Here is a 57,671-nt window from a genome sequence, read left to right as displayed (position 1 = left end):
TCGATCAGTTGGGTGAAGCTGCGATTTTTTGCGGGCGCGTTCATGGATAGTCCCCACTCAGGTGCAAAAAGCGAATCTTGCGATCCGAAGACGTGCAGGGTAAAACCTCCAGTTAAGTCAAGGTCAAGGGGCATTTTTCAGATGATCACCTCGCAAGATGTCCATAAGGAGCTCAGCGTCGGCCAACTGGCCGCCCGCAGCGGCGTGGCGGTCACGGCGCTGCACTTTTATGAAACCAAGGGATTGATCAAGAGCAACCGCAACCAGGGCAACCAAAGGCGCTATCCACGGGAAGTATTGCGGCGTGTGGCGTTGATCAAGGTGGCCCAGCGCCTGGGCATTCCGTTGGCAGAGATCGGCGAGGCGCTCAAGTCCCTGCCGGACAATCGCGCACCGACGGCGGCGGACTGGCAGGTGATGTCGGCGCAGTGGAGCCGGGAGCTGGATGAGCGGATCAATCAGTTGACGTTGTTGCGGGACAAGTTGAATGGCTGCATTGGTTGCGGGTGTTTGTCGATGCAGGCGTGTCCGTTGCGTAATTTTGGCGATGTGCTGGGGGAGCGTGGGTCGGGGGCGCAGTTGCTGGAATCGGGGGTTGATCCAGGAATCAGTTGAGCCCTTCGCGTACTGCCAGTCGATGAAGCCTTAGAACCCAGGCGCAATCTGCCCTTTGTGGCAGGTCAAGATGAGCTCCACGATCAAGGCACTGTTGGTATCAATCCCCGCCTCCAACGCCTAGTTGGCGAAGACGAACGCCAGGTCGACCTGGCTCACCGAACGCGCCCCTCCAGTTCTCGGATTTTCAGGTGCTTGGGGTTCTCAACGATGTCCCGTTGGGTCGCCAGGGTGTTGCTCGGGTCCTTGAGCTGGCTGGATGAGGGCTGCTTGCTCGAGCATTCACTGTTGATAGCCAAACAGTACCAATGCCCCCTGTAGGCGCTGCCGCAGGCTGCGAACTTTTTGTGAACTTGAAACATTCTGAAGATCAAAATCAAAGGATCGCAGCCTCCTGCAGCTCCTACAATTCTCCGGCTGGAGCGCGATCTTCAATCCACTACAAGAAAAGGGAGAACCATCATGAGCGTTAAACCGATTCCAGAGGGTTATCACAGCATCACCCCGTACCTGGGCATTCAAAAAGCGGCCGAAGCCATCGACTTCTACAAAAAAGCCTTCGGCGCCATCGAGGTCATGCGCCTGTCCATGCCCGACGGCGGCATCGGCCACGCGGAACTGCGCATTGGCGATTGCCCGATCATGCTCGGCACTCCCTGCGATCAAGGACCGCTGAGCAATCCCGACAACTCGCCGTCGGTGGGCCTGCATTTGTACGTGACCGATGTGGACAAGTCGTACAAACAGGCGATCGACGCTGGCGGCATCGTGGTCTCAGAGGTCAAGGACCAGTTTTACGGCGACCGCTCAGGGACCTTGAAGGATCCCTATGGGCACCTGTGGTTTCTGGCCACGCGCAAAGAGGACCTGACTCAGGAGCAGATCGAGCAGCGGGCCAGGGAGATGTTCCAGCAAGGCTGACGCGTCGTTGTCTTCTGTAGGAGTCCGGCAAGCCGGGCTCCTACAGTCACCACCCTGAATACGAAACATTTTCTTTCATATTTCCCTTCCTGATTTCGCGTGCTCATCCGTCCTATATAGATGCAGTCCTGTTGCGTAGGCAAAAGCCACAACCGGTCCGTCCAATGACCTCATCGCCGCGAAGCCCGTGGCAGAGGCCTTTCATCGATATAAGACGCCCTAATCATGTCGAAGAAATCCCGTTCAAAACTCTGGTTCCTGGTCCATAGCTGGCTGGCACTGCCGATCTGGTTTTTCGTGCTGATCGTCTGTGTGACCGGCACGCTGGCGGTAGTCAGCCAGGAAATCGTCTGGCTGGCCAATCCGCAAATGCGCGCCAGCGCGCCTGAGGACGATGCGCCGCGGCTCAATTACGACCAGATCGTCGCCGCGATCAAGCAGGCCGAGCCCGACATCATTGTCGACAGTATCAGCCGCCCCGACGAATCGCACTTCGCCCTGGACGTCGGCGTCACCTACCCCGACGGGCGTGCGCTGACGGTGTACGTCAACCCCTACACCGGCGCCATCCAGGGCCCCGCCCCGCAATTCAACTTCCAGGCGTTCACCCGTGCCCTGCATGGCTGGTGGCTGGTGCCGTTCACCAACGGCTACAGCTGGGGTTGGTACCTGGTGTCATTCCTCAGCTTGCCGATGCTGGCTTCCCTGGTAACCGGGCTGGTGGTGTACAAGCGGTTCTGGAAGGGTTTCCTGCGACCGACCCTGCGCATTCGGCATGGCGCACGGATTTTCTGGGGGGATTTCCACCGTCTCAGCGGCATCTGGTCGATCTGGTTCATCGCGGTGATTTCCGTCACCAGCACCTGGTTCCTGATCGAAGCGTTCATGTTCGACAACCAGATTTCCATCTCCACCGCGCCGGTGGCTGCCGTGGTCCCGCGCGAAAGCGTGCCGCTCACCAGCGATGGGTCACCCACACCGATGATCAGCCTCGAGGCGGCGATCCGCGAGGCCAAGGAACGAATCCCGGGACTCGACGAGAGTTTTGTCAGCATGCCGGCCAATGCCTACAGCTACCTGTCGGTGGGTGGGCGCAGTTGGTATCCGTTGATGTTCCAGACCGCCGACATCAACCCGTACACCGGCGAAGTCGCCGCCACGCGCCTGCTGTCGGATCGCTCTGGCCTGGAGTTCGTGACCGAATCCATGCGCCCGCTGCACACCGGTGATTTCGGCGGGATCTGGATCAAGCTGATCTGGTGCTTCTTTGGCCTGCTGTTAAGCATGATGGTCCTCAGCGGCCTGCTGATCTGGACCAAGCGCACCGCCCTGGCCACGGCCAACGCCCTCAAGCGCAGCAACAAACGCCCGCGCAACGAGCTTGCCACGGCCAACAACCGGGAAACCACGGAGGTCAGCCCATGAGCCGGGTCGCCACCCAAGCACCGCGTTCAACGCTGAGCCGCCTCTGGCACAAATGGCGATTCCACATCAACGTCCTGCTGTTGCTGGTGCCGCTGGGTTTCATGCCCAAATACTTCGCCGATGCCGCGCTGTTTCGTGGTGACACGGGCCTGGGCGAACGGGAAATCGGCGAAGTCCAGGTCGGCCCCTGGAGCCTGCGCCTGGCCGAACTGCGCAATGAAGCACCGCGGCTCGATGGCCCGGCCGGCTACATGAAAAGCTTCAATGCCGCGCTGTGCGACAGCTGCCGCGAGCAGGTCAAGGCGACTTACCTGCGCATCGGCAAGCCACGCAGCCTGCGCGCCGCCGGGGTGATTTTCTTCGGCACCCCCTACCGCATGGGCGCCATGTTGCCGGTCCCGGAAAAAACCAAGGCCGACGCCGAACTGTGGATCACCATGGAGGGCTGGGACGGCTCCCTGCACCAGGCATCCATTCCTCTGAACCAGGCCTCCCCCGCCACCCTCGCCTGGCTGTCCACCCAAGGAGGCAAACCATGATCAACCCTATCCGCCCTTTGCGCGCCGCGTTGCTGCTGCTCTGCGCCGGCTTCAGCGCCAGCGCCCTGGCCCACAACCCGATGTGCGAATGCAAGGCCATCGACGCCGAGCAGATCAAATGCACCGGCGGATTTTCCGACGGCAGCGGCGCACCGGGCGTGACCCTGGACGTGATCGGCTACGACGAAACCATCCTGGTGCCGGGCAAGCTCGGGGCCGACTCGACCCTGACCTTCAAGAAACCCGGTGCCGAGTTCTACGTGCTGTTCGACGCGGGCCCCGGCCACGTAGTCGAGATCGACCAGGCGGACATCGAAAGCCCATGAGTACACCCACCACGCAAATCGTCCGCCCGGCCGGTGCCGGCCATGAAACCCTCTACGTACTGCTGTTGTGTCTGATGATCCTGGCAGTGGCCGGTTCTGTGGTCGCCTGGCGCGGTGAGTCGCAACAGGTGAGCAGCGTCAACAGTCATCAACTGGATGCTCGCCGCGACCTGAGCGCCTCCGAACAAGGCATCTACGCCGATTTGCGCGTGACCCTGGACGAGATTCACTTGCTGCGCCAGGAACAACAGACCCTGCCGACACCTGAAACCCTCGCCAATGAAGGCTTTGCGCCCTTTGCCCAGGACGCCAGCTCGGTTAGCCGGGGCGGCCATGCCTGGCAGTTGCTCGACGCCAGGGCGTACTTCGGCCAGAGCCAGAGCGTCACCGTGGCCGGCTCGTTCCTCATGCGCCTGAGCGCTGACGACGACGCCCCGGACATCTGGCTAAACCGCGCCACCGACCTCAAGGCCCCTGCCGACCTCAGCGATGCCACGCTCGAAGCCGCCGGCTGGCAGCAGGTCGTCGCGCAATTCGATGCCGGCGTGACCCGCCAGCACCGGCACTGAACCCTCATCCGAGAGAAGACCGCTTTCCCATGCCCATTTCATCGCTATGCTCTTTCCTGCGCCTGTCACTGGTCGGCCTGCTGGCCTGCCTGCTGACACCCCTGGCCAGCGCCGACGAGGCCAAGCGCCTGCGCATCGGCATCACCCTGCACCCGTATTACAGCTACGTGGCCAACATCGTCGGCGACAAGGCCGAGGTGGTGCCGCTGATTCCAGCCGGCTTCAACCCCCACGCCTACGAGCCACGGGCCGAGGACATCAAGCGCATCAGCGGGCTCGACGTGATCGTGCTCAACGGCGTCGGCCATGACGATTTTGCCGACCGCATGATCGCGGCCAGCGAGACGCCGAACGTGCCGGTGATCGAGGCCAACGAGAACGTGCCGCTGCTGGCCGCCACCGGCGTTGCCGCACGCGGCGCCGGCAAAGTGGTCAACCCGCACACGTTTCTGTCGATCAGCGCCTCGATCGCCCAGGTCAACAATATTGCCCGCGAACTGGGAAAACTCGACCCGGCCAATGCCAGGATTTACACCGAAAACGCCCGGGCCTACGGCAAGCGCCTGCGCAAGATGCGCGCTGACGCCCTGGCTAAATTGACCGCGGCGCCGAACGCCGAACTGCGCGTGGCCACAGTGCACGCCGCCTACGACTACCTGCTGCGCGAATTCGGCCTGGAGGTGACGGCGGTGGTCGAGCCGGCCCACGGCATCGAACCGAGCCCGAGCCAGCTGAAAAAAACCATCGACCAGCTGCGTGAACTGGACGTGAAAGTGATCTTCTCGGAGATGGACTTCCCTTCCACCTACGTCGACACCATCCAGCGCGAATCCGGGGTGAAGCTGTACCCGCTGTCGCACATCTCTTACGGCGAATACACCGCCGACAAGTACGAAAAGGAAATGACCGGCAACCTCAACACCGTGGTGCGGGCGATACAGGAGTCCGGGGCATGACATCGAAAGAAACCCTCCTGGCCGATGCGCAATCTCCTGTGGGAGCGAGCCTGCTCGCGAAGGCGTCCAGTCAGGCGACATTGTCATTGAATGACACAGCGCCATCGCGAGCAGGCTCGCGCCTAAAGGTTTCGGGCCCGACCCTGGATTTCGCCGACGTCAGCCTGACCCTCGGGCGCACGACGATCCTCGACAACGTCACCTTTCAGGTCCGGCCCGGCAGCGTGCATGCGCTGGTCGGCCCCAACGGCGGCGGCAAGAGTTCGCTGATCAAGACCCTGCTCGGACAGATGCCGCACCAGGGCCGCTTGAGCCTGCAATGGCCGGGGGAGCCGGGGACGATCGGCTACGTGCCCCAGGCGCTGGAATTCGATCGTGGCCTGCCGATGACCGTGGACGATTTCATGGCTGCGATGTGCCAGCGACGTCCGGCGTTCCTCGGTTTGAGCAAGCATTACGCCAAGGCGATCGGCGAGGCCCTGGAGCGGGTCGGCATGCAGGACAAGCGCAAGCGGCGCATGGGTGCACTGTCGGGCGGCGAACGCCAGCGGGTGTTGTTGGCGCAAGGGTTGATTCCGGCGCCGCAGTTGCTGGTACTGGACGAACCGATGTCGGCCCTCGATGAAGCCGGCATCCGCGTGTTTGAACGTTTGCTGGGTGACTGGCGGGCGACGGGCATCACCGTGCTGTGGATCGAGCACGACCTGGAAGCGGTCGGGCGCCTGGCCGATCACGTCACCGGGCTCAACCGCCGGGTGCTGTTCGACGCCACGCCGCAACAGGCGCTGACCCCGGATCGCCTGCTGACGCTGTTTTCGACCCATCCACGGAGCCTTGCCTGATGAGTTATGAAGCCTTTCGCTTGATGGTCCAGGGCTGGGCCTCGTCGGGTTACCTGCCTGAGGCGCTGGCCTATGGATTTGTCGTCAATGCGTTGCTGGCCGGGCTGTTGATCGGCCCGGTGCTGGGCGGTTTGGGCACCTTGGTGGTGGTCAAGCGCTTCGCGTTTTTCTCCGAAGCGGTGGGTCACGCGGCGCTGACCGGCGTGGCCATCGGCATCCTGCTGGGCGAACCCTACACCGGGCCTTACGGCAGCCTGTTCGGCTACTGTCTGCTGTTCGGCATCCTGCTCAACTACCTGCGCAACCGCACGGGCCTGGCGCCGGATACCTTGATCGGTGTGTTCCTGTCGGTGTCGTTGGCACTGGGTGCCAGCCTGCTGCTGATCCTGGCGGGCAAGATCAACGTGCACATCCTCGAGAACGTATTGTTCGGTTCGGTGCTGACGGTCAACGGCAATGACCTGCTGGTGCTGGCCATCGTCGGTTCGCTGGTCATGGCCCTGGCCTTGCCGCTGTACAACCGCATCATGCTCGCCAGCTTCAATCCGCAATTGGCGGCGGTGCGCGGGGTGGCGGTGAAGTCCCTGGATTATCTGTTCGTGATTCTGGTGACGCTGATCACCGTCGCTGCGGTGAAAGTCATCGGCGCCATCCTGGTCGGTGCGCTGTTGGTGATACCGGCCGCGGCCGCGCGCTTGCTCAGCCAGTCACTCAAGGGCTTCTTCTGGTGCTCGGTGCTGATCGCCACGGTGAGCACGCTGTGCGGGATTCTCGCGCCGATCATCTTTGACCTGCCGATCCCGTCCGGTGCCGCGATCATCCTCGTGGCCGGTATCGCCTTCGCCCTGGCCGCCATTGCGCGCGGCGTCGTCCCCAGCCTCAAAGGGAACCTTGGATAAATGTCATTTTCTCTGCGACAACTGACCCTGGCGCTCGCCCTGTGCGGACTCGCCACCACAACCTTGGCCGCTGACGGCAGCCAACCGCTGCGGGTGCTGGCGTCGTTGCCCATCACCTACGGCCTGGGTGAAGTGCTGCTCAAGGGCACCGACGTCAGCCTTGAGCGCGCGGCGCCCGCCAACCTGCCAGGCAGTCGCCAGACCGCCTACTTCACTGGCCGTGGTGCCCCGGCGCTGGCTAAATTGGCGACCGACGCCGATGCGGTGATCGGCTTGCGTTCACTGTGGCCGGACGATCCGCTGTACCCGATCTCCCGGCGCAGCAATATCCGCATCATCGAAGTCGACGCCGCCCGACCGGTGGATGGCGCCCTGCCCGGCATTGCCGTGCAGCCGGGCAACCAGGTCGATGGCTTGAACAGTCAGCCGTGGCTGGCCAGCAACAACATGGGACGCATGGCCGACGTGATGGCGGCGGACCTGGTGCGCCTGGCCCCCACGGCCAAGCCCGCGATCGAAGCGAACCTGGCGGCGTTGAAACAGCGCTTGCTCAAACTCAGCGCCGCCAGCGAAGCGCGCCTGGCCGCCGCCGACAATCTCAGCGTGATGAGTTTGAGCGATCACTTCGGCTACCTCATCGGCGGACTCAACCTGGAATTGGTTGGGCTGGATGCGCGGCAGGATGCCGAGTGGACACCAGAGGCACTGAAGACCTTGACGGCGACGCTCAAGGACAACGACGTGGCGGTGGTGTTGCATCATCGGCAGCCGTCGGATGCGGTGAAATCGGCTGTTGCCGAGGGCGGGAGTCGGTTGGTGGTGTTGAGCACCGATGCCGAGGATCCGGTCGGTGAGCTGGAGGGGAATGTGGATCTGGTGATCAAGGGATTGAGCGGCGCTTGACTGTAGGAGTCCGGCTTGCCGGCGAAGGCGTCCTTGAACGTTGCGCTGGTCTTTCGGACGCCTTCGCCGGCAAGCCGGGCTCCTACAGGTCCGCGGCGGCCACCGATTCACGCGCTGCACAACCCATTGTAGGCGCTGGCTTGCCAGCGAAGAGGCCCTCGAGGGCGCCGTCGCCGGCAAGCCGGGCTCCTACAGGTCCGCGGTGGCCACCGATTCACGCGCTGCACAACCCATTGTAGGCGCTGGCTTGCCAGCGAAGAGGCCCTCGAGGGCGCCGTCGCCGGCAAGCCGGGCTCCTACAGGTCCGCGGCGGCCACCGATTCACGCACTGCACAACCCATTGTAGGAGCTGGCTTGCCAGCGAAGAGGCCCTCGAGGACGCCTTCGCCGGCAAGCCGGGCTCCTACAAGGGCATGTCGCCCCCTCAGACGCAAAAAAGCCCGCTGACCTGACCGGCTCAGCGGGCTTTTTGCAGGTACTGACTCAGTGCGGCACAGCCACCTGTTCATCCATCTTCTGGCGCAGGCTCAGCGGACGCATATCGGTCCAGGTTTCTTCGATGTAGGCCAGGCATTCCTTTTTCAGCCCGCTCTTGCCCACGGTACGCCACCCCTCGGGTATGCCTTTGTAGTCGGGCCAGATCGAGTATTGCTCTTCATGGTTGACCACGACCTGAAAGAGGATGTCCTCACGGTCGAATACTGACGTCATGCTGTCTCTCCATCGCTGTAGGGTGGGCTGTACGCTATGTGCAGCCGCTATGTAGAAGGAACGTTCCAAGGGCCGAGAAATTTAGAGACTGGCTGTGGCGGCGGCCATGGCCCGGCCGAAAATCTCGGCCACTCGATCGATTTGTGCAGCGGTGATCACCAGCGGGGGCAGGAAGCGCACCACGGCGCCATTCCGGCCACCCAGCTCAAGGATCAAGCCGCGCTTGAGGCATTCGCGCTGCACCAGCGGCGCCAGTCGCGCAAATGACGGAGGATGACCCAGCGCATCCGGCGCCCCGGCCGGATCAACCAGTTCCACACCGAGCATCAGGCCTCGACCCCGAATATCGCCCAACTGCGGGAAGTCGCGCTGCAGGATGCGCAGGTGTTCGCTCAGGCGCTCCCCCATGGCGGCAGCGTGTTCGCAAACCATGTGTTCGACCAGGTAACGCATCACGGCGGATCCGGCGGCCATCGCCATTTGATTGCCGCGGAAGGTCCCGGCATGGGCGCCCGGCAACCAGGTGTCGAGCCAGTCGCGATAGACCACCACGGCCAATGGCAAGCTGCCGCCGATGGCCTTGGACATCACCACCACGTCCGGAATGATCCCGGCGTGCTCGAACGCAAACATCTTGCCGGTGCGCGCGAAGCCGCTCTGGATCTCGTCGACGATCAACGCCACGCCGGCTTTTTCGGTAATCCGGCGCAAGCCGCGCAACCAGTCGAGATCGGCCGGAATGACCCCGCCCTCGCCCTGCACCACCTCGACGATCACCGCCGCAGGCTGTTGCACGCCGGCCTCGGGATCGTTCAGCAGGTTTTCCAGGTAGTTGAGGTTGGCTTTCACCCCTTGGGCGCCGCCCAGGCCAAACGGGCAACGGTAATCGTATGGGTACGGCATGAATTGCACGCCGCTGCTGAGCAAGGCACCCAGGGGCTTCTTCGGCCCGAGGCTGCCCATCAGGCTCAGCGCGCCCTGGCTCATGCCGTGGTAGCCGCCCTGGAACGACACGATGGTGCTGCGGCCGGTGGCGGTACGCACCAGCTTAAGCGCGGCTTCCACTGCGTCGGTGCCGGTGGGACCGCAGAACTGGATCTTCGCTTGAGCGGCCAGGGCCGGCGGTAACAAGCCGAACAGGTCCTGGACGAACTGATCCTTGACCGGCGTGGTCAGGTCCAGGGTGTGCAGCGGCAGTTCATCCGCCAGCACGCGCTGGATCGCTTCGATCACGACCGGGTGGTTATGACCCAGGGCCAGCGTCCCGGCGCCGGCCAGGCAATCGATGAACGTGCGGCCTTCGACGTCTTCGACATACAGGCCCTTGGCGCGCTTGAGTGCCAGGGGAATGCGTCGCGGGTAACTGCGGGCGTTGGACTCCTGCTGGCTTTGACGCGCCAGCAACGGCGATTCGTTGAACTGATAAAGCGTCTCGGCCGGCACCGGAGTTATCCGGGCCGACTGGTCTTCCATAAGCCTGGTAGCGACTGACATCTCTCGACCCCTCAATAAGGTTTTCCTGTTCTGGAAACGCATCAGGGCGCCAGGGATTTAGACCCTCGATCGTCTTTCCATGAGGGTGATGCCAGGCCTTTGTGCATGGGGATGGCGTGAAGCCCCGCGACCATGAAGGATCGGGCACACCGCTGGTAGCCCAAACGCCGATAAAACGCTTCGCTGGTCCGGGTGCTATAGAGTCGGGCCTGGCGCAGGCCTCGCGCGACCAACCAGCCTTCGAGATCTTGCACCAGCGCCAGCCCTGCCCCTCGCCGAAACGATTCCGGCTGCACGTAACAGAACGCGAGCGTGCCGCTGGTCGCGGCCATGGCGACGCCAACCGGTTTGTCCTGCAGCAGGGCGATACTCAGGTACAACCGCTGATCGGTCAGCCAAGGCTGGATGTGCTGTATGGTTTTGTTGTGGGTCCAGGTGGCAACGATGCGCGGATCGTTGCGATGGTCGAGCGCGCAACCGACGCGAATCGAGCGCTCGATGATGCGGCTGATGATGCCGGCGTCGGCCGGGGTTGCCTGGCAGGTGTGTATGGATGTTTCCATGGTGTTGTCACCTCAATCCGTTGAGCGTGAACAAAACGATAGCCCTGCATGGCCCGGGCGGCCAATGCAGAGAAGTTACATCTCATGTGCGTCAGAGGGGTTGCAAGGGCATCGTCAGCTCCACCCGCAACCCATCCGGCCGACTGTCGAAACGCAGGGTGCAGCCGCAACGCTGGACGATCGCCTGGACAATCGCCAGGCCGAGGCCGCAGCCGTTGCTCTGGCCGTTGCGCCAGAAACGCTGGGTCAGGTGTTGCAGGTCGTCTTCGGCAATGCCCGGGCCATGGTCGCGCACCACGAACTGCACGCGGTTACCAGAGGTTTGCAGGCTCAGTTCTACCGGCCCGTTGCCAGGTGTATGGCGCAAGGCGTTGTCCAGCAGGTTGCGCAGTGCGGCAATCGACAGCACCGCGGGCATTTTCACCGGGGCGGGAGAAACCCTGGTCGGCAACTGAAGCCTGATGCGTTGGCGATCGCCCCCGGCCGCGTCCTGGATCGCCAGTTTCGCCACCTGCTCGGCACTGCATTGCACGCCATCGTCAAACGACAGACTACCCTCGACCCGCGCCAGCAACAGCAATTGTTCGAGCGTGCGGTGCAGGCGGTCGGCGCCCTCTTCAGCCCGGGCCAAGGATTGATCCCGGGCCGCGCCTTCGGTCATGCGCGCCACTTGCAGGTGGGTCTTGATCGCGGTCAGCGGGCTGCGCAGTTCATGGGCGGCGTCACCGGTCAGCCGACGTTCGCGTTCGATGGTCTTGCCGATGCGCTGAAACAGCTGGTTCTGGGTGTCGAGCAAGGGTTGCAGTTCGCTGGGCAACGGCTGGACCTGCAAAGGTTCCAGTGAGTCGGGGCTGCGGCGCATCAGGGCGTCGCGCATTCGATTGAGCGGCGCCAGTCCCTGGCCGATGCCGAGCCAGAGCAGGCACAGGCAACCGAGCAATGCCACGCCCACCGGCACCGAAGCGGCCAGCAGGATCGACATGTTCAGCGCTTCGCGTTCGATCTGCCGGTCGGCCGTGGTGATCCGCAGGTCGCCACGGGCCAGGGTGAAACTGCGCCACGGCGCGCCATCGATGATCTGGTCGTGGAAGCCCATTTTCTCGGCTTCCAGGGTCTGCCCCGGATCACTGTGACTGCGGGCGAGGATTTCCCCGCGCAACGAACTGACCTGACATGCCATGCCACCAGGAATATTCAGTTGTTCAGCACTGAAATGAGTGCCCTCGCCCTTGCTCGGCAACGCCGGCAACTGCTCCATGAGCCCGGCGACCATGCGCGCCGAGGCCACCAGGCGCTGGTCGAGGGAAAACATCATCTGATTGCGCAAATCGCTGAGCATCCAGGCCGCGGCCAGCGCCCAGATCAGGGCAAAGGCGCCGCCAAGTGTCAGGCTCAGGCGCAAACGCAGGCTCATCACTTCGATTGATCTCCGCCATCGGCCGGGCCCAGGCGGTAGCCCAGACCGCGCACGGTCTCGACAATACCGTTGCCGAGTTTGCGCCGCAGGTGATGGATATGAACGTTGAGGGCATTGCTCTCCAGCTCATCGTTGAAACCGTAGACGCTGTCCTTGAGCTGCTCGGTCGACAACACCCGGCCACGGTTATGCAGCAGCGCCTGCAACAGCGACTGCTCACGGCGCGACAAGTCCACCGGCTGGCCGGCCAGCGTGGTTTCGCGACTGCTCGGGTCGTAAGTCAGCGCACCGTGCTCGATCAGGTTGACGCTGCGACCGGCCACCCGCCGCAACAGCGTGTGCAGGCGCGCGGCGAGTTCGCGCAGGTCGAACGGCTTGAGCAGGTAATCGTCGGCCCCGGCCTGCAGGCCGTCGACCCGGTCGGTGACCGAATCGCGGGCGGTGAGGATCAGCACCGGCAACTCCAGGCCGTTGTGCCGCAGTTGCTGCAGGAGCTTGAGTCCGTCTTCGTCCGGCAGCCCGAGGTCAAGCACCATGACATCGAATTCAGCCACCTTGAGCATCGCCCTGGCCGCTGACGCGGTGGCGACATGCTCCACGGTCAGGCCCTGGGCTGTCAGGCCGGCGACGATGCCGCTGGCAATCAACTCATCGTCTTCGCAAACCAGTACGTGCATGGAGAGCCTCGTGTAAATAACGCTGATTGGGCCATTGACCGATTAAGCGGACATTATGCCGCAGGTGCCCCTGCCACAAGGCGGCCAGGGTTAATCATCGGTTAATCGCCGCCACCCATTGTGCAGCTCACTTGCTAAAGGATAAGGCTTTTCCATGCGTCAGCTGTTTCTACTCGTCGCCCTGCTGTTTTCCGGCCTGACCCAGGCGGGGGGCAATCCGTTCGAGACCAAACCCGATTTCCTGCCCGTCGACAAAGCGTTCGTTTTCACCTCCGAACGCCTTGAGTCCGGCGAAACCCAGCTGTTCTGGCAGATTGCCGACGGCTATTACCTGTATCAGAAACGCTTGAAGTTCGACGGTTTGCCTGCCGACCAGCATCCCGCGCTGCCGGAGGGAGAAGCACACAGCGACGAGTTTTTTGGTGAACAGCAGGTCTATCGCCAGGGGGTGGAGCTGAAGATCCCGGCGGGCGCCAGCGGTCAGGTCAAGGTCAGTTACCAGGGGTGCGCCGATGCCGGGTTGTGTTATCCACCGCAAACCCGGGTCGTGGACCTGGGCAACTCGAACGCCCTGAGCACGGCCAACGAAGCACCGGACCAGGCCCTGGCCAGCAACCTGCAGCAACGCGCGCTGGGTTGGAGCCTGTTGGTGTTCTTCGGTCTGGGCCTATTGCTGGCATTCACCCCGTGTTCGCTGCCGATGCTGCCGATCCTGGCCGGGTTAATCGTCGGCAGCGGCGCGGCACCCCGGCGCGGCGTGGCCCTGGCCGGCAGTTATGTGGTGTGCATGGCGCTGGTGTATGCGGCGATGGGTGTGCTGGCCGCCTCCTTGGGGGCGAACCTGCAAGCCTGGTTGCAGAACCCTTGGCTGCTGGGCAGTTTCGCGGCGATTTTCGTGTTGCTGGCCTTGCCGATGTTCGGCTTCTTCGAGCTGCAACTGCCGGTGGCGGTGCGTGACCGCCTGGAACACGTCTCACGCAATCAGCGCGGTGGCAGCCTGGTCGGCGCCGGTGCCTTGGGCGCCTTGTCCGGCCTGCTGGTCGGCCCGTGCATGACCGCGCCGCTGGCCGGCGCGCTGCTCTACATCGCGCAGAGCGGTAACGCGCTGCACGGTGGGTTGATCCTGTTTGCCATGGGCATCGGCATCGGTGTGCCGTTGTTGCTGCTGGTGACGGTGGGCAATCGCTTCCTGCCCAAGCCTGGCGCCTGGATGAACCTGCTCAAGGGCATCTTCGGCTTCTTGTTTCTGGCCACGGCGTTGCTGATGCTGCGCCCGGTGCTGGATGAATCGCTATGGATCGGTTTGTGTGGTGCATTGCTGCTGGTCGCGGCCTACAGCGCCTTTAAACAGTCAGACGGGTTTGGGCGCATCGCTCATCTGTTCGGCGCCAGCTCGCTCCTGCTGGGTTTGTGGGGCAGCCTGTTGATGATCGGTGCGGCGGCAGGCAGTGATGATCTGTTCAAGCCGTTGCAGGTCTTTCGCGCTTCCAGCTCGGCCGTCGCCGCTGTGCCAACCGGCCACGACGCCTTCACCACGATCAAGGACCCGGCGGCCCTGCAGCGCGAACTCGACGCGGCGCAAACGCAGGGCCAGTGGGTGCTGCTGGACTACTACGCCGACTGGTGCGTGTCGTGCAAGGTCATGGAAAAACAAGTGTTCGGCAAAGCTCACGTCCTGCAAGCCCTGAGCGACGTGCGCTTGCTCCGACTGGACGTCACCGCCGACAATGCTGCCAGCCGCGAGCTGCTCGGCCGTTACAAAGTGCCAGGCCCGCCGAGCTTGCTGTGGGTAGGTGCCGACGGCATTGAGCGACGCAGCCAGCGCATCACCGGCGAGGTCGATGCCGATACCTTTCTGCAACGCTGGACCACCACCCGAGACGCCCGTTAATGCTGACTTTTACCCTCGGCACCTTTGCCATCGCGCTTAACCACTTGCTGCTGATCAGTGCATTGGTGCTAGCGACATTCGTCGGTTGGCGGGTGGCCAAGCGTGGTGGCGAGAACCCCGAGTCGGTGCTGTTCAGTCTGTTTTTGATCGGCATGCTCGCGGCGCGGATCGGTTTTGTCGCCGTTTACTGGCCCCACTATCGCAGCGATCCCTGGCAGGTCATCGACCTGCGCGACGGCGGTTTTCTCGCTTGGCCGGGAGTGATCGCGCTGGTGCTCGCCGCGCTGTACCGGGGCTGGCGTCGCCCGGGCCTGCGCCGTCCGCTGGGCTTCGGTGTGGCCAGCGGCCTGGCGTTCTGGTTGCTGGCGACTTTCTCGCTGACCATTTATGAACAGGGCACTCGCCTGCCGGACATCAGCCTGCGCAATTCCGCCGGTGAAACCGTGCAACTGGCGGACTACAAGGGCGGCCCGCTGGTGATCAATCTCTGGGCCACCTGGTGCCCGCCCTGCCGCCGGGAAATGCCGGTGCTGGAGAACGCCCAGATGCAACGCCCGGACCTGACCTTTCTATTCGTCAATCAGGCCGAAAGCATGCAAAGTGTCAGCACCTTTCTGGAAACCCAGGGCCTGAGCCTGTCCAACGTGCTGTTTGACGGCAGCGGTCGCCTGGGTCAAGCCGTCGGCTCCATGGCGTTGCCGACTACGCTGTTCTATAGCCCCGACGGTCGCCTGCTGGGCAGTCATCTGGGCGAGCTGTCGCAAGCCAGCCTGGCCCGCGCGCTGGAAAACTTCGATTCCGTACCTGCCACTTCTTCAAGGAAACTGCCATGTCCCGCCTCCGCCACCTGCTGACCCTGAGCCTGGGTGCCGCCCTGCTGCACCTGCCAATGGTGCAGGCCGAAGAGCTGCCCGAGGCGATCAAGAAGATCGAGGCCAAGGGCGCAAAAATCGTCGGTCAATTCGACGCCCCCGACGGCCTGCGCGGGTACGCGGCGCAATACCAGAACCGTGGCATGGCGCTGTACCTGACGCCCGATGGCAAGCACGTTTTGCTGGGCAACCTGTACGACGCCGAAGGCAATGACCTGAGCAGCGCGCCGTTGCAGAAGCTGGTATACGCGCCTATGTCCAAGGAAGTCTGGGCCAAGATGGAAACGAGCAACTGGATCGCCGACGGCAAGAAGGATGCACCGCGCATCGTCTACATGTTCAGCGACCCGAACTGCCCTTACTGCAACATGTTCTGGGAACAGGCGCGGCCCTGGGTCAAGGCCGGCAAGGTGCAGTTGCGGCACATCATGGTCGGGATCATTCGCGAGGACAGCCCCGGAAAATCTGCGGCGCTGCTGGCTGCGAAGGACCCGCAAAAAGCCCTGGCGGACCACGAAGCGGCTGGCAAGGGCAGCTCGCTCAAGGCCTTGAAAGAAGTGCCGCCGGCGATCCAGGCCAAGCTCGCGGCCAATATGCAATTGATGGAAGACCTGGAACTGCAGGCCACTCCGGCGATTTTCTATATGGATGACAAGGGCGAGTTGCAGCAGCAACAAGGCGCGCCTTCGCCGGACAAGCTGGCGCAGATTCTTGGGCCTAAGTGACCTTACCGCCCCCATCGCGAGCAGGCTCGCTCCCACAGTGGATTTGTGGCGTTCACAAAACCTGTGGGAGCGGGCTTGCTCGCGAAGGCGTCAGTAATAACCACTAATTCTCTGGGCTAAAAACTCGAGCAATGCCTCGGTGACAAACTCAGGATTCTCCAGGTTGGAGATATGCCCCGCCTCCGGCACCAGAACATAGGGGCAACCAATCAACCCGGCCATTTCCTGCGTTTCACTCGGCGGACGTGGCTTGTCCTGATCGCCACACAGCAGCAGCGTGTTTGCGGCGTTCAATTCCCCCAGACGCGGCAACAGGTCATCCCGGCCAAAGGTAATCCGCCCCATCGGCACGATGCTTTCACGCAATCGCTCAGGCGGCAGCGCGGCGAGTTTGGCGCGAAAGTCCTGAAACAGCGCCGATTGCGGATCGATGCCCGGACGGAAAAAGATCGGCACCACGATATCCAGCAACTGCGACGAGATGACGCCGGTTTCTTCGATCATCTTGAACAGCGAAAAGTAGTACTGGCGGGTCGGTTCCGGCTCGACACCGAGATAGGTGTCCATCAACACCAGGCCGTTGAGCCGCTGCGGTGCCGACAGCGCCAGACGCACACCCCACATGCCACCCACCGACAGGCCGACCAGGGTCACGCGATCGATATCGAGGTGATCGAGCAGCGCCAGTGCCTGGCGTGCGATGTCATCCAGCGACGTCGTAGCAGCAGGCAGCGGCCCGGACTCACCGTGGCCCCACAGGTCCAGGGCGATCACCCGATACTGTTGCGACAGCACGGCAATTTGCGGGGCCCACATGGCCTGGTCCCAGAGGTAACTGCCGGCCAGCAGGACTGCCGGGCCGGTGCCTTGATCGATGTAGTGCAAGGGTTGGCCGTCTATCGTTACGAAGGGCATCAAGTGGCTCCGCCGGTGGAAAGAGAGCAGGAAGACTGAGCGGCTGAGCGCCCGTAGTCAATCACACGAATGTATGCGTTTTTACAACCGCCTTCGCGAGCAAGCCCGCTCCCACATTTGACCGCGATCTACTGTGGGAGCGGGCTTGCTCGCGAAGAGGCCGGAGCAGGCGCTAAAGAATCAAAGCCCCTCCAACTCCGCCATCAAGTCATTCAACCGGCCCACCTTCTCCTCGGTGATCTCACTGACTGCCAACCCGTCAATGTACCCGGCCAGTTCCTCCACCGTGCTGCACTCGAACATCGCCCGCAGCGGCACATCGCGCTGCAGGGTTTTCTGCACCCGCGAGGCGATCTGCGTGGCCAGCAGCGAATGCCCGCCCAGTTCGAAGAAGTTGTCGCGGATGCCGACTTGCTCCACCTTCAGCACCTCGGCCCAGATAACCGCCAAAGTCTGTTCCAGGTCGTTGCGCGGCGCCTGGTAGTCCTGGCTTTGCAGCTGGCCGATCTCCAACGCCGGCAGGGCCTTGCGGTCCAGTTTGCCGTTGGCGTTGAGCGGCAGCTTGTCGAGCCACAGCCAGTGCAGCGGCACCATGTATTCCGGCAGCTCGGCGCGCAGGCGCTGCTTGATGCGCTCCAGGCGTTCAGGCGGATTGAGCGCTGAATCCGCCGCCACCAGATAGCCCACCAGATGCTTGCCATTGACCCCCTCCTGGACACTGACCGCCGCGTCGCGGGCTTCCGGTTGCTCATGCAGGCGCGCTTCGATTTCACCCAGTTCGATGCGGTAGCCGCGAATCTTCACCTGATGATCGATACGCCCAACGTATTCCAGCACGCCGTCACTGCGACGGCGGGCCAGGTCGCCAGTGCGATACAGACGCTCGCCCGGTGCGCCGAACGGGTTCGGCACGAACACCTGGGCGGTGCGCAGCGGATCGCTGACATAACCACGCCCGACCCCGGTGCCCGCGACGCACAACTCGCCCACCGCACCCAGCGGCACCAGTTCCAGTGCACCGTCGAGCAGGTACAGGCGGTTGTTGTCGGTCGGCGTACCGATCGGCAAATAGCTGCCACGGGTGGAGGCCACGTCGACGCGGAAAAACGCCACGTCATCCGAGCACTCCGCCGGGCCATAGGCATTCACCAGGCCGATCTGCGGGTAGCGCAGCAGCCATTGATGGGCCAGTTCCGGCGGCATCGCCTCCCCTGTCGGCAGCATCCAGCGCAGGCCATCGAGGCTCATGCGCTCCTGGGCGAGCATGCCCTGGATCAGCGACGGCACGCTTTCCAGCACGGTGATGCCCTGGCTTTGCACGTGGGCGAGCAAACCTTGGGGGTCGTGGGCGATGCTGTTCGGCACGATGACCACCCGCGCACCGAACAACGGCGCGGCGAGAAATTGCCACACGGAAATATCGAAACTTTGCGAAGCGGTCTGGGCGATCACGTCGACCGCGCTCAGGCCCAGGTACGGCACCTTGCTCAACTGGTTGTTGAGCATGCCGCGCTGTTCGACCATCACGCCCTTGGGCAACCCGGTGGAGCCGGAGGTGTAGATCACGTAGGCCAGGTTATCCGGCCCGTTGTGAATGCCCGGATTGGCCACCGAAACATCGCTCGCCTGCACCTCTTCCCAGACCAGCAACCGCGGCCGACTGGCGCAGCTGAACTCATCCAGCAACCCCAGCGCTTGCTCGTGACAGGCCCGAGTGCACACCAGCATCGGCGTGCGACTCAGGTCAATGATCCGGCTCAGGCGCTGGCTCGGCAGCCCCGGATCCAGCGGCAGATAACCCGCTCCCGCCTTGAAGCTGCCGATGATCATGCCGAGCAGATCGAGGCTACGCTCGGCCAGCAGCGCCACCGGTTGATCAAGCCCGACGCCCGCCGCCATCAGCGCATGGCCGAGGCGGTTGCTGCGCTGGTTCAATTCCAGGTAGCTGTACTGCCGATCCAGGCAACTGGCAGCAATGCGCTGCGGATGCTCAGCCACTTGCGCTTCGAACAAGGCAACGTAGCTTTGCTCCAGCGGGTATGCGTGTTCGCTCTGGTTGCAGCCGTGAAGCAGGAAGTCCTGTTCTTCGGCCCCCAGCAGCGGCAGGTCCGCCATGTCGCCGTGGAAACCTTCGACCAGTGCCAACAGCAATCGCTTGAACTCGCCAAGCATGCGCTCGACCGTAGACTCATTGAAATAACGCTGGTCATAGGACAGGTGCAAGCCCAGGTCATCCCCCGGATAACATACCGCCGTCAGCGGGAAGTTGGTGTGGGTGCGGCCCGAGTCCGACGTCGCGTTCAGACTTTGCGCACGGTCCAGCACCGAGACTTCCACCGGGGCGTTTTCGAAGACGAACAGGCTGTCGAACAGCGGCAGGCCCTTGGGCAGTTCGCTGTTTTCCTGAATGCTCACCAGCGGCAGGTACTCGTACTCACGCAGTTGCATGTTGCTGTCGAGCAACGTGCTCAGCCAATGGCGCACGCTGCAACGCTGATGGTCTTCGGGCATTTTCACCCGCAGCGCGATGCTGTTGATGAACAGGCCGACGGTGCGCTGCATCTGCGGCATCTGCACCGGCCGCCCGGCCACGGTGACTCCGAACAGCACGTCGCGATCACCGCTCAAGCGGCGCAATACCAAGGCCCACGCAGCCTGGGCAAAGGTATTGATGGTCAGCTGATGGGCCTGGGCCAGTTCACGCAGCCGTGCCCCGTCCCGGGCATCGAGACGGGTGTAGCGGTCGCCGACGATCATGCCGCCGCTGGCGCCGGCATGTTCGCGCAGGAACGGCCGGTCGCTCGGGATCGGCGTGGTCCGCTCAAAGCCTTGCAGGTTGATTTTCCACCACTGCCGTGCTTCGGCCAGGCTCTGGTGTTGCAACCAGGCGATGTAGTCGCGGTAACGCGGCGGCACCGCCAACTGCGCTTCCCGACCTTCGCCGAGGGCGCTGTAGATCTCGAAGAAGTCGTTCATCAGCAACGAACGGCACCAGGCATCGATCAGGATGTGGTGGTTGCTCATCATGAACCAGTAACGCGCCGCGCTCACCCGGATCAGGCGCAAGTGGAACGGCGCCTGATTGAGCAGATCGAAGCCGGCCTCGCGCTCGGCCTTGAGCAAGGCCTGCAGCTTGGGCTCCTGCTCGGCGTCGGCGATATCGCTCCAGTCCAGGTACTCGATCGGCGTGCTACCCGGCTTGTGGATAACCTGCAGCATGTCTTCGCCGACGTTCCAGCAGAAGGAAGCGCGCAGTGCTTCGTGGCGGGCGATCACCGCTTGCCAAGCCTGGGCGAAACGCTGGGGATCAAGCTCGCTGTTGATGCGGTAGCGATCCTGCATGTAGTACAGGCCCGTGCCCGGCTCCAGCAAGGTGTGCAGCAGCATGCCTTCCTGCATCGGCGTCAGCGGGTAGACATCCTCGATCGCGGCTGCGGCAATCGGCAGCGCGTCCAGTTGCGCCTGGGTCAGTTTCGCCAGAGGGAAGTCCGACGGCGTCAGGCCGCCCGCGTCAGCGCCCAGGCAGTGCTCGATCAGGCTGCACAATTCGCCCAGGTAAGCATCGGCCAACTCGTTGATGGTCTGGGGCTCATAACGTTCGGCGCTGAAGGTCCAGCGCAGCACCAGCTCGCCGCCGTAGACCTGGCTGTCGACGCTCAATTCATTGGGCAGCGGCGCCTGTGCATCGTGGGCCGCGCCGATCGCTTCATCCAGTGGATGGAACAGCGCATCGGCGGCAAAGCTTTGGTCGAACTGCCCCAGGTAGTTGAAGGTGATCGGCGCCGCCGGCAGCCCGGCCATGCGCCGGCGGCTCGGCTCATCCGCCAGGTAACGCAGCACGCCATAGCCCAGCCCCTTGTGCGGCACCGCGCGCAGTTGCTCCTTGATCGCCTTGATCGAAGCGCCCTGCCCGGCCGCCTCTTCAATGTTCGAGGGCGACAGTCGCAGCGGATAGGCACTGGTGAACCAGCCGACGGTGCGGGTCAGGTCGAGCTCGTCGAACAGCGCCTCGCGGCCATGGCCTTCGAGTTGAATCAGCGCCGACTCGTGACCGCTCCAACGGCACAGCACACGGGCCAGCGCGGTCAGCAACAGGTCGTTGACCTGGGTGCGATAAGCACTCGGCGCCTGTTGCAGCAATTGCCGGGTGCGCTCGCTGTCGAGGCGCACGCTGACGGTTTGCGCATGGCGATGCTGACGGCCACCTTGCGGATGATCGCAGGGCAGTTCGGCGCTCGGCCCGGCCAATTGCGCCTGCCACCAGTTGAGTTCTTCACGCAGGGATTCGCTGCCGGCATAGGCCTGCAAACGTGCGGTCCAGTCCTTGAAGGCGCTGGTTTTGGCCGGCAGTTGCAGCGGCTGTTGCGCCTCGAGTTGGCGATAGGCGTTTTGCAGATCGTCGAGCAGCACGCGCCAGGAAACGCCATCGACCACCAGGTGGTGAATCGCGATGAACAAGCGTTGCCGGGCTTCAGGCCCATCGACCAGCAACACCCGCAGCAACGGGCCCTCAGCGAGATCGAGGCTGCGCTGGGCATCGGCGAACAGCTCGGCGCATTGGTCCATGGACGCGACGCGCACTTGCCACAGGACCGGCACATCGGACATCGCCTGGTGTTGCGCCTGCCATTGACCGCCCACCCGGCTGAAGCGCAGGCGCAACGCATCGTGCTGTTCAATCACCGCCAGCAGCGCCTGCTCCAGGCGATGGGGTTCCAGGGTCACGCTCGGCTGCAGCAGCAACGCCTGGTTCCAGTGTTGGCGCTCGGCAATAGCAGTGTCGAAGAACCAATGCTGGATCGGCGTCAGGCGCGACTCGCCGCTGATCAAGCCTTGCTCGGCGGTGACCTGCTGGGTGCGTGTCGCCACGGTGGCGAGGGTCTGCACGGTCTGGTGCTGGAACAGGTCGCGGGGGCTGAAGTGAATGCCCTGCTGCCGCGCGCGGCTGACCACCTGGATCGACAGGATCGAGTCGCCACCGAGCTCGAAGAAGTTATCGTTGAGCCCGACCTGCTCGACGTTCAGCACGTCGCACCAGATCTGCGCCAATGTCAGCTCCAGCTCGTTGCTCGGTGCCACATACTGCTGGCGGTTCAACTCAGGGTCTGGCGCCGGCAGTGCGCGGCGGTCGAGTTTGCCGTTGGCGGTCAGCGGCATACTGGTCAGCAGGACCAGGTGCGTGGGTACCATGTAATCCGGCAGCTGGGATTTGAGGTGCGACCTGAGGGCTTCGCGCAGTGCGCTTTGTCGGGACTCGTCCTGTTCGGCGACGTCGCAGACCAGATAACCCACCAGCTGTTTGCCGCTCGACGCATCGAGCGCCAACACCACCGCTTCACGCACCGATGCATGTTCCAGCAACCGGGTTTCGATCTCACCCAGCTCGATGCGGAAACCGCGAATCTTCACTTGATGGTCGATACGCCCGAGGTACTCCACCAGGCCATCGGCGCGCTGGCGCACCAGGTCGCCGGTGCGGTAGATACGCCCGCCGTTGCCGGCAAAAGGATCGGCCACAAAACGCTCCGCGGTCATGCCCGCGCGCTGGTGATAACCCTGGGCCAGGCCGGCACCACCGACGTACAACTCGCCGGTTGCGCCCTGCGGCACCAACGCCAGGTCGGCGTCGAGAATGTAGGCCACACGGTCGCCGATCACGCTGCCGATCGGCACGCTTGCGGCGCCCTCCTCCAACACTTCGGGCGCCAGACCGGCCAGTGGCATGACCACCGTTTCCGTCGGGCCGTAGGCATTGAAGAACGTTTGCGGATTGAACGCTGCACGAATCCGCGCCAGGTGTTCACCGGTCAGCGCCTCGCCGCCGGTGATGATCATGCGCACCGGCAGGGTTGCGTTCTGGGTTGCCAGCCACTGTGCCAACTGGCTGCCGTAGCTCGGGGTGAAGCCGAGGATGTTGATATGGTGGCGACGGATCAATCCGCAGATTTCTTGCGCGTCCCATTGGCCCTGGGCCCGCAGCACAACCTGGGCACCGCTCAGCAGCGGTACCCATAGACGCTCGGTGGCGGCGTCGAAGTTGATCGAATAAAAGTGCAGTTCGCAGTCGTCGGGGCGCATGGCGAAACGCTCGATCACCGCGCGGCAATGCATGGCGATTTCGCCGTGGGACACCACCACGCCCTTAGGTTTACCGGTGGAGCCCGAGGTGTAGATCAGGTAGGCCTGGTGTTGCGGCAGGCTGATGTTTGGCAGTTCGGACAATGGATAATTGGCCAGCGCCGCCGTGTCCTCTTCCAGGCACCAACGGCCGACGCCCGCGGGCAGATCACCAAGGGCCTGGAACATCGCCGCGTCACTGAGCAGCAAACCGACGCCGCTGTCTTCGATCATGTAGTGCAAGCGATCCAGCGGGTATTCCGGGTCCAGCGGCACATAGGCACCACCGGCCTTGAGGATCGCCAGCAGGCCAACGACCATCTCCAACGAACGCTCGAGCGCAAGGCCCACGCGCACCTGCGGGCCGACGCCGCGCTCGCGCAGCATCCAGGCCAGGCGATTGGCGCGGCTATCGAGTTCGGCGTAGCTCAGGGTCTGCCCGGCGAAGGTCAGTGCCGGCGCATCGGGGCGCGCCAGGGCCTGTTCGCTGAACAGCTGGTGGATGCACTGGTCGAGACGATGCGCGCCCGGCTCGACGCCGAGGCTGCCGAGCAATTGCTGCTGTTCGTCAGGGTCGAGCAAGGGCAACTCACTGAGGCGCTGCCGGGGATCGGCAATCAACGCCTCCAGCAGGTTGCGCCAATGCGCGGCCATGCGCGCAATGCGCGGCTCGTCGAACAGGTCGGTGCTGTAGGTCAGGCAGCAACCGAGGCGATGGTCGAGGTCGGTGACTTCCAGGTTGAGGTCGAACTTGGTCGCACGGGCATCGTTGGCCAGGTATTCGACGGTCATTCCGGCCAGGGTGCGGCTCTGCTGGAACTCCCAGCGCTGCACGTTGCACATCACCTGGAACAACGGGTTGTAGGCGGCGCTGCGCGGTGGCTGCAAGGCTTCCACCAGATGGTCGAACGGCAGGTCCTGGTGGGACTGGCCTTCGATCACGGTGTGACGCACCTGCTCGAACAACTCGCCGACGGACATCTGCCCGTCGAGTTGGCAACGCAGCACCTGGGTGTTGAGGAACGCGCCGATCAGCCCTTCGCTTTCCGGGCGAATGCGGTTGGCCACCGGTGCGCCGATGCGCAGGTCGGTCTGGCCGCTGTAGCGATAGAGCAGCGTGGCGAGGGCGGCGGTCATGGTCATGAACAGGGTCAGACCGTTTTGCGCATTGAAGGCACGGACCCGTGCCGCCAGCTCATCGCTGAGGTCGAATCGGTGCAGCTCGCCCTGGTGACTTTGCACCGGCGGGCGTGGACGGTCGGCGGGTAATTCCAGCAGCGGGTGCTCGCGGCCCAGTTGCGCCGTCCAGTAGTCGAGCTGGCGCTGGCGCTCACCGGACTCCAGCCATTGACGCTGCCAGACGCTGTAATCCAGGTACTGCACCGGCAAGGGTGCCAGCGGCGATTCGCGGTCGTCGATGAAGGCTTCGTACAGCGCGCTGAGTTCCCGGGCAAAGATGTCCATCGCCCAGCCTTCGGTGACGATGTGGTGCAGGGTCAGCACCAGGTAGTGTTCCTGCTCGGCGGTCTTGACCAGGCAGGCGCGCAGCAATGGACCGGTTTCCAGGTCGAAGGGTTGGTGCGCTTCATCATCGGCCAGTTGCTGCACTTGCCACTCGCGGTCATTGGCATCCAGCGCGGTGAAGTCCTTGCAGTCCAGGCGCACACAGGTGGAGGCATGCACCTGCTGGCGCGCGACGCCATCGACGCTCGGGAAAGTGGTGCGCAGGGTTTCGTGGCGCATGATCAAGGCCTGCAACGCGGCCTCGAAACACCCGACATCCAGCACCCCGCGCAAGCGCGCCATGCCGCCGACGTTGTAGGCCGGGCTGTCCGGCTCCATCTGCCAGAGGAACCACATGCGCTGCTGGGAATAGGACAGCGGCACCGGCTGGCTGCGGTCGACCCTGACGATCGGCGGCTGTTCGTTGGTGCGGCCGCTGGCCTGGATCAGGCGCACCTGTTCGGCAAACGCGCCCAGCTCACTGTGTTCGAACAGCGCGCGCAGCGGCAACTCGACGTCGCAGGCCTGGCGGGTGCGAGAAATGATTTGCGTGGCCAGCAGCGAATGGCCGCCGAGGGCGAAGAAGTCATCGCGCAGGCCGACTTGTTCAAGACCCAGCACTTCACGCCAGATGCCGGCGATCTGCTGTTCCAGTTCAGTCACAGGCTCGACGTGTTCGCGCACCTGCCACTGCGGTTCCGGCAAGGCGCGACGGTCGAGTTTGCCGCTCGGGCTGAGGGGCATTTCGTCCAGGCGCATCAGCTGTGCCGGAACCATGTATTCCGGCAGTTCGGCCGCCAGCGTGGTTTTCAGGTGGGTGCTTTGGGCTTCTGCGGATTCGGTGGAATCGGCGGTGTAGTAAGCGATCAACTGACCGCCGGCCGAGGTTTCACGGACCAGCACCACCGCTTGGGTGACGCCGACTTGCGCCAACAACCGCGCTTCGATTTCCTCGGGTTCAACACGGAAGCCGCGCAGCTTGACCTGCTGATCGAGACGTCCGAGGTATTCGATCATGCCATCGGCGGTCCAGCGCGCACGGTCACCGGTGCGGTACAGACGCGCGCCGTGCTCGCCCAATGGATCGACGACAAAACGCTCGGCGGTCAGGCCCGGACGACCCAGGTAACCCCGGGCCAGGCCGATGCCACTGATGCACAGTTCCCCTGGCACACCGGCCGGCACCGGGTTGAGGTCGCTGTCGAGCACACGGCAGACGACGTTGCCCAACGGTCGACCGATCGGCGAGCGCTCGCCATCGGCGGCGGTGCAGTGCCAATGGGTCACGTTGATCGCGGTTTCGGTCGGGCCGTAGCGGTTGTGCAGTTGCACCGCCGGCAGTTGTTCCAGCACGCGGTTGCGCAGTTCGGCCGGCAGCGCTTCGCCACCGCAGAACAGCCGGCGCAGGCTGGTGCATTCGGCGCTGAGCGGTTCGTCGATGAACAACGCCAGCAGCGCCGGCACGAAGTGCAGCGTGGTCACGCCGTACGCTTGAACCAGCTGCGCAATGCGATGGGGATCGCGGTGCTCACCCGGCCCGGCAAGCAGCAGCCGGGCCCCGGTGATCAACGGCCAGAAGCACTCCCACACCGACACGTCGAAACTGATCGGCGCTTTCTGCATCAGCACATCGGTTTCATTGAGACGGTAAGTGTCCTGCATCCATTGCAGGCGTTCGGCGAGGGCCGCATGGGTGTTGCCAACGCCTTTCGGCTGGCCGGTCGAACCCGAGGTGTAGATCACATAGGCCAGGTTGTCGCCGTGCAGGTGCAGGCCCGGCGCATGGCTCGGCCAACTCTCCAGATGCAGGGCATCCAGGGCGATGACACTGACGCCTTCGCTGGCCGGCAGGCGATCGAGTAACTGGGTTTGGGTCAGCAACAAATCGACCTTGCTGTCGCTGAGCATGTAGGCCAGGCGTTCGGCCGGGTAATCCGGATCGAGTGGCACGTAGGCGCCACCTGCCTTGATGATCGCCAGCAGGCCGATCAACAGTTGCGGCGAACGCTCGGCCGCGATGGCCACGCAGACATCCGGACCGACGCCTTTGTCGCGCAGGTAGTGGGCCAGGCGATTGGCCTGGGTGTGCAACTCGGCGAAATCGAGGCTGCCGCCGTCCCACAACAGTGCGGTGCGCTCCGGGGTCTGGCGCGCCTGTTGGTTGAGCAGTTCCGGCAGCCAGTGGCTGGCGGGCGGGCACGGTGCAACGGCCCACTTGGCTTGCAGATTTATTTCAGTTGCGGTCAGCAGTGGCAGGTCGCCGATGGCGGTTTCCGGTTGCTCACTGACGGCGCGCAACAGGTGGCTGTAATGGTCGGCCAGACGCTCAATGGTCGCTGCATCGAACAGTTCGCTGGCGTAGTCGAAGGACAGGCTCAAGCGCCCGTTGCGGTCTTCTTCGCTGTGCAACTGCAGGTCGAACTTGGCCTCGCGGCTGTGCCACGGCAGCTCTTCGGCGAGCAGCCCGGGCAGGCGTTTCAAAGCGCCGGGATCGCGCTGCTGATGGTTGAACATGACCTGGAACAGGCCTTGTTCACGGGCCTGAGGGAAGGCCTCGAGCAGTTGCTCGAACGGCAAGTCCTGATGCGCCTGCGCACCCAAAGCGGCCTGGCGGGTTTGCGCCAGCAGCTCAACGAATGGCAGACGCGAATCCACCTCGGCGCGCAGCACCTGGGTGTTGATGAAGAAGCCGATCAGGCCTTGGGTTTCCAGGCGCGGACGGTTGGCATTCGGCACGCCGACGCGGATGTCGCGCTGACCGCTGTAGCGATGCAACAAGGACTGGAACGCGGCGAGCAACAGCATGTACGGCGTGGCTTCGTGGGCCTGGGCGGTGCGGCGAATCGCATCGCAAAGCGTCGCGTCCAGGCGCACGCTGTGGCGCGCGGCACTGTGCAACTGTTGCGCCGAGCGCGGGTGGTCGGTGGCCAGGCTGAGAGTCGGATGCTCATCGCCCAACTGCGCCTTCCAGTAAGCCAGTTGGCGCTCGCCCTCCCCTTGCGCCAGCCATTGGCGCTGCCAGCTGCCGTAGTCGGCGTACTGGGTCGGCAGCGGCGCGAGCGTGGCCTGTTGCCCTTGGGTTGCCGCCGCGTACAGCCGGGAAAATTCGTCGATCAATACATTCATCGACCAGCCGTCAGCGATGATGTGGTGCATCGTCACCAGCAGCTGGTGATCTTCGTCGTCGAGGCGCACCAGCGTCACCCAGAGCAACGGACCTTTCTCCAGGTCGAACTGGGTGCGCGCTTCGTCCTCGCGGATTTGTCGGGCCCGGGCTTCACGTTCGGTCATCGGCAGATCGCTGATGTCGATGCGTTGCAGATTGAATTGAGCCGCAACATCGACCTGCTGCAACGCCACACCGTCACGCTCGAAGAAGCGCGTGCGCAGGGATTCGTGGCGCTCGATCAACTGCTGGAAACTGCTGCGCAGCGCGTCTTCGTCGAGTTCGCCACGCAGGCGCAAGGCACCGGGAATGTTGTAGGCGCTGCTCTGCGGATCGAGTTGCCAGGTGATCCACAGGCGATTTTGCGCCAGGGATTGCGGCATGGCCTCGGCGCGCGACAGGGTGCTGATCGCACCTTGGGCGAGGCCACCGTCCTGCTGTTGCCGGGCCACCGCTTCGGCGAACGCACCCAGGGTCGGCGCTTCGAACAGCAGGCGCAGGTTGAGCTCCAGGCCGAGTTGTTCGCGCAGGCGCGCCACCACTTGCGTGGCCGCAATGGAGTTGCCGCCAAGCAGGAAGAAGTGATCGTCGGCAGCCACCTGCTGGACCTGCAATTGCTCGCACCAGATCTGGCCAATCAGGCTTTGTAACTCCGAGCCGGCTTCGCTGTTGCCTGCGCTTTCGCTGGCAGCCGAAGGGAACAGCGCGTAACTGTCGAGGCTGCCATCGGCAAGGCGATTGCGGCACGCCGAGCGTTGCAATTTGCCGCTGGAAGTCTTGGGCAAGGCGCCCGGATTGAGCAGCACCACCACGCTCGGCGCTTGCTGATAGGCCTCGGCCACGGCCTGGCGGATGGCCTTGATCAAGGCGTCGGGCGGCAGGATTTTCTGCACGCTGCGGCTGATTTCCGCGGCAATACCGATGCCTTCCTGACCGTCGATATTCACCGCAAAGGCCGCGACGCGCCCCTTGCGCACCACCTCCACTTCACGCTCGACGGTCTGCTCGATGTCCTGTGGATAAAGGTTGTGCCCGCGCACGATCAACATGTCTTTCAGGCGCCCGGTGATGAACAGCTCGCCGTCGCGCATGAAGCCCAGGTCACCGGTGCGCAGCCATGTTTTACCGGCGTGCTGAACGAAGGTCTTGGCCGAGGCCTCGGGGTTGCGCCAGTAGCCGTGGGCGATGCTCGGGCCGCTGGCCCAGACTTCACCAACCGCGTTGTCCAGCAGCTCGCCAAGCGACGCCGGGTCGATGATCAATACCGCGTGCTCCGGCTGGCTGATGCCGCAGCTCATGATCGCGCTGCCCTCGCCGGCTTCGGCACGGTTTTGCGCCAGGGCCGTGTCGTCCACCCGCAGATTGCCGATGCCTTGGCCGCGCGGGGTACCGGCAACAAACAGCGTGGCTTCCGCCAGACCGTAGGAGGCCATGAAACTGTCTGCGCTGAAACCGCAGCTGGCGAACTTCTCGGCGAAGCGTTCCAGGGTGTCGAGGCGAATCGGTTCTGACCCGGAATAGGCCACGCGCCAGCCGCTCAGGTCGAGGCGCTCCAGAGCCGACTCACTGATCCGCTCGCTGCACAGGCGATAGGCAAAATCCGGCCCGCCGCTGATGGTGCCGCCGTATTCACTGATCGCTTCGAGCCAGCGCAACGGCCGGCCGAGGAAGTACGCCGGCGACATCAACACGCACGGCACGCCGCTGAAAATCGGCTGCAACAGACCGCCGATCAGGCCCATGTCGTGGTACAGCGGCAGCCAGCTGACGATCACGTCGTCGGGGTTCAGGTCGATGCCGAAACCGTGGCGGATCAGCAATTCATTCGCCACCAGGTTGCCGTGGCCGACCTGCACGCCTTTAGGCAATGCCGTGGAACCGGAGGTGTATTGCAGGAAGGCGATGTCATCGCCTGCCAGGTTCGGCGCGACCCAGCGTTCGGCGTGGGTGCTGTCGAGGGTATCGACACACAATAGCGGCGGCGCGCCTTCGATTTGCGACAGCGAATCGCGCAGGCCGTCGCTGGTCAGCAGCAGGCGCGGCTGCGCATCGCCGATGATCGACAACAGGCGTTCCTGGTGATGCCGGCGCGCCGATTCCGGCGGATAGGCCGGCACCGCGATCACCCCGGCATACAGGCATCCGAAAAACGCCGCGACGTAATCAGGACCACTGGGAAACAGCAGCACCGCGCGATCGCCAAAACCGGCCTCGGCCTGCAACGCGCCGGCAATGGTCCGCGCCCGCTGATCCAGCTCGCGATAACTGAGCACCACAGCCTGGTCCTGGGTTTCGGCGAGAAAACGCAAGGCCACTCGATCCGGCGTCAGGACCGCGCGGCGCTGGAGGGCTTGGACCAGAGTGCTGGGGAGTTCGAACGCGTCGGTCATGAGGTTTCCTGCCTGAATTCGGCTTGCAATTGGAATCGGTGTCGTAACGTCACGCCCCATTGGGGGGCATGCAGGACGCGGTCTTCGCCGACCGCGCAAGGCATTGGCAATGCTGTGGTATCCGGGGCTGCAGCCCGAAGCCATTCACCAATGAGAACGGATGACCTGCGCAAATAATTAGTCGACTGCCCTGCGCATCAACCAGGCCAAGGCGCGACAGCGTGTCGCAGTTCTCACTCTGCACCTTTGAGGAGCATTAGTTCTCTTTCTCAATTGACAATCATTATCATTCAACCTAATTTGTCGCTCGATGTGTAGGGCGGCCCCGGCCTTCTTGTCGTCCCACTAACCTATTGGCAGCAAGGTGATCTCCATGACGGAACAAGCGTCCACAAGCAGGTGCGAATCGCCGCTACTTCAGGCATTCGTCGACAATCGACTGATACTGGTCAAGATTGCAGCGCGCATCACCGGCTGCCGCTCGCGCGCTGAAGATGTGGTCCAGGACGCGTTCTTCCGCCTGCAATCGGCGCCGAACATCACCTCCTCGTTCAAGGCGCAGCTCAGCTACCTGTTCCAGATCGTGCGCAACCTGGCGATCGACCACTACCGCAAGCAGGCCCTGGAGCAGAAATACTCCGGCCCTGAAGAAGAAGGCCTCAACGTGGTCATCCAGGGCGCCTCACCAGAAACCTCGCACATCAACTTCTCCACCCTGGAAAACATCGCCGACGCCCTGACCGAACTGCCAAGCCGCACGCGTTATGCCTTCGAGATGTACCGCTTGCATGGCGTGCCGCAGAAGGACATTGCCAAGGAGTTGGGGGTGTCACCGACACTGGTGAACTTCATGATTCGCGATGCGCTGGTGCATTGCCGGAAGGTGTCGGGGAGTCGGGCGGATACGTTTGCCCAGCGTTGAGGCTTGATCGTTGGATCAATAAAGCCATTCTGAAATTCGCGACGAATCAGTCGCCCTGCAGCAAACCTGAGCTGTATTCGCTGAAACTGCTGCCAAGCGCACTGCCCTGGAAATTCAGTTTGCCGGGGGTGTTGCTGTGGCTGGGGGTAAAGCCCGCAGACGGCTGGCAGTCTTCGGAATAACAGCTGTGGGTACTCGTCCCCGAACAGGCGCTCAACAGCAAAGCGCTGGCGATTAGCGCGACTTTGATTTGGGTTGAGATCATTTTTCAGATTCCTGTGGGGAGGCATGACGGTTTGAGCTGACGCCTCCATCCTAGGCCGCTGACCCATCGCCTATAATGAAACCTGAATGAGTGACAGGGTTCGTTCAGGACCGGTGGTTTTGCGCACAACTCTCCCGACGTCCGTCAAACCTGCCCCCTCTCCCAGACTTATGTATTAAAGACAGCTGTTTTCCGGGAGCTTACATTCGCTCACCGGCAAGGACGCATTTCAACCAGACACTCACGCCGAAGGCACTGAGTAAAATGCGTTACATAGTCATCCTCCTCATAGTCATCATCTTCGCCACCCTTGCGTTGGCGTTGTATGGTTGGTATCGCCACCTGCGAGACGATGAAGATGACCTTGTTTAGCCAGCGCTCCTTTGAGCCTCTATCATCTCCAGCAACCGGCCAAATCTGTGCAGAAAAGACAATGATTTATGTCGAGACACACCTCGCGACAGCCTGTTGATTCAAGCGGGCACCTGACGGTGTAAGATGCCCGACAAACGTCCAACATCGAGGCTGCCATGACTGGGATATCCCTGGACCTGCCGGAAGACCTGTCGAATTCTCTCGTCGAACTGGCCAAGACAAACGGCCAAACTGCAAGCTACCTGGCGATGGATGTTCTGCGCGACTATATCGAGCACGAAAGGACCTTGACCGCACAGATCGAATTGGCGGTAAAGGAAGCTGACGAAGGCAATTTCGCCAGCGAAGACCAAGTGGCGGCGATGCGCGCTCGGCGCTGGAGTCGGAATGCGGGTTGAGTGGCTGGAAAAAGCACTCAAAAACCTGGAAGACGAAGCCAACTATATTGCTCTTGAAAATCCCAAGGCCGCTGACGACTTTTCCGATGCAATTTTCGCCAGTGTAGATAAATTGGCTCAGTTTCCGGCCATGGGCCGTGAAGGGCGAGTCAAACAGACGCGCGAATGGGCAGTACCAAACTGGTCCTATCTAATTCCTTATCGCGTGCGCGGCGATCGCCTTCAAATCCTCGGTGTCTTTCACACTCGACAACGCCCCCGCACCAAGTGGTGAAGGTAGAGGACTTCGTCTTCCCAACACCTCCTGTTCATCCGTAGTCAGCGTGAAGTATCACTGAGTGTTTTTAAACACGCGCTCAACTGCCGTTGAAAACGTAATTGATTACGGCGTTTCCGATGGTTGTCAGAAAGCGCAAGACTCACCAAACCCCCAATCCTGATAAACTCCCCCACCTCCCAGCCTCACCGATTCCAGATCCCCCATGTCCGTATCCAACGCCACACCCGCCCCGCTCTCCCGCCGTTTCTCCGTCGCCCCGATGATGGACTGGACCGACCGTCACTGCCGTTTCTTCCTGCGCCTGCTCTCCAAGCACGCGCTGCTCTACACCGAAATGGTCACCACCGGTGCCTTGCTCAACGGCGATCACGAGCGGTTCCTGCGGCACAACGAGGCCGAGCATCCGTTGGCGTTGCAGTTGGGTGGCAGTGTGCCGTTGGACTTGGCGGCTTGTGCTCGGATGGCGCAGGAGCATGGGTACGATGAGGTGAATCTGAATGTGGGCTGCCCGAGTGACCGGGTGCAGAACAATATGATCGGGGCGTGCCTGATGGGGCATCCGCAGTTGGTGGCCGATTGTGTGAAGGCGATGCGCGATGCGGTGTCGATTCCGGTGACGGTGAAGCATCGGATCGGGATCAATGGGCGTGACAGCTATGAAGAGTTGTGCGGTTTCGTGGGCACGGTGCGTGATGCCGGTTGCACCAGTTTTACCGTGCATGCGCGGATTGCGATTCTGGAGGGGTTGTCGCCGAAGGAGAATCGCGATATTCCGCCGCTGCGTTATGACGTGGCTGCGCGGTTGAAGGCGGATTTCCCTGAGCTGGAGATTATTCTCAACGGCGGGATCAAGACTCTGGAAGCCTGTCACGAGCATTTGCAGACGTTCGATGGTGTGATGCTCGGGCGTGAGGCTTATCACAACCCCTATGTGATGGCCGAGGTGGATCAGCAGTTGTTTGGCAGCACCGCGCCGGTGATCACGCGCGCCGAGGCGTTGGCGCAGTTGCGGCCTTATATCGCCGCGCACCTGGACGCTGGTGGCGCCATGCACCATATCACTCGTCATGTGCTGGGGCTGGGCACCGGGTTTCCGGGGGCGCGCAAGTTTCGCCAGTTGCTGTCGGTGGATATCCACAAGGCGAAAGATCCGCTGGCGTTGCTGGATCAGGCGGCCGGCTTGCTCGAGGGGCGTTGATCGCCCCGTTGTCTCAGCGTTTGGGCAAATCGATGGTCACTTTCAAGCCGCCCCACTCGCTTTCTTGCAGCAGTAGCTGCCCGCCCCAGCTGTCGACGATGTCGCGCACGATGCCCAGGCCCAGGCCGTGGCCGTCGGTCTGTTCATCCAGGCGGGTGCCGCGGCTGAACACCTGATCGCGCTGGTCCTGGGGAATGCCCGGACCGTCGTCTTCCACGCTTAGCTCAAAGGCTTGTGCGGTTTCGACCACGCTCAGGCGAACTTCGGCGTCCGCCCATTTGCAGGCGTTGTCCAGCAGGTTGCCGAGCAGTTCCAGCAGGTCCTCGCGGTCCCAGGGCAATTGCAGGCCGGTGGGCGCGATGTAGCTGAGGTGCAGGTGGTCGCCGTGAATCATGTTCAGGGTGGCGAGCAATCCCGGCAGTTCGGCATCGCAATCGAACAAGGCCCCGGGCAATGCGTCGCCGGCCAGGCGGGCGCGGTTGAGTTCGCGGTTGAGTCGCAGGCGGACCTGTTCCAGTTGATCCTTGAGCACCTGGCGCAGTTGCGGGTGGGCGTCGAGTTGCTCGCTGGAGGCCAGGCTCAACAACACCGCCAATGGGGTTTTCAGGGCGTGGCCGAGGTTGCCCAGGGCATTGCGCGAGCGCTTGAGGCTGTCTTCGGTGTGGGCCAGCAAATGGTTGATCTGGGTCACCAGCGGTTCCAGCTCGATCGGCACCTGGTCGTCGAGTTGCGAGCGCTGGCCCTGTTGCAGTTGGGCGATCTGTTCCCGGGCCTTTTCCAGCGGGCGCAGGGCGCGGCGCACGGTGAGACGTTGCAGCAGCAGGATCAGCAGCAGGCCCGCCAGTCCCAGGCCGAGGCCGATTTGCTGCATGCGCTGGAAGCTCTCGCGCACCGGTGTGTAGTCCTGGGCCACGCTGATGGAGATCGACTGCCCCAGGCGTCGATAGTCCGAACGCAGCACCAGCAGCTGCTGGCCTTCCGGGCCCAGTTGCAGGTTGCTCTCCAGGCCCGGGCGTTCGAGGCGTGGCAGTTCCTGGTCCCAGAGTGAACGGGAACGCCAATGGCTGTCGGCAAAGTCGATGCGAAAATAGTGGCCGGAAAACGGTCGCTGATACGCCGGCGACAGCAGCCGCTCATCCAGTTGCAAACCCTGGGGGCCGCGCACCAGCGCCACCAGCAGGTTTTCGCTGTCGTTGCGCAAGCCGGCTTCGAGGTAGCGCTGCAATCCCACTTCGAACAGCCACAGGCTGGTTTGCGCCAACACCAGGCCGACGATCACCATCACGCTGATCAGGCCCAGGCTCAACCGGCGCTGGATCGACCTCACCGGGCTTGCCCACCCAGCAGGTAACCCTGACCGCGACGGGTTTCGATCACGTCGCGCCCGAGTTTGCGCCGCAGGTGATTGACGTGGACTTCCAACACATTGGAATCGCGCTCGGTTTCACCGTCGTAGAGGTGTTCGGCCAGGTGGCTTTTGGAGAGGATCTGTTCCGGGTGCAGCATGAAGTAACGCAACAGGCGAAACTCGGCGGCCGTGAGCTGGATGTCGGCGCCGTCGCGGGTCACGCACTGGCGCCCCTCATCCAATTGCAGGCCGGCGGCTTTCAGGGTCGGTTGATTGACCTGGCCGTGGGAGCGGCGCAACAGGGCCTGGATGCGCAGTTGCAGTTCTTCGGGATGGAAAGGCTTGGTCAGGTAGTCGTCGGCGCCGGCCTTGAGGCCTTCGATGCGCTCGGCCCAGGAACCACGGGCGGTGAGGATCAGCACAGGTGTCGCCAGGCCAGCGGCGCGCCACTGCGCCAACACGTCTAGCCCGGGCAGCCCCGGCAGGCCGAGGTCGAGGATGATCAGGTCGTAGGGTTCGGTGCTGCCCTGGTGCACTGCATCGCGGCCGTCAGCCAGCCAGTCCACGGCGTAGCCTTGCCGATTGAGGCCGGCCAGCAGTTCGTCGGCCAGCGGCACGTGGTCTTCCACCAGGAGCAAACGCATGGGTCAATCTTCCTTGTCTTTGAGTAAACGGCCGGTGGTGGCGTCGATGTCCAGCTCGCGGACCACCCCTTCGCTGGTCAGCAATTCGACTTCATAAATGTAGACGTCGTGTTTTTCTTCGAGCTCGGCTTCCAGCAGCTTGGCCCCCGGATAACGATCCAGCGCTTGTTGCAGCAGCTGCTCGAGCGGCAGGATCACGCCCTGTTGGCGCAGGCGCAGGGCCTCGTCCTGGTCGAGGTCGCGAGCCATGGCCACCGAGCAGAAAACCAGCAGCACCAGGGCCAGGCGGCCGCTGGCGCGTCGATGGGAAAAGGATTGCAGCGTCATTACCTGTCCTGATGATCCTTGAGAATCTGCCCGCTGACCGCGTCCAGCTCCAGGTCCCACTCGATGCCCTGCGGGTCGCGCAGTTCAATCTGGTAGATGTACTTGCCGTACTCTTCTTCCAGTTCGGTTTCGGTGACGGTGGAGCCTGGGTGCTTGGCCAGCGCAGTGGCATTGAGCTTCTCGAAAGACACAATGGTACCAGCGTCGCGCAGCCTCAGGGCTTCGTCGGGCCCCAGGTCACGCGCCTGGGCGAGGTTGGCGGTCAGGCCGATGAGCGATGCGAGGAACAGGGCAGTAAAGGATCTCATGGGTGTCTCCGTATTTTTTATGTGTTGCTTACGGAGGCTACCTTAGCGAAACGAACTTAATTGAAACTGAATTGCCATCATGCACAACTATTGTGCCAGTACTTCATCCGCCCGGCCGCCCTCGCGCTGGATCACCAGGTGAATGAAGTGCAGCTTGGCGATCACCGCGGGTGGTAGCACGAAGGGGTAGAAATCCGGCTGGCCCATGCTGCGCGACAGCTCATTGAGCATGCCGGCCAGTTCGATCCACGCATTGACGAATGACAGGAAGGCAGCGCCGCCGGGGTGCTGCGGATCGTAAAGGGTGCTGGAGGGAAACGGCTGGTAGTCGAAGTCCATTTCCCGCGCGCTCATGCCAAAGCCGAGCGCGGTGTCGACGGCGTCCATCATGTGCAGGTAGTGAGCCCAGGTTTCCGCCCAGTCTTCCCAAGGGTGCATGGTGGCGTAGGCGCTGACGTACTGCTGCTGCCAGTCGAGCGGCGCGCCTTGCTGGTAATGCCGTTCCAGGGCGTCGGCGTAGCTGGCGCGTTCATCGCCGAACAAGTCGCGAAAGGGTTGCAGCCAATCGCTGTTGGCAATCAGGCGGTCCCAATAATAATGCCCGACTTCGTGACGGAAATGCCCGAGCAAGGTGCGATAGGGTTCGTGCATCTGCACTCGCACCTGTTCGCGGTGAGCGTCGTCGGCTTCCTTGATGTCGAGGGTGATCAGGCCGTTGGCGTGGCCGGTGGTGGGTGCCTTGCCTTCGAGGTCGACGCCGATGACGTCAAAGGCCAGGCCGGTTTCTTCATCCAGGGTTTTCGGGATGACTTGCAATCCAAGGCTGAGCAGCTGCGCGATCAGGCGACGCTTGGCGGTTTCCACCTTGCGCCAGCGCTCGTGGTTTTCGGCGATGGATAAATCGGGGATGGTACGGTTCAGGCTGCAGGCGATGCATAGGGCATCGTGGTGGTTTGCCGCTAGCAGCCAATTGCAGGCGGCTGGGGAATCGAGGTTGGCGCAGCGACGGAACACGCCGGCACCAGGGTCGGGATCGAGCAGCCAGGTGTCGGGTTGCACGCCCGGTTGCAGCGAGGACAGGCGACTCTGCTCGGGTTGATAGCCCAGGGCTGCGGAACACGCCAGGCACTGGCTGTTGCGAAAGAACAGCGACTGCCCGCAACGACAGGGCCAGATCTTGCTGTTGCGCGAGCTTTCGCCCATGAAGGGGGCGGCGATGCGCGAAGTGAGCTGTTCGAAGAAGCGGTACATGAGCGATCTCTCCCTGGGGGCTTGCCAAGACTAGATCATTGATGGGGGGTGATCGTTCCCGGTTTCTTGTGGTGGGGTGGAGATCGCCTTCGCTGGCAAGCCAGCTACAGGGGGATGGGGGTGGATCATGCGCTTTTTGGGTGGGGCTGCTGCCGTCTTCGCTGGCAAGCCAGCTCCTACAGGGGATGGGGGTGGATCATGCGCTTTTTGGGTGGGGCTGCTGCCGTCTTCGCTGGCAAGCCAGCTCCTACAAGGGGATGGGGGTGGGTTATGCGCTTTTTGGTGGGGCTGCTGCCGTCTTCGCTGGCAAGCCAGCTCCTACAGGGTTGTGGGGTTCTGTAGGGGATGGCTGCCGGCGAATGGCGTTATACGGTTATGCCTTGTTTGCTCAGGAACTCGACGAATGCTTCTTCATCCAGCACTTTCAAGCCCAGCTCATTGGCCTTGGTCAACTTCGACCCCGCCCCCGGCCCTGCGACCACGCAGTGGGTCTTGGCCGATACGGAGCCGGCCACTTTGGCGCCCAGGCTTTCGAGTTTGTCCTTGGCCACATCGCGGCTCATCAGTTCCAGCGAACCGGTGAGCACCCAGGTCTGGCCGGCCAGCGGCAGGCCTTCGACGACTTTCTTCTCGCTCTGCCAGTGCATGCCGAAATCGGCCAGTTGCTTCTCGGCGTCCTGGGCCAGTTGGCGATTGGCCTCGACGGCGAAAAACTCGCGAACCGAGGTGGCCTGCTTCTCGGGCAAGGCCTGGCGCATGTCCAGCCAGTCGGCGCTGATCACCGCTTGCAGCGAACCGAACTTGTCAGCCAGTTTCTGCGCCCCGCCCGGCCCCACCGATGGAATGTGCAGCTTGTCGAGGAAACCGCCCAGCGTAGTGCTGGCGGCAAACTCGGCGCCCAGCTCGCCCTGGTCCTGAATCTGCAGACCGTGCTTGAGCAACTCGGCAATCACCTGCTGGTTGTGCGCGTCTTCGAAGAAGCTGTGAATCTCGTGCGCCACTTCCAAGCCGACGTCCGGCAGGTAGGTCAGCACTTGCGGCAAGGCCTGCTGCACCCGCTCCAGCGAACCCAGGGAACGCGCCAGCACCTTGGCCGTTTCTTCACCAACATCGGGAATGCCCAGGGCATAGATGAAGCGTGCCAGGCCCGGTTTCTTGCTGTCGGCGATGGCGCTGAGCAGTTTGTTGCTCGACAGTTCGGCAAAACCTTCAAGGTCGACGATGTCTTCGAACTTCAGGGTGTACAGGTCGGCCGGTGAACTGACCAGGCCTTCATCGACCAGTTGTTCGACGCTCTTGTCGCCCAGCCCTTCGATGTCCATGGCCCGGCGGGAGACGAAGTGAATGATCGCCTGCTTGAGCTGCGCACCACAGGCCAGGCGCCCGACGCAGCGATACACCGCGCCTTCGCTGACGGTCTCGCGGCCCTTGCTGCGTTTGACCAGCTGGGTACGCTCGACGTGGGAGCCGCACACCGGGCACTGCTGCGGGATCTGCACCGGCCGGGCGTCTTCCGGGCGACGTTCGGTGACCACTTGCACCACTTGCGGAATCACATCGCCCGCGCGGCGGATGATCACTGTGTCGCCGATCATCAAGCCCAGGCGTGCCACTTCGTCCATGTTGTGCAGCGTTGCGTTGGCCACGGTGACACCGGCGACCTTGACCGGCCTCAGGCGCGCCACCGGCGTCACCGCGCCGGTGCGACCGACCTGGAACTCGACGTCGAGCAACTCGGTGAGTTCTTCCATGGCAGGGAATTTATGGGCGATGGCCCAGCGCGGTTCGCGGGCGCGGAAGCCCAGTTCACGCTGGGAGGCGATGTTGTTGACCTTGAACACCACGCCGTCGATTTCATAGGGCAACGCGTTGCGGCGTTCGCCGATGTCGCGGTAGTAATCCAGGCACTCATCAATGCCCTTCGCCAGTTTCAGCTCATGGCTGATGGGCATGCCCCAAGCCTTGAGCTGCTGCAGGTTGCCGATGTGGGTATCGGCGATGTCCGCAGACACTTGGCCGATGCCGTAGCAGCAGAACTCCAGCGGACGGTTGGCGGTGATCTTCGAATCCAGCTGGCGCAGGCTGCCGGCCGCGGCGTTACGCGGGTTGGCGAAAGTCTTGCCGCCGACTTCCAGTTGCGTGGCGTTGAGCCGCTCGAAACCGGCCTTGGACATGAACACTTCGCCGCGCACTTCCAGGGTCGCCGGCCAGCCGCTGCCGTGCAACTTGAGTGGGATGTTGCGTACGGTGCGCACGTTGACGCTGATGTCTTCACCGGTGGTGCCGTCGCCGCGGGTGGCACCGCGCACCAACATACCGTCCTGGTAAAGCAGGCTGACCGCCAGGCCATCGAGCTTGGGTTCGCAGCTGTATTCCACCGCCGCGCCAGCGCCGAACAGGTCACCGGCCGGCAGGTCCAGGCCTTCGGTCACCCGACGGTCAAACTCGCGCATGTCGGTTTCTTCGAAGGCGTTGCCCAGGCTGAGCATCGGCACTTCGTGGCGCACCTGGGTGAAGGCCGACAGCGCCGCGCTGCCGACCCGCTGGGTGGGCGAGTCGCGGGTGACCAGGTCGGGATGGGCCGCTTCGAGGGCCTTGAGCTCTTTGAACAACCGGTCGTACTCGGCGTCCGGGATGCTCGGCTCGTCCAGTACGTGATAGCGATAGTTGTGCTGATCCAGCTCGGCGCGTAGCTCTAGAATGCGGTCTTGGGCGGCAGTCATGGGTGGTCTCTCATAAAGCAAAAGAGCAGCCGAGGCTGCTCAATTTGTTGATGCTGTACAAATCATTGTAGGAGTCCGGCTTGCCGGCGAAGGCGTATTTGAAATCGCCTTTGCCGGCAAGCCGGACTCCTACAGGGTGTGGAAGTCGCCACACACTGCTGTTTTAACGTTTTTGGGTCAGTGCGCGACGTTCGAACTCAACGATGCGCTGACGGTAATGCTCGATCGTCTGGGCGGTCAGTACGCTGCGCTGGTCGTCCTTCAGTTCGCCGTTCAACTCTTGCGACAATTTACGCGCTGCCGCCACCATCACGTCGAAGGCCTGCTTCGGATGACGCGGGCCTGGCAGGCCGAGGAAGAAGCTTACCGCAGGGGTGCTGAAGTGGTCGATGTCGTCCAGGTCGAAGACGCCAGGCTTGACCGCGTTGGCCATGGAGAACAGCACTTCGCCATTACCCGCCATGCTTTCGTGACGGTGGAAGATGTCCATTTCACCAAAACGCAGGCCGCTTTCAAGAATGTTCTGCAGCAGTGCCGGGCCTTTGAAGCCGGCAGGATCGCGGCAGATCACGCTGATGACCAGCACTTCTTCGGCTTGCGGCTGTTCCTTGTCGCTGACCGATGGCGCGGGCTTGGTGTCATCCGGGAAATCGTCGTCACGGCTGCTGAAGCTCGGGCCGCCATCCAGGTCCAGGCTGAGGTTCATGTCGCCCTGGGAAGGCTCACCATGGCCACGCTTGCCGCGCTTGGAGCCCGAATCACGGGACTCACGGGCGGGCATGCTCACCGACGGCAGGTCGTGCTCGTCCAGTTGCGGTTCCTTGTGCGTATCCAGCACGCGAGACGGGCCCAACAGCTCGGGGCTGGTGTCCTCTTCGGGCAGGTTGGACAGGCTCCGGTCAAGACGGAATTTCAGTTTTCCCTTGCCGCCGCGCATACGGCGCCAGCCATCAAAAAGAATACCGGCAATGACAATAATGCCGATGACGATCAGCCACTCGCGCAGACCGATTTCCATGTAATCCCGTGCCTCTATAAAAAATGCTGAAAAATAAGGGGCTTACATTCTGTAAACCGCTTTAAAACGTGGCGCCAACTCTATGTTCTGACAGGCGTTTTGCCCACGTATACGAAAAATTGACATTAAACTAGCACGACCAAAGGCAACTTTACACCGTCTGGCACCTTGGTCCCGCGAATATGTCGATTGGCCAGCAAGTCGGCATGGCTAATTGAGTCCCACTGCAAAAAAATCCCCCCTGAAAGCCGCGCCTCAGGCATCCACCATCGCCATGGCCTCCTCGACATCCACCGCCACCAGACGCGAGCAACCCGGCTCGTGCATCGTCACCCCCATCAGTTGATCGGCCATTTCCATGGCGATCTTGTTGTGGGTGATATAGATGAACTGCACCGTCTGCGACATCTCCTTGACCAGTCGTGCATAGCGTCCAACGTTAGCGTCATCCAATGGCGCGTCCACTTCATCGAGCATGCAGAACGGCGCCGGGTTCAACTTGAAGATCGCAAAAACCAGGGCCAATGCGGTCAGGGCTTTTTCGCCACCGGAGAGCAAATGGATGGTGCTGTTCTTCTTTCCGGGCGGCTGCGCCATGATCGTCACCCCTGTATCGAGTAGATCTTCGCCCGTCAGTTCCAAATAGGCGCGGCCTCCACCGAAAACTTTTGGGAAAAGTGCCTGTAAACCGCCATTGATCTGATCAAAGGTATCTTTGAAACGGTTTCGGGTTTCCTTGTCGATCTTGCGAATCACGTTTTCGAGCGTATCGAGCGCTTCGACCAGATCGTCGTTCTGGGCGTCCAGGTAACGTTTACGCTCCGATTGTTGCTGGTACTCATCGATGGCCGCGAGGTTGATCGCTCCCAGGCGCTGGATTCGCGCGGCGATGCGCTCGAGTTCTTCCTCGGCGGCTTTCTCGCTGGCCTCGGCGGTCAGCGTGGCCAGCACGCCGTGCAAGTCGTAGCCGTCTTCGAGCAACTGGTCCTGCAACGCCTTGCGCCGCACGGTCAGGGCTTGCCATTCCATGCGCTGTGTTTCCAACTGGCTGCGAATCAGCTGGGACTGTTGTTCGGCCTGGTTGCGGCGTTTCTCGGCCTCACGCAGTTCGCGGTCGGCATCTTCCAGGGCGATCTGCGCGGTCTTGAGCTCTTCGTCGACGGTCATGCGCTTGTCGAGCAGTTCTTCGAGTTTCAGGCGCAACTCTTCCAGCGGCGCCTCGCCCTCTTCCAGGTTGAGGCTCAATTGCTCGCGTTTTTCCGTCAGGCGCTCGGCCTGCATTTCCAGGCGTTCCAGGGCCTGGCGCGTGGAATCGTGCTGGGCCTTGAGCGAGCCCAGGCGCACCGCCAGTTGATGGGCGTGATCCTTGTGCTGGCGGGCCTCCTGGCGCACCCGATCAAGCCGCTCGCGCAAGCTGTCGCGCTGGGCCAGCAGCAGTTCGCGCTGCTCGGTATCCAGGGCCATGGCGTCGAGGGCTTCCTGCAATTGCAGGCGCGCTTCGCCGATGTTTTCGTGCTCCTGGGCGCGTTGCTCGCCCAATTCCTCGATTTCTTCGTCAAGGCGGGTGCGCCGCAGGGCCAACTGCTCGGCCTTGGCTTTGCCGGCCGATAGCTGGGCCTTGAGTTCGCCTTGCTGACGGGCTTCGTCTTGAAGCAAACGACGCAAGTGTTCGCGACCGTTTTCCTGCTGACGCTGTTGCGCCCGCAGGTTCTGCAATTCGGTTTCCAGGGTCTCGACCGCCGCCTCGCGCTCTTCGCGCTCCAGGCCCAGTTTCTGGATTTCCTGGCCACGGGCGAGCATGCCGCTTTCTGCTTCACTGGCCCGGCGCACCCGCAGGAAGTGCCGACCGACCCAGTAGCCGTCGCGGCTGATCAAGCTCTGGCCCGCGGCCAACTGGCCACGCATGGCCAGCGCTTGCTCCAGGCTCTCGACCGGCTTGACCTGGCCCAGCCACGGCGACAGATCGATCTGTGCCTCGACCTTGTCGAGCAGACTGCCGGGCACCCGCTGGCCATCGCTGGCCGGGCTGAGCAGGCGCAGGTCGCCCTGGGCAAAGCTGGACAGGTCAAAGTCGTTGAAGTCATCCACCAGCACCGCTTGCAGGTCGGCGCCGAGAACGGTTTCCACCGCCAGTTCCCAACCCGCTTCAACCTTCAGCCCTTCGGCCAGGCGCGGGCGATCCGCCAGATGCTGCTCGCGCAGCCATTCGGCGGTGCCGGTGCCCGGATCGAGCGCGGCTTGCTGCAGGGCTTCGAGCGAAGCCAGTCGACCGTTGAGCCGCTGCAGATCGCCCTGGGCCTGTTGCTGTGCCGTCAGCGCGTGCTGCAATTGCTGGCGCAGTTGCTCGAGCTTTTCGACCTGAGCTTCTTCACTGGTCTGCAAATCCTCGAGGGTCGCCTCGGATTCGGCAAGCTGCTCGCTGAGCGCCATGATCGCCGCATCTTCCGGGTCCGCCGAGAGCAAGGCGCGCTCCTCGCCCAAGCGTTTCTGCCGATCGGCCAGGCGCTCCAGGCTGGTTTCCAGTTGCTGGATGCGCGACTGCTGGACTTCAGACTGGCGCCGGGGCTCGGCAGCGCTCAGGTTGAAGGTGTCCCACTGCTCCTGCCAGGCGTGCATGGTGGTTTCGGATTCTTCCAGCGTGGCGGCGGCCTCTTCGGCGGCGGCGCTGGTGACTTCCTGTTCCGGCGTGAGCATGTCCAGTTCTTCGCCGAGGGTCAGCAGCAGCGTGCGGTCGTGGCCCAGGTGCGACTCGGTCTCCAGGCGCGCGCGCTCAGCTTCTTTCAGGTCGTCCTGCAACTGGCGCAAGCGCTGCTGCCCGTGCTGGATGCTCTGTTCGACCCGGGCGATGTCGCCGCCGACCGAATAGAAGCGCCCCTGCACCAGATTGAAGCGCTCGGAGAGGTCGTGATGGCCGTCGCGCAGGCGCTCGATGCTGGCATCGGCGTTGCGCTGTTCGGCCACCAGGGCCTCGAAACTGATTTCCTGGGTGCCGATGATTGCTTCGCGCTGGCCGACCTGTTCGTTCAGGTCCTGCCAGCGCAGGGCCGACAGTTGCGCCTTGAGCTGACGCTCCTCGCCTTTTAATTCCTGATATTTCTTGGCCGCTTCGGCCTGGCGGTGCAAGCGTTCGAGTTGGCGTTCGAGCTCTTCGCGCAGGTCGGTCAGGCGCTCGAGGTTTTCGTGGGTACGGCGGATGCGGTTTTCGGTTTCGCGCCGACGTTCCTTGTACTTGGAGATCCCCGCCGCTTCTTCGATGAAGTTGCGCAAGTCTTCAGGCTTGGACTCGATGAGCTTGGAAATCATCCCCTGCTCGATGATCGAGTAGCTGCGCGGACCGAGGCCGGTGCCGAGGAAGATATCGGTGATGTCGCGCCGGCGGCATTTGGTGCCGTTGAGGTAATAGGTGGTCTGGCTGTCGCGGGTGACTTTGCGGCGAATGGAAATTTCCGCATAGGCGGCGTATTCACCGAGCAATGTGCCGTCGGTGTTATCGAACACCAGCTCGATGCTCGCCTGGCTCACCGGTTTACGGCTGGTCGAACCGTTGAAGATGACGTCGGTCATCGACTCGCCGCGCAGGTTCTTCGCCGAACTCTCGCCCATCACCCAACGCACGGCGTCGATGATGTTTGACTTGCCGCAACCATTGGGTCCGACCACCGCCGCCATGTTGCTGGGGAAGTTCACCGTGGTCGGGTCGACGAAGGATTTGAACCCCGCCAGCTTGATGCACTTTAGCCGCACGCTTATGCGTCCGTCAGGGCAGAGATCACCAGATCGCAGCTGCGCTGGCCGTAGGCGGTCAGCACTTCGCGGATCAGGGCAAAGTCACGGGCAATCACGGCGGCGAGCAGGCGCTCGAACAACACCAGGTATTCGCTCATCGAGGCCTTGCGCTGGTCGAGGGCGAGGAAATACGCGCGGCTCATGGCCGGCTGCAGGTTCTCGACCGTTTCCTGCAGGTACGGATTGTTGGCGAACGAATACGTGGCGCGCATCACGTTGAAACTGTCGTCGACGAAGCTATGGATGTCCTGGCGCTCGTAGCTGGCGGTCAGGCGCTGCTGGATCTGCACGAATGGCGCGAGGTCGGCCTGGACTTTCCAGCCGGTGGCCACGGCGTTGGCGAGCAGGATGTACATCTCGCTCATCAGCGTGCACAGGCTCTTGACCTTGTGCGCGGTGAGTTCGGTGACGTGGGCGCCACGGCGCGGCAGGATGGCGATCAGGTGCCGGCGCTCGAGAATCAGCAAGGCCTCGCGCACCGAACCGCGGCTGACGTCGAGTGCCTGGGTGACCTTCTGTTCCTGGATGCGCTCTCCGGGCTTCATCTCGCCGCGAATGATGCGTTCGGCGAGGTGATGCGCGATTTGCTCGGCGAGGCTGTCCGGCGCCTTGAACGTCATGGTTGTCCTTCAAACTCTTCGATTTGTACAAGCGGCGCAGTGTAGCGCAATTGATACGTCATGGCGCAGGGCCTGCCCGCTGGTTTTGGCACGATTCAAGCAAAAAGCAGGGTATTGATCGAGGGTCAATAATGAAGAAAAGCGGCGTTAATCGACAAAATGCATTTTCCTGACCTTTAAGTCAGAAAATCATTGACCGGAAAGTCAGACCTGCTAAATTCGGTTCATGTCGGTTAACAACAATAATGAGTCTGCGAGGCCTTCCGTGATCCAGTTTTTACTAAACCAGGAACTCCGTAGCGAGCACGCCCTGGACCCGAACCTGACCGTGCTCAATTATCTGCGCGACCATGTGGGCAAACCCGGCACCAAAGAAGGCTGCGCCAGCGGTGACTGCGGCGCATGCACCGTGGTGGTCGGCGAGTTGCAGACGGATGACGCAGGCCGCGAACACATTCGCTACCGCAGTCTCAACTCGTGCCTGACGTTCGTGTCGTCCCTGCACGGCAAGCAACTGATCAGCGTTGAAGACCTCAAGCACAAGGGCGAATTGCACAGCGTGCAGAAGGCCATGGTCGAGTGCCACGGCTCGCAATGCGGGTTCTGCACCCCGGGTTTCGTGATGTCGTTGTTTGCCCTGCAAAAGAACAGCGACGCACCGGATCAGCACAAGGCCCACGAGGCCCTGGCCGGCAACCTCTGCCGCTGCACCGGCTACCGGCCGATCCTGGAAGCCGCCGAGCAGTCCTGCTGCGGTAAACAACCGGATCAGTTCGATGCCAATGAAGCCCAGACCATCGCCCGGCTCAAGGCTATCGCGCCCACCGACATCGGCGAACTCAACAGTGGCGACAAGCGCTGCCTGGTGCCCTTGACCGTGGCCGACCTGGCCGACCTCTATGACGCTTATCCACAGGCCCGGCTGCTGGCCGGCGGCACCGACCTGGCGCTGGAAGTGACCCAGTTCCACCGCACCCTGCCGGTGATGATCTACGTCGGCAACGTCGCCGAGATGAAGCGCATCGAGCGCTTCGACGACCGCCTGGAAATCGGCGCCGCCACCGCCCTCTCCGACTGCTACGAAGCCCTGAAGGCCGAGTACCCGGACTTCGGCGAACTGCTGCAGCGCTTCGCCTCCTTGCAGATCCGCAACCAGGGCACCCTGGGCGGCAATATCGGCAACGCCTCGCCCATCGGCGACTCACCTCCGCTGCTGATTGCCCTGGGCGCACAGATTGTCCTGTGCAAGGGCGATACCCGCCGCACCCTGGCCCTGGAAGACTACTTCATCGATTACCGCGTCACCGCGCGCCAGGAAAGCGAGTTCATCGAGAAGATCATCGTGCCGCGTGCCAGCGTCGAGCAACTGTTCCGCGCCTACAAGGTGTCCAAGCGCCTGGACGATGACATCTCTGCAGTGTGCGCCGCGTTCAACCTGCGCCTGGAAAACGGTGTGATCGCCGATGCCCGCGTGGCCTTCGGTGGCATGGCGGCCATTCCAAAACGCGCCAACAGTTGCGAAACCGCGTTGATCGGTGCGCCCTTCAACAACGCCACCGTGGAACGCGCCTGCGCCGCCCTGGCGGACGATTTCACGCCGCTGTCGGACTTCCGCGCCAGCAAGGAATATCGCCTGCTCAGTGCACAGAACCTGCTGCGCAAATACTTCATCGAACTGCAAACGCCGCACATCGAGACTCGGGTGACCGCTTATGTCTAACCATCACGCCGTAGAGAAGACCCAGGCCGAACTGGCTGAACTGTTCGCCAAGGACCTGACCACCGGTGTCGGCCGCAGCGTCAAGCATGACAGCGCCGCCAAGCATGTGTCCGGTGAAGCGCAGTACATCGACGATCGCCTCGAATTTCCCAACCAGTTGCACGTTTATGCACGCTTGTCCGACCGCGCCCACGCGCGGATCATCAGCATCGACACCCAGCCGTGCTACGCCTTCGAAGGCGTGCGCATCGCCATCACCCACGAAGACGTGCCGGGCCTGAAAGACATCGGCCCGCTGCTACCGGGTGACCCGCTGCTGGCCATCGACGACGTACAGTTCGTCGGCCAGCCGGTGCTCGCCGTCGCCGCGAAGGACCTGGAAACCGCGCGCAAGGCGGCGATGGCCGCGATCATCGAATACGAAGACCTGGAGCCAGTGCTGGACGTGGTCGAAGCCCTGCGCAAGCGTCACTTCGTGCTCGACAGCCACACCCATCAGCGCGGCGATTCGGCGACGGCGCTGGCCACCGCCGAGCACCGCATCCAGGGCACCCTGCACATCGGTGGCCAGGAACACTTCTACCTGGAAACCCAGATCTCCTCGGTAATGCCCACCGAAGACGGCGGCATGATCGTTTATTGCTCGACCCAGAACCCCACTGAAGTGCAGAAGCTGGTGGCCGAAGTGCTGGACGTGTCGATGAACAAGATCGTTGTCGACATGCGCCGCATGGGTGGCGGTTTTGGTGGCAAGGAGACGCAGGCGGCGAGCCCGGCGTGCCTGTGCGCGGTGATCGCGCACCTCACCGGCCAGCCGACCAAGATGCGCCTGCCGCGGGTCGAGGACATGCTGATGACCGGCAAGCGTCATCCGTTCTATGTCGAGTACGACGTCGGCTTTGACAGCACCGGGCGCCTGCATGGCATCGCCCTGGATCTGGCCGGCAACTGCGGCTGCTCGCCGGACCTGTCGGCGTCGATCGTCGACCGGGCGATGTTCCACTCCGATAACTCGTATTACCTGGGCGACGCGACCATCAACGGTCACCGCTGCAAGACCAACACCGCCTCGAACACCGCTTACCGTGGCTTCGGCGGCCCGCAAGGCATGGTCGCCATCGAAGAAGTGATGGACGCCATCGCCCGGCACCTGGCCCTCGACCCGCTGGCGGTGCGCAAGGCCAACTACTACGGCAAGACCGAGCGCAACGTCACCCACTACTACCAGACCGTCGAGCACAACATGCTCGAAGAGATGACCGCCGAACTGGAAGCCAGCAGCCAGTACGCCGAGCGCCGCGAAGCGATCCGTCGCTACAACGCCAACAGCCCGGTCCTGAAAAAAGGCCTGGCGCTGACCCCGGTGAAATTCGGCATTTCCTTCACCGCCAGCTTCCTCAACCAGGCCGGCGCCCTGGTGCACGTCTACACCGACGGCAGCATCCACCTGAACCATGGCGGCACCGAGATGGGCCAGGGCCTGAACACCAAGGTCGCGCAGGTGGTGGCCGAGGTGTTCCAGGTGGAAATGGACCGTGTGCAGATCACTGCGACCAACACCGACAAGGTGCCAAATACCTCGCCGACCGCGGCGTCCAGCGGCGCTGACCTGAACGGCAAGGCGGCGCAGAATGCCGCCGAGACCATCAAGCAACGCCTGGTCGAATTTGCCGCTCGCCAGTACAAGGTCAGCGAAGAAGACGTTGAGTTCCATAACGGCCATGTGCGGGTTCGCGATCACATCCTGACCTTCGAAGCGCTGATCCAGCAGGCGTATTTCGCCCAGGTGTCGCTGTCGAGTACCGGGTTCTACAAGACCCCGAAAATCTACTACGACCGCAGCCAGGCCCGTGGGCGCCCGTTCTATTACTTCGCCTTCGGCGCCGCCTGCTGCGAGGTGATCATCGACACCCTGACCGGCGAGTACAAGATGCTGCGCACCGACATCCTCCACGACGTCGGCGCCTCGCTGAACCCGGCCATCGACATCGGCCAGGTCGAGGGCGGTTTCATCCAGGGCATGGGTTGGCTGACCATGGAAGAGCTGGTGTGGAACAACAAGGGCAAGCTGATGACCAACGGCCCGGCCAGCTACAAGATCCCGGCCGTGGCCGACATGCCGCTGGACCTGCGGGTCAAGCTGGTGGAAAACCGCAAGAACCCGGAAGACACGGTGTTCCATTCCAAGGCCGTGGGCGAGCCGCCGTTCATGCTCGGCATCGCCGCGTGGTGCGCGATCAAGGATGCCGTGGCCAGTCTGGGCGACTACAAGCATCAACCGAAAATCGACGCACCGGCGACGCCGGAGCGGGTGTTGTGGGGCTGTGAGCAGATGCGCCAGTTGAAGGCGGCGAAGGCTGTCGAGGCTGAGACCGAGTTGGCTTCGCTCTAGACCGAGGTGCGGCCTTCGCGAGCAGGCTCGCTCCCACATTTGGAATGCATTCCCTGTGGGAGCGAGCCTGCTCGCGAAGAGGCCGGAACAGACAACAGAGATGTTGAGGTGTTTATGTACAACTGGATCGACGCCCTCGCCGACCTGCAAAACCAGGGCGAACCCTGTGTGTTGGTGACCATCATCGAAGAGCTCGGCTCGACGCCGCGCAATGCCGGTTCGAAGATGGTCATCAGCGCCCACCAAGCGTTCGACACCATCGGTGGCGGGCACCTGGAATACAAGGCCATGCAGATCGCCCGCGAGATGCTCGCCAGCGGCAAGCAGGACACCCATCTCGAACGCTTCAGCCTCGGCGCCAGCCTGGGCCAGTGCTGCGGTGGCGCGACCGTGCTGCTGTTCGAACCGATGGGCCAGGTCCAGGCGCAGATCGCCGTGTTCGGCGCCGGCCACGTCGGCCGCGCACTGGTGCCGCTGCTGGCCAGCCTGCCCTGCCGGGTGCGCTGGATCGACTCGCGCGAAGACGAATTTCCGCAGCAGATCCCCCACGGCGTGCGCAAGATCGTCAGCGAAGAACCGGTGGACGAAATCGACGACCTGCCCGTCGGTAGCTACTGCATCGTCATGACCCACAACCATCAGCTCGACCTCGAGCTCACCGCCGCGATCCTCAAGCGCAACGACTTCGCCTACTTCGGCCTGATCGGCTCGAAGACCAAACGGGTGAAGTTCGAACACCGCCTGCGCGACCGCGGTTTCGACAGCAGCGTCGTGCAACGCATGCGCTGTCCGATGGGCATCGGCGAAGTCAAAGGCAAATTGCCTGTGGAAATCGCCGTCTCCATCGCCGGCGAAATCATCGCCACCTATAACGCCAATTTCGGCCAGCAAACCTCCAGCGCCGAACCGATTGCCAAGCTGCTGCCCGTTTCACGCCGCAGTCAGGCGACAAAATTGAAAGCTTCCAATTGATGAGCTTCATAAATAGAGAACAACCATGCCTCTGACTCGCAAAGCCTACCGCGCCGCCATTCTGCACAGCATCGCCGACCCTGCCGAAGTCGGGATCGAAGCCTCGTACGAATATTTCGAGGACGGCTTGCTGGTGATCGATAACGGCAAGATCAGCGCCCTCGGCCATGCCAGTGAACTGTTGCCAACCCTGCCGGCCGATATCGAGATCAACCATTACCAGGATGCGCTGATCACCCCCGGCTTCATCGACACCCACATCCACCTGCCGCAAACCGGCATGGTCGGCGCCTATGGCGAGCAACTGCTGGACTGGCTCAACACTTACACCTTCCCCTGCGAAAGCCAATTCGCCGACAAGGCCCACGCCGACCAGGTCGCGGACATCTTCATCAAGGAACTGCTGCGCAACGGCACCACCACCGCGCTGGTGTTCGGCAGCGTGCATCCACAATCGGTGAATTCGTTCTTCGAAGCCGCCGAGCAGTCGGACCTGCGCATGATCGCCGGCAAGGTCATGATGGACCGCAACGCCCCGGACTACCTGACCGACACCGCCGAATCCAGCTACCTGGACAGCAAGGCGCTGATCGAGCGCTGGCACGGCAAGGGCCGCCTGCACTATGCGGTCACCCCGCGCTTTGCACCGACCAGCACCCCGGAACAGCTGACCCTGGCCGGTCAGTTGCTGACCGAATACCCGGATCTGTACATGCAGACCCACATCAGCGAGAACCTCAAGGAAATCGAGTGGGTCAAGGCACTCTTCCCGGAGCGCAAGGGCTACCTCGACGTCTACGATCACTACCAGCTGCTCGGCGAGCGCTCGGTGTTCGCCCATGGCGTGCACTTGTGCGACGACGAGTGCGCGCGACTGGCAGAAACCGGTTCGGCCATCTCGTTCTGCCCGACTTCGAACTTCTTCCTCGGCAGCGGCCTGTTCAACCTGCCGATGGCCGAGAAGCACAAGCTCAATGTCGGCATCGGCACCGATGTCGGTGGCGGCACCAGTTTCTCCCTGCTGCAAACCCTCAACGAAGCCTACAAGGTCATGCAACTGCAAGGTGCGCGCCTGAGCCCGTTCAAGTCGCTGTACCTGGCCACCCTCGGCGGCGCACGTGCGCTGCGCCTGGAAGACAAGATCGGCAACCTGCAGCCGGGCACCGACGCCGACTTCCTGGTGCTGGACTACAACGCCACGCCGCTACTGAGCTATCGCCTGCAGCAGGCCAATAACATCGCCGAGACGTTGTTTGTGCTGATGACGCTGGGGGATGACCGGACGGTGTTGCAGACTTATGCGGCGGGGAACCTGGTGCATCAGCGCTGAGTTTTCGCCGGGCATAAAAAATCCCCCGCAATCGTTAGATTCCGGGGGATTTTTGTGTCTTTGCGTCCTGATTCGCGACCAAGTCCGCTCGCACATTTGATGTGTGCCGTTCACAACCCCCCTGTGGGAGCGGGCTTGCTCGCGAATCAGGCGGTGCGGTCCATCAGATTTTCGCCGGCGACCGCCCTGGCTTCTTGGTCTGCAGCAAATGCGAGAACACCGCGTGCAGATCATCCGACGCACTTTCCTCATCCAGGTTGAGTTTGCTGTCGATGTGATCCATGTGATGCATCATCAGGTTCACCGCCAGTTCCGCGTCGCGCTTTTCAATGGCGTCGATCAACTGGGTGTGCTCGTCGTAGGAGCAGTGGGAACGGTTGCCGCTTTCGTACTGGGCAATGATCAGCGAAGTCTGGGACACCAGGCTGCGCTGGAAGCTGATCAGCGGGGCATTTTTCGCCGCTTCGGCCAGTTTCAGGTGAAATTCGCCCGACAGGCGGATGCCGGCGCCACGGTCCCCACGGGAAAAACTGTCGCGCTCGTCGTTGACCATCTGCCGCAACTCGGCAATTTGTTCGGCAGTGGCGTGCTCGACCGCAAGCTCGGTGATCGCCCGTTCCACCAGACGCCGGGCCATGAACACCTGGCGCGCCTCTTCGACGCTCGGGCTGGCAACCACGGCGCCGCGATTCGGGCGCAGCAACACCACGCTTTCATGGGCCAGGCGCGACAGCGCGCGGCGAATGATGGTGCGGCTGACCCCGAAAATCTCCCCCAGCGCTTCTTCGCTCAACTTGGTGCCGGGCGCCAGGCGCTGTTCGAGGATGGCCTCGAAGATATGCGCGTAGACAATATCGTCCTGGGTTCCGCTGCGGCCGGCTTTGCCTGCTCGCGGCTGTTTCTTTAGGGGTTGCAACTGTTCGTTCATGGGCACTCGAGTCGGGAGAACTGCGGCGAATTGACGGTGACTGTAATACGGCACAGTGGGTCGCTGGCAAGTATCGCGTAAAAATCACTGCGATTGTACACAATGGTTAGTGGCAACACGACTGTACGGCTGTTTGTCACATCCGCTGTATCGCAACGATCCATTACGTTTGAGTTTAGGCTTGTTCGCAGAATCCGCCTTTGTACGCAATCCCTGTGGGAGCGGGCTTGCTCGCGAAGAGGGTGTGTCAGCAGACATTAATGTAGCTGAAACACCGCATTCGCGAGCAAGCCCGCTCCCACAGGGGGCCAGTGTTACAACGGACATCTTCATACGTAAAAGGAACACCGCCGTCATGAACGACGCCACGCATACCCAACTGCGCCCATTGGCCGACACATCACCCTCAGCCATCGTCGCCGGGTTCATCGCCATGATGACCGGGTACACCAGTTCCCTGGTGCTGATGTTCCAGGCCGGGCAAGCGGCAGGTCTGTCCAGCGGGCAGATTTCGTCGTGGATATGGGCCATTTCCATCGGCATGGCGGTGTGCTCGATTGGCCTGTCCCTGCGCTATCGCACCCCCATCACCATTGCCTGGTCCACCCCGGGCGCGGCCTTGCTGATCACCAGCCTGGGGGGCGTGACCTACGGCGAAGCCATCGGCGCCTATATTACCTGCGCAGTATTGGTGACGATTTGCGGGTTGACCGGCAGTTTCGAACGCCTGGTGAAAAAGATTCCGGCGTCCCTGGCGGCGGCATTGCTGGCGGGGATCCTGTTCAAGATCGGCAGCGAGATTTTCGTTGCGGCCCAGCATCGCACTGCGCTGGTGCTGGGCATGTTCTTGACCTACCTGGTGGTCAAGCGCCTGTCGCCGCGTTATGCCGTACTGGGCGCCTTGCTGATCGGTACGGCCTTGTCCGGCTTGATGGGGCTGCTGGACTTCAGCGCGTTCCACCTGGAAGTGGCCACCCCTGTCTGGACTACGCCGCATTTCTCCCTCGCCGCAACCATCAGCATCGGCATCCCGTTGTTCGTGGTCGCGATGACTTCACAAAACATGCCGGGCATTGCCGTACTCCGCGCCGACGGCTACAACGTGCCGGCCTCGCCACTGATCACCACCACGGGCATCGCCTCGTTGTTGCTGGCGCCCTTCGGTTCCCACGGGATCAACCTGGCGGCTATCAGCGCGGCGATCTGTACCGGGCCACATGCCCATGAGGATCGCAATAAACGTTATACGGCGGCGGTCTGGTGCGGGATTTTCTATGGCATTGCCGGTGTGTTCGGCGCGACGCTGGCAGCCTTGTTTGCCGCACTGCCCAAGGAACTGGTGCTGTCGATTGCCGCCCTGGCGTTGTTCGGCTCGATCATCAACGGCCTGAGCATCGCCATGAGCGAAGCGAAGGAGCGTGAAGCGGCGCTGATCACCTTCATGGTCACGGCATCGGGGCTGACGCTGTTTTCCATCGGTTCGGCGTTCTGGGGGATTGTCGCGGGGGTGGTGACGCTGGTAATTCTGAATTGGCGCAAGGCTTGAGGCCGGCAAAGCTTCGCTGGCAAGCCAACTCCTACAAAAAGCGGGCAAAAAAACGGCGACCCTCGGGTCGCCGTTTTTTTCAGAACATCATGCTACCGGATTGATCGGCTTTTCCGGGTACCAGACGTCCAGCAGCGGGCTGACTTCAACGCTGGTCAGCTCGGTGCGGCCTTTGAGCCAGGCTTCAACGGCGGCGCGTTGTTCTGCGCTGACCGAGCCACGCTTGATCAGGCAAACCAGACCGTAGTCATCACCGCCGACATAGCCCAGACCGTTGGCTTCCATGGCTTCTTTGAGGAACGCCTCGAGGAAGGCATCAATGGCTTCTTCGGACAGATCTTCCTTGAAATCCAGGTTCAGTTCGAAACCCAGCTCTTGAAATTCATCAACGCACAGTTTTTTGCGCAGACGCTGGGAGCGGTTAGTCGCCATTGGAACAATCCTCTTAAGTAATAACGGGCCGCACTTTAGCAGTTTAAGCCGCCAATTGCCCGACTCTCTGGGCCGCGACGCCTACCGTCGGTAAAAAATAGCCCATTAGTGGGCCCGTGCACGGCACAAGCCGTGGCACCTTGGGGCATAATGCCGACACTTTCATGACCACTGAGGGAATTTATCTTCATGCCCTCATCTTTTTTTCCCCTCGGCTGTAGGGTTTTATCTACATGATCAAATCGTTGCGTCCATTGCTCCTGGCCGGCCTGCTTTTCCCCCTGGCCCTCCCCGTTTCCGCTGACCCGATCAATACCAGCCTGTCGCCCAATGTCGAAAAAGCCCTCAAGGCCAGCAAGTTGCAGGACAACGCCCTGTCGCTGGTGATGATTCCGCTCAACGGCCCCGGCACCCCGACCATTTTCAACGCCGACGTCTCGGTCAACCCGGCGTCGACCATGAAGCTGGTCACCACCTATGCGGCCCTGGAAATGCTCGGCCCCAATCACCAGTGGAAAACCGAGTTCTATACCGATGGCACCCTCAACGGCGGCATCCTCAACGGCAACCTCTACCTCAAGGGCGGCGGCGATCCGAAGCTGAACATGGAAAAACTCTGGCTGCTGATGCGCGACCTGCGCGCCAACGGCGTGACCCAGGTCACCGGTGACCTGGTGCTGGACAAGAATTTCTTCGTGCCGCCGCAACTGCCTGAATTCAACGACGACGGCAACGACGAGAACAAGCCGTTCCTGGTCAAGCCCGATGCGCTGCTGGTCAACCTCAAGGCCCTGCGCTTCGTCGCGCGCAATGACTCGGGCAAAGTGCTGGTCTCGGTGGAACCGCCAATCGCCAGCATCCGCATCGACAACCAGGTCAAGGCCATCAATTCCAAGCAATGCACCGGCGGCGTGCGCTACAACCCGGTACCCCAGGCCGATGGCAGTGTGACCGTGACGGTCGGCGGCCAGTTGGGCGAAGGCTGCAGCTCGCAGACTTACCTGTCGTTGCTGGACCATGCCACCTACACCGCCGGCGCCGTGCGCGCGATCTGGAAAGAACTGGGCGGCAGTATCCAGGGCAGGGATGTGCTGGCGCCAACGCCAAAGGACGCCAAGGTGCTGGCGCGGGCGTTCTCGCCGGACCTGGCGGAAATCATCCGCGACATCAACAAATACAGTAACAACACCATGGCCCAGCAACTGTTCCTGAGCCTGGGCCAGAAGTACCGCACCGATGCCGACGCCGACGACGCCAAGGCCGCCCAGCGCGTGGTGCGTCAGTGGCTGGCGAAGAAAGGCATCACCGCGCCACACCTGGTGATGGAGAACGGCTCCGGCCTGTCCCGTGCCGAACGCGTCAGTGCCCGGGAAATGGCTTCGATGCTGCAAGCCGCCTGGCGCAGCCCTTACGCCGCCGAGTACATCAGCTCGATGCCGATCGCCGGCACCGACGGCACCATGCGCAAACGCCTGAAGACTACCGCCATGCGCGGTGAAGCCCACGTCAAGACCGGCACCCTGAACACCGTGCGGGCAATTGCCGGTTTCAGTCGCGACGTCAACGGCAACACTTGGGCGGTGGTAGCGATCCTCAACGACAAGGCACCGTTTGGTGCATCGTCGGTGCTCGACCAGGTGCTGCTGGACCTGTATCGCCAGCCGAAACTGGCGCAGACCGCTTCGGTGTTGTAACAGGCGTACACAAAACGATCTTTGTAGGAGCCGGCTTGCTGGCTCCTACAAATCGTGTGTGGGCCGGATCAGTTCATCTCCCCCTGCACCCGATCCCGCCCCTCCTGCTTCGCCACATATACCCCCGAGTCCGCCCGCAACAACAGCGCATCAGCGCCCTCGCCATCGCGCCAGCTGGCAATACCGAAACTGGCAGTAACGACACCCACTTCATCGATCGGCGCGCTGCGCAGGCTTTGCCACAGCTCCAGCGCCAGCAGATGAGCCTGCTCGCCACCGATGTCCGGGCAAAGGACCATGAACTCCTCACCCCCCAGGCGGCAGAACACATCCGTGCGCCGCAGCCGATGGCCAACGCGTTCGCACACGGCCTGCAACACCCGATCACCCACGGCATGGCCGTACTGGTCGTTGATGCGCTTGAAGTGGTCGATGTCGAGCATGATCACCGACAGGTCGCCTCCACCCCGTTCCACCCGGGCCATCTCGGTGGTCAGGCGCTCCTGGAAATACCGGCGGTTGTGAATACCGGTCAGGGAGTCGGTGACCGACAGCGCGCGCAGTTCTTCTTCCACGCGCTTGGTGTCGGTAATGTCCGAGATATAGCCATGCCAGAGTACGCCACCGCCAGGCAGTTCTTCCGGGGTCGCCTCACCGCGGACCCAGCGCAGACCGCGCTGGGGCAATTGCACGCGGTATTCCTCGCGCCAATGGCTGAGGGTTTCGGCCGAGGCCCGGATAGAGGCACGCACGCGCGT

At 62.6% G+C, this 57,671-nt stretch carries 44 protein-coding genes and 1 pseudogene (2 of these 45 running past the window's edge); 23 read left to right on the top strand and 22 right to left on the bottom strand.

Annotated elements, in window-relative coordinates; translation table 11 throughout:
• Positions 1 to 44, bottom strand: the 5' end (the start) of a protein-coding gene (locus NQL71_RS20120; RefSeq protein WP_046816242.1) for an antibiotic biosynthesis monooxygenase. It extends 322 nt beyond the left edge of the window; 44 of the gene's 366 nt are visible here — the first part of the coding sequence; the start codon lies at positions 42 to 44; the stop codon falls past the left edge of the window.
• A 97-nt stretch (positions 45 to 141) separates the two neighbouring features.
• Between NQL71_RS20120 and soxR the strand changes: the two genes are divergently transcribed.
• Positions 142 to 615 carry a redox-sensitive transcriptional activator SoxR gene (gene soxR, locus NQL71_RS20115; protein ID WP_046816241.1) on the top strand — a complete coding sequence of 158 codons (474 nt, stop codon included), beginning with the start codon at positions 142 to 144 and terminating at the stop codon, positions 613 to 615.
• 30 nt (positions 616 to 645) lie between these two features.
• On the opposite strand, the pseudogene NQL71_RS36845 reads toward soxR, so the two are convergent.
• Positions 646 to 869: pseudogene (locus NQL71_RS36845) on the bottom strand (MetQ/NlpA family ABC transporter substrate-binding protein); the annotation flags it as partial.
• Between the two features lie 208 nt (positions 870 to 1,077).
• Between NQL71_RS36845 and NQL71_RS20105 the strand changes: the two are divergent.
• The 9 genes from NQL71_RS20105 to NQL71_RS20065 all read left to right on the top strand — a co-directional run bounded on the left by NQL71_RS20105 (position 1,078) and on the right by NQL71_RS20065 (position 7,995).
• Positions 1,078 to 1,536, top strand: a complete 459-nt coding sequence (locus NQL71_RS20105; RefSeq protein ID WP_046816239.1) for a VOC family protein — start codon at positions 1,078 to 1,080, stop codon at positions 1,534 to 1,536.
• 225 nt (positions 1,537 to 1,761) lie between these two features.
• Entirely contained in the window at positions 1,762 to 2,961 is a 1,200-nt protein-coding gene (locus NQL71_RS20100) for a PepSY-associated TM helix domain-containing protein (protein WP_077185593.1), read from the top strand.
• Complete coding sequence (locus NQL71_RS20095; protein ID WP_274643149.1) at positions 2,958 to 3,500, top strand: PA2404 family protein; 543 nt, start codon at positions 2,958 to 2,960, stop codon at positions 3,498 to 3,500. Before NQL71_RS20100 ends, NQL71_RS20095 begins: the two co-directional genes overlap by 4 nt.
• The gene (locus NQL71_RS20090) at positions 3,497 to 3,826 is read left to right on the top strand and encodes a hypothetical protein (RefSeq protein ID WP_046816236.1); all 330 of its coding nucleotides are present in this window, start codon (positions 3,497 to 3,499) and stop codon (positions 3,824 to 3,826) included. Before NQL71_RS20095 ends, NQL71_RS20090 begins: the two co-directional genes overlap by 4 nt.
• Complete coding sequence (locus NQL71_RS20085; RefSeq protein WP_046816235.1) at positions 3,823 to 4,395, top strand: DUF6162 family protein; 573 nt, start codon at positions 3,823 to 3,825, stop codon at positions 4,393 to 4,395. Before NQL71_RS20090 ends, NQL71_RS20085 begins: the two co-directional genes overlap by 4 nt.
• A 29-nt stretch (positions 4,396 to 4,424) precedes the next feature.
• Positions 4,425 to 5,351 (top strand): metal ABC transporter substrate-binding protein, encoded by a 927-nt coding sequence (locus NQL71_RS20080; RefSeq protein WP_077185591.1) that lies wholly within the window; start codon positions 4,425 to 4,427, stop codon positions 5,349 to 5,351.
• Positions 5,348 to 6,193, top strand: coding sequence for a metal ABC transporter ATP-binding protein (locus NQL71_RS20075; RefSeq protein ID WP_274643148.1), 846 nt, complete (start codon positions 5,348 to 5,350; stop codon positions 6,191 to 6,193). The genes NQL71_RS20080 and NQL71_RS20075 overlap by 4 nt, the downstream gene beginning before the upstream one ends.
• Complete coding sequence (locus NQL71_RS20070; RefSeq protein ID WP_060540999.1) at positions 6,193 to 7,092, top strand: metal ABC transporter permease; 900 nt, start codon at positions 6,193 to 6,195, stop codon at positions 7,090 to 7,092. Before NQL71_RS20075 ends, NQL71_RS20070 begins: the two co-directional genes overlap by 1 nt.
• Positions 7,093 to 7,995, top strand: a complete 903-nt coding sequence (locus NQL71_RS20065) for a metal ABC transporter solute-binding protein, Zn/Mn family (RefSeq protein ID WP_248687848.1) — start codon at positions 7,093 to 7,095, stop codon at positions 7,993 to 7,995.
• A 483-nt stretch (positions 7,996 to 8,478) separates the two neighbouring features.
• Here NQL71_RS20065 and NQL71_RS20060 read toward each other — a convergent pair whose 3' ends face one another.
• The 5 genes from NQL71_RS20060 to NQL71_RS20040 form a co-directional block, all read right to left on the bottom strand.
• Positions 8,479 to 8,706, bottom strand: coding sequence for an MbtH family protein (locus NQL71_RS20060; RefSeq protein ID WP_046816228.1), 228 nt, complete (start codon positions 8,704 to 8,706; stop codon positions 8,479 to 8,481).
• An 81-nt stretch (positions 8,707 to 8,787) separates the two neighbouring features.
• Entirely contained in the window at positions 8,788 to 10,200 is a 1,413-nt protein-coding gene (locus tag NQL71_RS20055; RefSeq protein WP_274643147.1) for an aspartate aminotransferase family protein, read from the bottom strand.
• Between the two features lie 41 nt (positions 10,201 to 10,241).
• On the bottom strand, positions 10,242 to 10,763 hold the full coding sequence (locus tag NQL71_RS20050) for a GNAT family N-acetyltransferase (RefSeq protein ID WP_077185587.1): 522 nt from the start codon (positions 10,761 to 10,763) through the stop codon (positions 10,242 to 10,244).
• A gap of 91 nt (positions 10,764 to 10,854) precedes the next feature.
• Positions 10,855 to 12,180: an ATP-binding protein gene (locus NQL71_RS20045; RefSeq protein WP_046816225.1), complete on the bottom strand. Its 1,326-nt coding sequence runs from the start codon at positions 12,178 to 12,180 to the stop codon at positions 10,855 to 10,857.
• Complete coding sequence (locus NQL71_RS20040) at positions 12,177 to 12,857, bottom strand: response regulator (RefSeq protein WP_034151358.1); 681 nt, start codon at positions 12,855 to 12,857, stop codon at positions 12,177 to 12,179. Before NQL71_RS20040 ends, NQL71_RS20045 begins: the two co-directional genes overlap by 4 nt.
• 154 nt (positions 12,858 to 13,011) lie before the next feature.
• On the opposite strand from NQL71_RS20040, the gene dsbD reads away from it, so the two are divergent.
• The 3 genes from dsbD to dsbG are packed head-to-tail and all read left to right on the top strand — an operon-like array spanning position 13,012 to position 16,345.
• On the top strand, positions 13,012 to 14,748 hold the full coding sequence (gene dsbD, locus NQL71_RS20035) for a protein-disulfide reductase DsbD (RefSeq protein ID WP_274643146.1): 1,737 nt from the start codon (positions 13,012 to 13,014) through the stop codon (positions 14,746 to 14,748).
• A complete protein-coding gene (locus NQL71_RS20030) occupies positions 14,748 to 15,602 on the top strand; it encodes a TlpA family protein disulfide reductase (RefSeq protein WP_046816222.1) in 855 nt (284 codons plus the stop codon). The genes dsbD and NQL71_RS20030 overlap by 1 nt, the downstream gene beginning before the upstream one ends.
• Positions 15,578 to 16,345 (top strand): thiol:disulfide interchange protein DsbG, encoded by a 768-nt coding sequence (gene dsbG, locus NQL71_RS20025; RefSeq protein ID WP_046816221.1) that lies wholly within the window; start codon positions 15,578 to 15,580, stop codon positions 16,343 to 16,345. The genes NQL71_RS20030 and dsbG overlap by 25 nt, the downstream gene beginning before the upstream one ends.
• A gap of 90 nt (positions 16,346 to 16,435) precedes the next feature.
• On the opposite strand, the gene NQL71_RS20020 is transcribed toward dsbG, so the two are convergent.
• Together NQL71_RS20020 and NQL71_RS20015 are read right to left on the bottom strand one after the other, a co-directional pair.
• Positions 16,436 to 17,260 (bottom strand): alpha/beta fold hydrolase, encoded by an 825-nt coding sequence (locus NQL71_RS20020; RefSeq protein WP_077185585.1) that lies wholly within the window; start codon positions 17,258 to 17,260, stop codon positions 16,436 to 16,438.
• Positions 17,261 to 17,440: 180 nt separating this feature from the next.
• Positions 17,441 to 30,436: a non-ribosomal peptide synthetase gene (locus tag NQL71_RS20015; RefSeq protein ID WP_274643145.1), complete on the bottom strand. Its 12,996-nt coding sequence runs from the start codon at positions 30,434 to 30,436 to the stop codon at positions 17,441 to 17,443.
• A gap of 373 nt (positions 30,437 to 30,809) precedes the next feature.
• Between NQL71_RS20015 and NQL71_RS20010 the strand changes: the two genes are divergently transcribed.
• Positions 30,810 to 31,358 (top strand): RNA polymerase factor sigma-70, encoded by a 549-nt coding sequence (locus NQL71_RS20010; RefSeq protein WP_046816218.1) that lies wholly within the window; start codon positions 30,810 to 30,812, stop codon positions 31,356 to 31,358.
• A 46-nt stretch (positions 31,359 to 31,404) separates the two neighbouring features.
• Here NQL71_RS20010 and NQL71_RS20005 read toward each other — a convergent pair whose 3' ends face one another.
• Positions 31,405 to 31,623 (bottom strand): hypothetical protein, encoded by a 219-nt coding sequence (locus NQL71_RS20005; RefSeq protein WP_077185582.1) that lies wholly within the window; start codon positions 31,621 to 31,623, stop codon positions 31,405 to 31,407.
• Positions 31,624 to 32,153: 530 nt separating this feature from the next.
• Between NQL71_RS20005 and NQL71_RS20000 the strand changes: the two genes are divergently transcribed.
• The 3 genes from NQL71_RS20000 to dusA all read left to right on the top strand — a co-directional run bounded on the left by NQL71_RS20000 (position 32,154) and on the right by dusA (position 33,874).
• Positions 32,154 to 32,396: a CopG family ribbon-helix-helix protein gene (locus NQL71_RS20000; RefSeq protein WP_046816216.1), complete on the top strand. Its 243-nt coding sequence runs from the start codon at positions 32,154 to 32,156 to the stop codon at positions 32,394 to 32,396.
• Positions 32,386 to 32,670: a type II toxin-antitoxin system RelE/ParE family toxin gene (locus NQL71_RS19995; RefSeq protein WP_046816215.1), complete on the top strand. Its 285-nt coding sequence runs from the start codon at positions 32,386 to 32,388 to the stop codon at positions 32,668 to 32,670. The genes NQL71_RS20000 and NQL71_RS19995 overlap by 11 nt, the downstream gene beginning before the upstream one ends.
• A 208-nt stretch (positions 32,671 to 32,878) precedes the next feature.
• Positions 32,879 to 33,874, top strand: a complete 996-nt coding sequence (gene dusA, locus NQL71_RS19990) for a tRNA dihydrouridine(20/20a) synthase DusA (protein ID WP_274643144.1) — start codon at positions 32,879 to 32,881, stop codon at positions 33,872 to 33,874.
• Between the two features lie 13 nt (positions 33,875 to 33,887).
• Here the strand turns inward: dusA and NQL71_RS19985 are convergent, their stop codons facing one another.
• The 9 genes from NQL71_RS19985 to NQL71_RS19945 form a co-directional block, all read right to left on the bottom strand.
• On the bottom strand, positions 33,888 to 35,201 hold the full coding sequence (locus tag NQL71_RS19985) for a sensor histidine kinase (RefSeq protein WP_046816211.1): 1,314 nt from the start codon (positions 35,199 to 35,201) through the stop codon (positions 33,888 to 33,890).
• Positions 35,198 to 35,866, bottom strand: a complete 669-nt coding sequence (locus tag NQL71_RS19980) for a response regulator transcription factor (RefSeq protein ID WP_046816210.1) — start codon at positions 35,864 to 35,866, stop codon at positions 35,198 to 35,200. Before NQL71_RS19980 ends, NQL71_RS19985 begins: the two co-directional genes overlap by 4 nt.
• Before the next feature lie 3 nt (positions 35,867 to 35,869).
• The gene (locus NQL71_RS19975) at positions 35,870 to 36,193 is read right to left on the bottom strand and encodes a PepSY domain-containing protein (protein ID WP_046816209.1); all 324 of its coding nucleotides are present in this window, start codon (positions 36,191 to 36,193) and stop codon (positions 35,870 to 35,872) included.
• A complete protein-coding gene (locus tag NQL71_RS19970) occupies positions 36,193 to 36,501 on the bottom strand; it encodes a PepSY domain-containing protein (protein WP_046816208.1) in 309 nt (102 codons plus the stop codon). The genes NQL71_RS19975 and NQL71_RS19970 overlap by 1 nt, the downstream gene beginning before the upstream one ends.
• 87 nt (positions 36,502 to 36,588) lie before the next feature.
• On the bottom strand, positions 36,589 to 37,752 hold the full coding sequence (locus NQL71_RS19965; protein ID WP_274643143.1) for a zinc-binding metallopeptidase family protein: 1,164 nt from the start codon (positions 37,750 to 37,752) through the stop codon (positions 36,589 to 36,591).
• A 365-nt stretch (positions 37,753 to 38,117) separates the two neighbouring features.
• Positions 38,118 to 40,475, bottom strand: coding sequence for an NAD-dependent DNA ligase LigA (gene ligA / locus NQL71_RS19960; protein WP_274643142.1), 2,358 nt, complete (start codon positions 40,473 to 40,475; stop codon positions 38,118 to 38,120).
• A gap of 163 nt (positions 40,476 to 40,638) precedes the next feature.
• The gene (gene zipA, locus NQL71_RS19955; protein WP_046816203.1) at positions 40,639 to 41,493 is read right to left on the bottom strand and encodes a cell division protein ZipA; all 855 of its coding nucleotides are present in this window, start codon (positions 41,491 to 41,493) and stop codon (positions 40,639 to 40,641) included.
• 255 nt (positions 41,494 to 41,748) lie between these two features.
• Complete coding sequence (smc, locus tag NQL71_RS19950) at positions 41,749 to 45,237, bottom strand: chromosome segregation protein SMC (RefSeq protein WP_248687688.1); 3,489 nt, start codon at positions 45,235 to 45,237, stop codon at positions 41,749 to 41,751.
• A 2-nt stretch (positions 45,238 to 45,239) separates the two neighbouring features.
• Positions 45,240 to 45,899, bottom strand: a complete 660-nt coding sequence (locus tag NQL71_RS19945; protein ID WP_046816201.1) for a GntR family transcriptional regulator — start codon at positions 45,897 to 45,899, stop codon at positions 45,240 to 45,242.
• A gap of 265 nt (positions 45,900 to 46,164) precedes the next feature.
• On the opposite strand from NQL71_RS19945, the gene xdhA reads away from it, so the two are divergent.
• From xdhA to guaD, 4 genes are all read left to right on the top strand, one after another.
• On the top strand, positions 46,165 to 47,619 hold the full coding sequence (gene xdhA / locus NQL71_RS19940) for a xanthine dehydrogenase small subunit (protein ID WP_046816200.1): 1,455 nt from the start codon (positions 46,165 to 46,167) through the stop codon (positions 47,617 to 47,619).
• Positions 47,612 to 50,011, top strand: coding sequence for a xanthine dehydrogenase molybdopterin binding subunit (gene xdhB, locus NQL71_RS19935; protein ID WP_046816199.1), 2,400 nt, complete (start codon positions 47,612 to 47,614; stop codon positions 50,009 to 50,011). The genes xdhA and xdhB overlap by 8 nt, the downstream gene beginning before the upstream one ends.
• Positions 50,012 to 50,125: 114 nt before the next feature.
• On the top strand, positions 50,126 to 50,983 hold the full coding sequence (gene xdhC, locus NQL71_RS19930) for a xanthine dehydrogenase accessory protein XdhC (protein ID WP_248687691.1): 858 nt from the start codon (positions 50,126 to 50,128) through the stop codon (positions 50,981 to 50,983).
• Positions 50,984 to 51,008: 25 nt separating this feature from the next.
• Positions 51,009 to 52,313, top strand: a complete 1,305-nt coding sequence (gene guaD / locus NQL71_RS19925) for a guanine deaminase (protein WP_274643141.1) — start codon at positions 51,009 to 51,011, stop codon at positions 52,311 to 52,313.
• Between the two features lie 163 nt (positions 52,314 to 52,476).
• On the opposite strand, the gene NQL71_RS19920 is transcribed toward guaD, so the two are convergent.
• A complete protein-coding gene (locus NQL71_RS19920; RefSeq protein ID WP_046816196.1) occupies positions 52,477 to 53,241 on the bottom strand; it encodes a GntR family transcriptional regulator in 765 nt (254 codons plus the stop codon).
• 355 nt (positions 53,242 to 53,596) lie between these two features.
• Here NQL71_RS19920 and NQL71_RS19915 point away from each other — a divergent pair, with 355 nt between their 5' ends.
• Positions 53,597 to 54,787 (top strand): benzoate/H(+) symporter BenE family transporter, encoded by a 1,191-nt coding sequence (locus tag NQL71_RS19915; protein ID WP_046816195.1) that lies wholly within the window; start codon positions 53,597 to 53,599, stop codon positions 54,785 to 54,787.
• Positions 54,788 to 54,874: 87 nt separating this feature from the next.
• On the opposite strand, the gene NQL71_RS19910 is transcribed toward NQL71_RS19915, so the two are convergent.
• Positions 54,875 to 55,219, bottom strand: a complete 345-nt coding sequence (locus NQL71_RS19910; RefSeq protein WP_008056407.1) for a YggL family protein — start codon at positions 55,217 to 55,219, stop codon at positions 54,875 to 54,877.
• A 233-nt stretch (positions 55,220 to 55,452) separates the two neighbouring features.
• On the opposite strand from NQL71_RS19910, the gene dacB reads away from it, so the two are divergent.
• Positions 55,453 to 56,913, top strand: a complete 1,461-nt coding sequence (gene dacB / locus NQL71_RS19905) for a D-alanyl-D-alanine carboxypeptidase/D-alanyl-D-alanine endopeptidase (RefSeq protein WP_046816194.1) — start codon at positions 55,453 to 55,455, stop codon at positions 56,911 to 56,913.
• Positions 56,914 to 56,981: 68 nt separating this feature from the next.
• On the opposite strand, the gene NQL71_RS19900 is transcribed toward dacB, so the two are convergent.
• Positions 56,982 to 57,671, bottom strand: the end of a protein-coding gene (locus NQL71_RS19900) for a sensor domain-containing diguanylate cyclase (RefSeq protein ID WP_046816193.1). It continues 1,710 nt past the right edge of the window; 690 of the gene's 2,400 nt are visible here — the last part of the coding sequence; the start codon falls outside the window, past its right edge — the gene reads right to left on this strand; the stop codon is at positions 56,982 to 56,984.

The organism is Pseudomonas serbica, assembly GCF_028823535.1.
In the GTDB taxonomy this organism is placed as follows: Bacteria; Pseudomonadota; Gammaproteobacteria; order Pseudomonadales; family Pseudomonadaceae; genus Aquipseudomonas; species Aquipseudomonas serbica.
Note: the sequence above shows the minus strand (reverse complement) of the source record. Positions and strands in the feature narration are given on the sequence as shown.

Bases quoted from the DNA above. Each gene is read 5' to 3' on its own strand.
- NQL71_RS19920 (WP_046816196.1), bottom strand. From the start codon at position 53,241: ATGAACGAACAGTTGCAACCCCTAAAGAAACAGCCGCGAGCAGGCAAA.
- NQL71_RS19970 (WP_046816208.1), bottom strand. From the start codon at position 36,501: ATGAGATCCTTTACTGCCCTGTTCCTCGCATCGCTCATCGGCCTGACC.
- NQL71_RS20090 (WP_046816236.1), top strand. From the start codon at position 3,497: ATGATCAACCCTATCCGCCCTTTGCGCGCCGCGTTGCTGCTGCTCTGC.
- dacB (WP_046816194.1), top strand. From the start codon at position 55,453: ATGATCAAATCGTTGCGTCCATTGCTCCTGGCCGGCCTGCTTTTCCCC.
- NQL71_RS20050 (WP_077185587.1), bottom strand. From the start codon at position 10,763: ATGGAAACATCCATACACACCTGCCAGGCAACCCCGGCCGACGCCGGC.
- xdhB (WP_046816199.1), top strand. From the start codon at position 47,612: ATGTCTAACCATCACGCCGTAGAGAAGACCCAGGCCGAACTGGCTGAA.
- NQL71_RS19975 (WP_046816209.1), bottom strand. From the start codon at position 36,193: ATGACGCTGCAATCCTTTTCCCATCGACGCGCCAGCGGCCGCCTGGCC.
- guaD (WP_274643141.1), top strand. From the start codon at position 51,009: ATGCCTCTGACTCGCAAAGCCTACCGCGCCGCCATTCTGCACAGCATC.
- dsbG (WP_046816221.1), top strand. From the start codon at position 15,578: ATGTCCCGCCTCCGCCACCTGCTGACCCTGAGCCTGGGTGCCGCCCTG.
- NQL71_RS20060 (WP_046816228.1), bottom strand. From the start codon at position 8,706: ATGACGTCAGTATTCGACCGTGAGGACATCCTCTTTCAGGTCGTGGTC.
- NQL71_RS20055 (WP_274643147.1), bottom strand. From the start codon at position 10,200: ATGTCAGTCGCTACCAGGCTTATGGAAGACCAGTCGGCCCGGATAACT.
- NQL71_RS19980 (WP_046816210.1), bottom strand. From the start codon at position 35,866: ATGCGTTTGCTCCTGGTGGAAGACCACGTGCCGCTGGCCGACGAACTG.
- NQL71_RS20015 (WP_274643145.1), bottom strand. From the start codon at position 30,436: ATGACCGACGCGTTCGAACTCCCCAGCACTCTGGTCCAAGCCCTCCAG.
- dusA (WP_274643144.1), top strand. From the start codon at position 32,879: ATGTCCGTATCCAACGCCACACCCGCCCCGCTCTCCCGCCGTTTCTCC.
- ligA (WP_274643142.1), bottom strand. From the start codon at position 40,475: ATGACTGCCGCCCAAGACCGCATTCTAGAGCTACGCGCCGAGCTGGAT.
- NQL71_RS20000 (WP_046816216.1), top strand. From the start codon at position 32,154: ATGACTGGGATATCCCTGGACCTGCCGGAAGACCTGTCGAATTCTCTC.
- NQL71_RS20030 (WP_046816222.1), top strand. From the start codon at position 14,748: ATGCTGACTTTTACCCTCGGCACCTTTGCCATCGCGCTTAACCACTTG.
- zipA (WP_046816203.1), bottom strand. From the start codon at position 41,493: ATGGAAATCGGTCTGCGCGAGTGGCTGATCGTCATCGGCATTATTGTC.
- xdhC (WP_248687691.1), top strand. From the start codon at position 50,126: ATGTACAACTGGATCGACGCCCTCGCCGACCTGCAAAACCAGGGCGAA.
- NQL71_RS20075 (WP_274643148.1), top strand. From the start codon at position 5,348: ATGACATCGAAAGAAACCCTCCTGGCCGATGCGCAATCTCCTGTGGGA.
- NQL71_RS20070 (WP_060540999.1), top strand. From the start codon at position 6,193: ATGAGTTATGAAGCCTTTCGCTTGATGGTCCAGGGCTGGGCCTCGTCG.
- NQL71_RS19995 (WP_046816215.1), top strand. From the start codon at position 32,386: ATGCGGGTTGAGTGGCTGGAAAAAGCACTCAAAAACCTGGAAGACGAA.
- NQL71_RS20040 (WP_034151358.1), bottom strand. From the start codon at position 12,857: ATGCACGTACTGGTTTGCGAAGACGATGAGTTGATTGCCAGCGGCATC.
- NQL71_RS19910 (WP_008056407.1), bottom strand. From the start codon at position 55,219: ATGGCGACTAACCGCTCCCAGCGTCTGCGCAAAAAACTGTGCGTTGAT.
- NQL71_RS20085 (WP_046816235.1), top strand. From the start codon at position 3,823: ATGAGTACACCCACCACGCAAATCGTCCGCCCGGCCGGTGCCGGCCAT.
- NQL71_RS19965 (WP_274643143.1), bottom strand. From the start codon at position 37,752: ATGTACCGCTTCTTCGAACAGCTCACTTCGCGCATCGCCGCCCCCTTC.
- soxR (WP_046816241.1), top strand. From the start codon at position 142: ATGATCACCTCGCAAGATGTCCATAAGGAGCTCAGCGTCGGCCAACTG.
- NQL71_RS20020 (WP_077185585.1), bottom strand. From the start codon at position 17,260: ATGCCCTTCGTAACGATAGACGGCCAACCCTTGCACTACATCGATCAA.
- NQL71_RS20100 (WP_077185593.1), top strand. From the start codon at position 1,762: ATGTCGAAGAAATCCCGTTCAAAACTCTGGTTCCTGGTCCATAGCTGG.
- NQL71_RS19945 (WP_046816201.1), bottom strand. From the start codon at position 45,899: ATGACGTTCAAGGCGCCGGACAGCCTCGCCGAGCAAATCGCGCATCAC.
- NQL71_RS20010 (WP_046816218.1), top strand. From the start codon at position 30,810: ATGACGGAACAAGCGTCCACAAGCAGGTGCGAATCGCCGCTACTTCAG.
- NQL71_RS20065 (WP_248687848.1), top strand. From the start codon at position 7,093: ATGTCATTTTCTCTGCGACAACTGACCCTGGCGCTCGCCCTGTGCGGA.
- NQL71_RS20105 (WP_046816239.1), top strand. From the start codon at position 1,078: ATGAGCGTTAAACCGATTCCAGAGGGTTATCACAGCATCACCCCGTAC.
- dsbD (WP_274643146.1), top strand. From the start codon at position 13,012: ATGCGTCAGCTGTTTCTACTCGTCGCCCTGCTGTTTTCCGGCCTGACC.
- NQL71_RS20095 (WP_274643149.1), top strand. From the start codon at position 2,958: ATGAGCCGGGTCGCCACCCAAGCACCGCGTTCAACGCTGAGCCGCCTC.
- NQL71_RS20080 (WP_077185591.1), top strand. From the start codon at position 4,425: ATGCCCATTTCATCGCTATGCTCTTTCCTGCGCCTGTCACTGGTCGGC.
- NQL71_RS20005 (WP_077185582.1), bottom strand. From the start codon at position 31,623: ATGATCTCAACCCAAATCAAAGTCGCGCTAATCGCCAGCGCTTTGCTG.
- NQL71_RS19915 (WP_046816195.1), top strand. From the start codon at position 53,597: ATGAACGACGCCACGCATACCCAACTGCGCCCATTGGCCGACACATCA.